Raw genomic sequence first — 55,442 nt, 5'->3', positions numbered from 1 at the left:
ATCAGCTCGCGGAACACGAAGGCGGTGCCGCCTGCGGCCTGGAAGCGGTTCACGTCGGCTTCGCCGTTGGGGTAGATGCGGGTCAGCAACGGCACGGTCTGCGAGATCAGATCCATGTCGTCCCAGGTCAGCACGATGCCGGCCGCACGCGCCACCGCAATCCAGTGGATGGTGTGATTGGTCGAACCGCCGGTGGCCATCAGCGCAACCACGGCGTTGACGATGGCGCGCTCGTCGATCAGGCGACCGAACGGACGGAAGTCCTGGCCCAGCGCTGAGATCGCCAGCGCACGCGCGGTGCCCTCGCGGGTCAGCGCATCGCGCAACTGCAGTTCCGGGTTGACGAACGAGGCACCGGGCAGCTGCACGCCCATCGCTTCGAGCAACACCTGGTTGGAGTTGGCGGTGCCATAGAAGGTGCAGGTACCGGCCGAGTGATACGAGGACGATTCGGCTTCCAGCAATTCGGCGCGGGTGGCTTCGCCAGCGGCGTAGCGCTCGCGCACTTCGGCTTTCTGCTTGTTCGGAATGCCCGGCGTCATCGGGCCGGCCGGCATGAACAGCGCCGGCAGATGCCCGAAGGCCAGCGCGCCGATCAGCAGGCCCGGCACGATCTTGTCGCACACGCCCAGGTACACCACGCTGTCGAACATGTCGTGGCTGAGGCCGATCGCCGTGGCCTGGGCGATGTTGTCGCGCGAGAACAGCGACAGCTCCATGCCGGCGCGGCCCTGGGTCACCCCGTCGCACATCGCCGGCACGCCGCCGGCAACCTGCGCGGTGGCGCCGAGCGTGCGCGCGGTCTCGCGGATCAACTGCGGGTAATGCTCGAACGGCTGATGTGCCGACAGCATGTCGTTGTAGGCGGTGATGATGCCGAGGTTGGGCGTGGCCGCACCGCGCAGGCGCGACTTGTCGGTCGGCTCGGACGCAGCGAAACCATGCGCAAGATTGCCGCAGCTCAAACGGCTACGGAACGGACCCTCGCGCAGGGCGGCATCGAGACCGGCCAGATACGCCGCGCGCGACGGCGCGCTGCGCTTGCGGATACGGTCGGTGACAGCTTGGATGTTCGGATGCAGGCTCATTGGCTACCGGCTATGAGAAACGGGGGAAGGAAAGTAAGCACGCTCTTCTTGATACCCGCACAAGGATGTGCGGGCTGTTGCGAAGGACTCGCACAAAATCGGCTGTTGCGAGGGACTCGCACTCAAGCACACCAGTGAACCCGCAATTTCGGGCCCGGCTGCTGCAGCGCCACGCGGATCGGATACTCGCTGACATCGTCGCCCGCCAGCGCAGCCTGCAATACGTCAAGCTTCTGCTTGCCGCGCAGCAACAGCAGGCGGGTCGGGATGGCGGCCAGTCCGGCCGGTGTCAGGGTGATCCGCAGCGGCCACTGATTCGAGCCGGGGCAGCCGGTGGCATCCAGCGACGCGTACGGCTGCGGGCTGGACAGCGCCTTGCTCAGATCGGTCGAGCCCGGAAACAGCGAGGCGGTGTGTCCGTCGCCGCCCATGCCCAGCACCGCCAGACACGCGGGTTCGGCATGCGTGGCCTGCAGGTTTGCGGTGTGCACGCACTCGGGCAACTGCTTGCCCGGACGCACCAGCGGAATGAAGGTCGCCGCCGGTGCATGGGTCAAGAAGCTGTGATTCACCAGCCAGGCGTTGCTGTCCTGATCCTGCGGCGAGAGCCAGCGCTCATCGACCAGGCCCACTTCCACCCGCGACCAGTCCAGCGGACGATGCGCCAGCGATTCGTACACCGGCGCCGGGGTGGTGCCGCCGGACAACAGCATGCGCGCCTGGCCGCGGCGCGAAATCTCCTGTTCCAGCAGGTCGGCCATCTCGCTGGCGACCGCCTCGGTCCATTCGGCCGGGTCTTGGTAGCGCACCAGCGTGATGCGCGGATTGTCCTGCAGGTTCATCGCTGCTCCCCTGGATGCTGACGCTGCGCATCCACCGCATAGGCGGCGGCACCGAGCAGGCCGGCATGCGGATGCATGACGGCCAGCGACGGCACCCGCGACATGATCGCCGAGAAGCGTCCCTTGTGTTCGAAGCGCTGGCGGAAGCCGGAATGCTGCAGCGAATCCAGCACCTTGGGCACCAGCCCGCCGGTGAGGAACACGCCGTCCCAGGCGCCCTGCATCAACACCATGTCGCCAGCGATCGCGCCGAAGATGGCGCAGAACAGATCGATGGTGCGCGACGAGCGCGGATCGCCCGCAGCCGCACGCGCGGTGATGTCCTTGGGCTGCAGCGGGCCCGGGTCGACCCCGGCGATCTCGCTGAGCGCGCGGTGGATGTTGACCAGGCCGGGGCCGCAGATCAGGCGCTCGTTGGAGACCCGGCCGAACTGCTCGGAGAGGATCTCCAGGATGCGGATCTCCTCCGGCGTGCCGGGCGGGAAGCTGACGTGGCCGCCTTCGGTTTCCAGCGGAAAGCAGCGCCCGTTGCGGATGATCAGCCCACCCACGCCCAGCCCGGTGCCCGGGCCGATCACGCCGTAGTTGCGCGCCTGATCGATCGGCGCCGGCCGCCAGCTGGCGCCGCCGACCTGCACCACGTCCTGCGGACGCAGCAGGCTGATCGCCATGGCCTGCGCGGCGAAGTCGTTGATCAGGTGCAGGGTACTGAAGCCCAGCATGGCAGCGGTGCGCGAGCGCGAGATCACCCACGGATGGTTGGTGATACGCGCTTCGTCGCCGTCCACGCGGCCGGCCACGGCAAACACGCCCTGGGTGGCCTGCACGCCGATCTGGTCGAGGTAATAGCGTGCGGCTTCGCCGAGCGACCCGAAATCGACCACCGCAAATTCGCGCGAGGTGTCATCCAGCAGCGGCACCGAGGCATCGACGTCGGCCAGTGCGAAGCGCGCATTGGTTCCGCCGATATCGGCAACCAGCACCGGCTTGGAAGGAGCGGTCATGCGGTGTGTCCCTGTGCGTCGGTGGCCGGGGGCAGGAAGGGGGCTGCGGCATCGGGGCCCCAACTGCCGGCCGGGTAGGGCTGCAGCGGCAACTGCGCGTCTTTCCAGGCATCGCTGACGCTGTCGATCCACGACCAGGCAGCCTTGACCTCGTCGTCGCGCACGAACAGCGCCGGGTTGCCGTTGAAGGCGTCCACGAACAGACGCTCGTAGGCGATGCGACGATGCAGGCCGGTCGGCACCGACAGTTCCAGTTCCAGCGGCTGCAGTTCGATCGCGCCCCATTCCGGGCCGGCCAGGCTGCTCATCAGGCCGAGCTCGATGTTTTCCTGCGGCTGCAGCTGGAAGGTCAGGCGGTTGGGCACCGCGTTCTGCCGGTCCGGGCGCTCGAACAGCCAATGCGTCACCGGCTTGAGCGTGACCACGATGCGGGTGGAGCGCTCTGCCAGACGCTTGCCGGTGCACAGGTGGAACGGCACCCCGGCCCAGCGCCAGTTGTCGATATGCGCGGTCACCGCGACGAAGGTTTCCACGTCGCTGCCTTCCGGCGGGTGATAGGCCTGCGCCGGCTGGCCGTTGATGGTGCCGGCGGTGTAGCGGCCGCGCACGCTGTCATGGGCGGCATGCTCGGCAGTCATCGGGCGCAGGGCGCGCAGCACCTTGACCTTCTCGTCGCGGATGCGGTCGGCCTCCAGCGAGGCCGGTGGCTCCATCGCCACCAGGCACAACAACTGCAGGATGTGACTCTGCACCATGTCGCGCAGTGCGCCGGAGCGGGCGTAATAGGCATCGCGCCCGTCCACGCCTTCGCTTTCGGCCACCAGGATCTGCACCGACTCGATGTAGGTGCGGTTCCACACCGCTTCCAGCAGCGTATTGCCGAAGCGCAGCGCGATCAGGTTCTGCACCGCCGCCTTGCCCAGGTAATGGTCCAGGCGGAATACGCGGTCTTCGTCGATCAGCGCGCCGATCGACTGCAGGATCTCGCGGGCGCTGTCCGAGTCGTGGCCGATCGGCTTTTCCAGCATCAGCCGGTGCGGCGCGGCCAGTGCACCGCCCAGGGCCAGGCCCTGGCAGGTGCTGATGTACAGGCCCGGCGGAATCGCCAGATAGCTCACGCACTGGCGGCTGGCCAGCTCGCGTACGGCATTGGCCACCGACTCGGCATCGCGCAGATCCACCGAGCGATAGTCGACCCGCTGCAGCAGCGTCTCGATCTGCTCGGGCGTGGCGATCGGCAGCGCGGCGACCAGGCGCGGGCGCAGCACCTCGCGGAATGCCTCGGTGTCGTGTGGCGACAACGCCAGCGCACGGATACGGAAATCCTCCGGCAGTAGGCCATCGACGAACAATCGCAGCAGGGACGGGAAGAGATAGCGCTGGGCGAGATCGCCGGTGGCGCCGAACAGGATCAGGGTGTTATGCATGGACCGAATTTCGGATTCTGGAGACATCGTGATCAGCAGCTGGTCGGAAAGGCGCCGGACAGCCGGCGGTCGGTACGTCTGTTCCTGAGCGACACTGGCGTGCGCGCAGCGGGGGATGGGCGCGCACGCCCAATCCCCGATTGTTGCAGCAAGTGGCCGTCAGCGGTTAGCGCCGCGGCGGTAGACCTGCACATGCGTGGCCGAATGGCGGGACTTGCAAGGTAGGCTGCACCGCTTGAGGCAGCGGCTTGGGTCGGTGGCGGCATGGTCCCTCCCGAGATCGATGTTGCCATGTGAAAACGATTACATGTCAGAATAAACCAATGCATTCGTTTGCAGGAAATTTCCTTGCAGGCGCATGCGGCGTCACCGCCGTCGGGAGGGCCGAGGGCAGGGCGCACAACTTACGTTGAGGCCGAAGATGGCGAAAGTGCAGTTGGAAGGTGTCCGCAAGGTCTACGAGAACGGCCAGGTCGCGGTGCAGGGTGCGAGCTTCGAGGTCGCCGATGGCGAGTTGATGGTGCTGGTCGGTCCGTCCGGCTGCGGCAAGTCGACCCTGTTGCGCATGATCGCCGGGCTCGAGGACATCAGCGCCGGCACGCTGAAGATCGGCGAGCGCGTGGTCAACGACGTGGCCCCGAAGGATCGCGACATCGCCATGGTGTTCCAGAGCTATGCGCTCTACCCGCACATGACCGTGGCAGAGAACCTGGCCTTCGGGCTCAAGCTGCGCGGCCACCCCAAGCAGGTCATCGCCGAGCGGGTCAACAACGCCGCCGAGCTGCTGGGGCTGACGCCGATGCTCGACAAGCTGCCCAAGGCGATGTCCGGCGGCCAGCGTCAGCGCGTGGCGCTGGGACGGGCGATGGTCCGCGAGTCGTCGGTGTTCCTGCTCGACGAGCCGCTGTCCAATCTGGATGCCAAACTGCGTCACAGCGTGCGCACCGAGATCGCGCAGCTGCATCGCAAGCTCGGTACCACGATGATCTACGTCACCCACGATCAGGTCGAGGCAATGACGCTCGGCCAGCGCATCGTGGTGCTCAAGGATGGCGTGATCCAGCAGATCGACAGCCCGATGGCGCTGTACGACCGCCCGGCCAATCTGTTCGTTGCCGGATTCCTCGGCAGCCCGGCGATGAACGTGCTGCAGGGGCGCCTGGATGAGCAGGACGGCCTGCATCTGGTCATGGCCGATGGCTGGCGCGTGCCGCTGGGTGCGGCGCGGGTCGAGCGCAGCTGGTTCGGTCGCGACGTGATCGTCGGCGTACGCCCGGAGCACCTGCAGCCGTCAAGTGATGCCGCACTGGGCTTCGACGCGCGTGTCGATGTGATCGAGCCGGTCGGCAACGAGATCTTCCTCAACCTGGACCGTGGCGGCCAGCCGCTGGTGATCCGGGTCGCGCCGCAGGCCCTGCCGGCGGTGGGGGAGCAATTGCGCCTGGCGCTGCGCAGCGAGGCGCTGCACTTCTTCGACCCGGCCAGCGGCGAACGGCTGGCGCTGGCCTAACGCGCCAGTCCCTGCACGAACGCAAGCGGGCGGGCGGCATGCGCGCCCGCTTGCAGCACGGCGTCGGCCTCCAGGGTCAGCTCCAGCGGCAACACCGCCAGCGCAAGATCGCCCGCCACGCTGACCAGCGTGCCGACGGTGGCATCGCCCAGCAGCACGGCCTGGCCCGCGTCGATCAGCGCATCGCTGCCGGCAGCATCGGCCTGCAGCAGCTGCAGCGCACGCTTGGCTTTGCCAAGAAAATGCGTCCGCGCAACGATCTCCTGGCCGGGGTAGCAGCCCTTTTTGACGCTGAACGCCTGCAGGCGATCCAACGCCAGCTGTTGCGGCGTCCATTGCTCGCGTTGCGTAGCAGGCAGGCGCGCCAGCCCCAGTTGCAGGTCCGCACGGCGCCAGTCGGCGTCCATGCGCGCAGATTCGATAGGCGCGGCCAATGCCTCCTGGTCCGCGAGCAATAACAGGGTGCGCGGCAGGGCAGTGCTGCCCATGTCCAATTCGATACGCTGCGTTCCGATATCGGCCTGCGCGCCCTGCGCGCGTGCAGGTGCGACAAAGCCGCCGTACGCCGAAAGCGCCGCCACGCCGATCGTGAGCTTGCGTCGGAACACGAAACGGCCGAGTTGCGCTGCGATCTCGGCCGCATTGCCATCGGGCAACAGCATCAACAGGTGTGTGTCGTCCTCACGCAGGAGTGCGAAGATGGCGACCACGCGCCCCTTTGCCGTCAACCACGCATTCCACTGCCACTGCCCGATCGCCAGTGCCTGTACGTCGTTGGCAAATTGCGCATGCGCGAACGCCACTGCATCCGTCCCGATCAAGCGGACGTACTGCATGTCGTGCAGGGAGCCAAAACCCTGCGGGATAAGATTCAGGTTGTCAGCCACGGAAGGGGAGGACTAAAATCGCAAAGTTGTGAGACCACTATGATAGGCCATCCAACCCCCACCCCAGCGCAGGATTCCGAGACGCAGCCTTCTCCTCAGGAGCATATTCCCGAGAAGCAGCCACTGCCCAAGGAAATTGGTGGACGCGACGGCCCTGAGCCAACGCGCTACGGCGACTGGGAAAAAAATGGACGCTGCATCGATTTTTGAGCAGCCTTTAGCCACAGCGGTCTAGTGCCGCCCAGCCGAGAAAACGAGCCCAGCGAATGGCGATCCGCGAACGTCCTCTTTCCCCGCATCTCCAGGTGTACCGTTGGCAGATACAGATGGTGACCTCGATTCTCAATCGAGCCACCGGCATCGTACTGTCCATCGGCGCTCTGGCGATTGCCGCCGCCTTGCTGACATTGATGCTCGGCCCCGACCACTGGAATTGTTTCCGCGCCCACGCTGGCGCCTGGTACGGGCAAGTGTTCCTGTTCGGCTGGACCTGGTGCTTCGCGTTCCACCTGTTCGGTGGACTGCGCCACATCATGCAGGACTTCGGACAGGGCTATGCAGTGCGCTCGTTCGTCAGTCTCGGCTGGTTGTCGCTGATCCTGAGCTTCGTGCTCACCGCTGCGATCTGGGCATATGTGCTGCTGGCCGGAGGTGCCGTATGAGCCGCTACCGTACCCCGTTGAAAAACGTGCGTGGCCTGGGTGCCGCCAAGACCGGTACCGAGCACTTCGTGGTGCAGCGCCTGACCGCCACCGCCCTGGTGCCGCTGTCGATCTGGTTCTTGATCTTCGTGCTGAGCCTGATCGGTGCCGATCACGCCGCAGCCAGTGCTGCTGTGGCCAAGCCTTGGAACGCGATCCTGTTGGTCGGCTTCCTGATCGCCTCGTTCTGGCATGCGCAGCTGGGCATGCAGGTAGTGCTGGAAGATTACGTGCACAACTCGCTGCTCGCGCTTGCTGCGCAGACCATCGTGCGCTTCGTCGCCGTGCTGGGCGCCATCGTCAGCGTGTTTGCCGTGGCGCGTATTGCGCTGGGCATCAGCTGAGTCGCCCGCGACCAAACAGGAATCCATAATTCGATGTCCGCTTACAAGATTACGGAACACAAGTACGACATGGTCGTGGTGGGCGCCGGCGGCGCCGGCCTGCGCGCCACGTTCGGCCTGGCCCAGAAGGGCCTGCAGACCGTCTGCCTGACCAAGGTCTTCCCGACCCGCTCGCATACCGTGGCGGCGCAGGGCGGCATCTCGGCCGCGCTCGGCAACATGGGCGAAGACGACTGGCGCTACCACTTCTACGACACCATCAAGGGCTCCGATTGGCTGGGCGACCAGGACGCGATCGAGTACATGTGCCGTGAGGCGATCCCGGCCATCATCGAGCTCGAGCACTACGGCGTGCCGTTCTCGCGTACCGAAGAGGGCAAGATCTACCAGCGCCCGTTCGGCGGCATGACCACCAAGTACGGCGAAGGCCCGTCGGCGCAGCGCACCTGCGCGGCGGCCGACCGTACCGGTCACGCGATGCTGCACACGCTGTATCAGCAGTCCCTGGCACACAACGCACGCTTCATGATCGAGTACTTCGCGCTCGACCTGATCTTCGACGAGGAGGGCGTCTGCCGCGGCGTGCTGGCGCTGGACATGGCCGATGGGAGCTTGCATCTGTTCCGCGCCCACGGCGTGGTGCTGGCCACCGGCGGCTATGGCCGTGCCTACTTCAGCGCCACCTCGGCCCACACCTGCACCGGTGACGGCGGCGGCCTGGTGATGCGTGCCGGCCTGCCGGTGCAGGACATGGAGTTCGTGCAGTTCCATCCCACCGGCATCTATGGTGCGGGCTGCCTGATCACCGAAGGCGTGCGTGGCGAAGGCGGCATCCTGCGCAACAGCAACGGCGAGCGCTTCATGGAGCGCTATGCGCCGCATTACAAGGATCTGGCATCGCGCGACGTGGTATCGCGCTCGATGACCGTGGAGATCCGCGAAGGCCGTGGCGTGGGCGAGCACAAGGATCACATCCTGCTCGACCTGACCCACCTCGGCCCGGAAGTCATCAACGAAAAGCTGCCCGGCATCGCCGAGAGCGCGCACATCTTTGCCGGTGTGGACGTGACCAAGCAGCCGATTCCGGTGTTGCCGACCGTGCACTACAACATGGGTGGCATTCCGACCAACTTCTACGGCGAAGTCGTGCGCAAGCAGGGCGACGACCCGGATGCGGTGGTGCCGGGCCTGTATGCGATCGGCGAAGCCGCCTGCGTGTCGGTGCACGGTGCCAACCGCCTGGGCTCCAACTCGCTGCTGGATCTGGTGGTGTTCGGCCGTGCGGTGGCGAACCGCTGCGCCGAGACGGTCAAGCCCAACCAGCCGCACAAGACGCTGCCGTCCGATGTCTGCGACAAGGCGCTGGGCCTGCTGGACAAGTTGCGCTACGCCAACGGCTCCACGCCGACCTCGGTGATTCGCGACAACATGCAGCGCACCATGCAGTCGGACGCGGCCGTGTTCCGTACCAGCAAGACGCTCAAAGAGGGCGTCGACAAGATGGCCGAGATCTTCGCCAGCTTCGAAGACGTCAAGGTCTCGGACCGCTCGCTGGTGTGGAACTCGGATCTGATCGAGACCTACGAGTTGAACAACCTGCTGCTCAACGCAGTGGCGACGATCAACTCGGCCGAGCAGCGGCATGAAAGCCGCGGCGCGCATTCGCACGAAGACTTCCCGGACCGCGACGACGTCAACTGGCAGAAGCACACGCTGGTTACCGTCGACGACAAGGGCAAGTGCGAGTTCGAATATCGTCCGGTGCACATGTACACGCTGAGCAAGGACGTGGACGTGGTCCCGCCGAAGCCGCGCGTTTACTGATCGATGCGCATGGATCGATCCGCTTCCGCGTTGACTCTGCCGACCGGCCTGTCCGGCCACGGCAGCCGTGCAGCGCGACAGCCGGATCGCGTCATGACGCAGCGGCGACGCCGGCACGCCGCCGGCCGTTGCGCCACCGCCTCGGCGGTGGCGTCCGTCATATTTACCTTCATGCGCACGGTGCGGTTGTCGTTCGCACCGCGCATCGCCTGAGCCAACGAGAGCAGCTATGGCAGAGTTCACCCTCCCCAAGAATTCAAAGATCGGCAAGGGCAAGCATTACCCTGCGCAGGGCGCCAAGAACAAACGCACCTTCAAGGTCTACCGCTGGGATCCGGATGGCGAGGCCAACCCGCGTACCGACAGTTACGAGATCGATCTCGACAAGTGCGGTCCGATGGTGTTGGACGCGCTGATCAAGATCAAGAACGAGATCGACCCGACGCTGGCATTCCGTCGCTCCTGCCGCGAAGGCATCTGCGGCTCGTGCGCGATGAACATCGACGGCACCAATACACTCGCCTGCACCAAGGCGATTGCCGCCTGCGGCAAGGCCGAGGTGCCGATCTATCCGCTGCCGCACATGAGCGTGATCAAGGACCTGGTGCCGGATCTGACGCATTTCTACGCGCAGTACGCATCGATCAAGCCGTGGATCCGCACCCAGACCCCGCCGCCGCCGGACCGCGAGCGCCTGCAGTCGCCGGAAGACCGCCGCAAGCTCGATGGTCTGTACGAGTGCATCCTGTGCGCCTGCTGCTCGACCAGCTGCCCGAGCTACTGGTGGAATGGCGAGCGCTATCTGGGCCCGGCGATCCTGCTGCAGGCGTATCGCTGGATCATCGATTCGCGCGATGAAGACACCGGTGCTCGCCTGGACGACCTGGAAGATCCGTTCAAGCTGTATCGCTGCCACACCATCATGAACTGCGCGCGGACCTGCCCGAAGGGCCTGAATCCGGCGCTGGCCATTGCCGAGATCAAGAAGCTGATGATGGCGCGTCGCGCCTGATCGCAGGTAATGAAGTCCCGCCTTGGCGGGGAGAGGGTTCACAGCGGCACCGGCTCTTGGTCTGGTGCCGCTGTCGTTTTCGGCGCCGGCAAGGCGAGGTGGAGAAGTGAGATGGACGAACAGACCCTGCTGAAGAAACTGCGCTGGCGTTGCCGGCGCGGCATGCGCGAGCTCGATCAATTGTTCGGGCGCTATCTGGATCGACGCTGGGCGCAGGCTTCCGAGTCCGAGCGCGCGGTTTTCCTACAGTTGCTGGATTGCGAAGACGATAAGTTGTGGCGCTGGTTCATGGGATACGAGGCCTGCCCCGATGCCGCCAACGCCGTACTCATCGCCGATATTCGCGCCATGCCGGCTTGAATGGCGACCCTCGCGCGGGCTTGTCTGCGCACTGGGCGTGCTGAGCGCGCTCGCGTTATGGGCGCTCTGGCGTAGCGGGGTGCCGCTATGGCTGGCGGTGGGGTTGTCTGTCTATGCAGTGTTGGCGGGCGGGCGGTCGTTGCGTGTGCTGTTGCGTTCGCCAGCACGGGACGTGATCGTGCACTGGAGCCAAACGCCCGCCAGCGTCGACGGCAAGCAGGTGCAAGGCCTGCAGGTGGCATGGCGCGGGCCGATTGCGGTGGTGTCGTGGACTGGCCCGGATGCACGTCGTCAACGACTGCATTTCTGGCCGGATACCTTGCCGGTGGCGCAGCGACGTGAACTGCGTCTGGCCGCTCAGGCACATGCCATTTCGTCCGGGCGGCCGCAAGTGGCACCATAGCGTCCCTTTCCTGGTTGAACCGCATGTTCAAACCTATCCCGGTTGCCATCGGCTTGCGCTACCTGCGTGCCAAGCGGCGCAATGGCTTCATCTCGTTTATCTCGATGGCATCGATCCTGGGCATCGCCCTGGGCGTGACCGTACTTATCACCACGCTGGCGGTGATGAGCGGTTTCCAGAAGGAGATCCGCGACCGTCTGCTGCAGATGGCCGCGCATGCCACCGTCAGTGCGGACGGCGCACCGATGCACGACTGGCAACATGCGGTCGAGGTCGCCATGGCCGATCCGCGCATCGCCGGTGCCGCGCCTTACATCGAAACCGAATCGCTGCTGCAGGGCCCGCGCAAGCAGCCGGCAATCGTGCGCGGCATCGTTCCTGCCGAAGAGGGCAAGGTGTCGGTGCTGGCCAAGAAGATGCAGCAGGGGTCGGTCGACAGCCTGACACCTGGCTCCTACAACATCGTCATCGGCAAGGAGCTGGCGCTCTGGCTGGGCGTGGATATGGGCGACAGCATCGTGGTGCTGCTCAGCGATACCCAGGCCACGCCGCTGGGCGCGATGCCGCGGCTCAAGCGCTTCACCGTCAGCGGAATCTTCGAGGCGGGCTACAACGAGATCGACCGCGGCCTGGCCGTGGTCAACATGCAGGACCTGGCGCGCGTGTTGCGCATGGACGGCGTCACCGGCGTGCGGCTGCGCCTGCACGACATGGATCAGGCCTGGCCGGTCGCGCGCGATCTGGCGATGAAGTTGCACGGCCCGTACCGTGTCAGCGACTGGACCCAGGAGAACGCCAATCTCTACCACTCGTTGAAGATGGAAAAGACCGTGATGGGCATCCTGCTGTCGCTGATCGTGGCGATGGGCGCGTTCAACCTGGTGTCCTCGCAGGTGATGCTGGTCACCGACAAGCAGGCCGATATCGCCATCCTGCGCACCCTGGGCCTGTCTCCTGCGGGCGTGATGCAGGTGTTCATGGTGCAGGGTTCGTTGATCGGCTTCATGGGCACGATCATGGGCGTGATCGGCGGCATCGTGCTGACGCTCAATCTGGAACGCATCCTGGGCGTGATCGAGACGATCTTCAGCGTCAAGCTGCTGCCCGAGGACGTGTATTACATCACCGGATTGCCGACCGATATGCAGACCCAGGACGTGGTGGTGATCACCGTTGTCGCGCTGGTGATGAGTTTCCTGGCGACCTTGTATCCGGCATGGCGCGCGTCGCGCACGCAGCCGGCGGAGGCGCTGCGTTATGAATGAGATCAAGGAATCGGGAATCGGGAATCGGGAATCGGTCGTGCAGAAGCCAAACCAAGTAGAGGCGGTGATCCGCGCCGAAGGTCTGGCCAAGACCTACGCCGAAGGCAAGATGCGCACACCGGTGTTCGACGGACTGGATCTGACCGTGGCGACCGGCGAAACCGTCGCCATCGTCGGCGCCTCCGGCGCGGGCAAGAGCACGCTGCTGCACCTGCTTGGCGGGCTGGATATTCCGACCTCGGGCGAGGTGTATGTGGCCGGCCGGCGCATGTCGGCGTTGTCCGATGGCGCGCGCGGCAAGCTGCGCAATCAGGCCCTGGGCTTCGTGTACCAGTTCCATCATCTGTTGCCGGAATTCACCGCGCTGGAAAACGTGATGATGCCGGTGCTGTTGTCCGGCAAAGAGGTCTCGCTCGCCCGGGCGCAGGCCTTGCAGTTGCTGGAATCGGTCGGGCTCGGACATCGCATCGAGCACAAGCCCAGCGAGTTGTCCGGCGGCGAGCGTCAGCGTGCGGCCGTGGCGCGTGCACTGGTGAACAAGCCGGGCTGCGTGCTGGGCGATGAGCCGACCGGCAACCTGGACGACAAGACCGCCGAGACCGTGTTCGAACTGATGCTGGAACTCAATCGTGCGCAGCGCACCAGTCTGGTCCTGGTGACGCACGACCGCAGCCTGGCGCGGCGTCTGGACCGCGTGCTCGAGCTGCATCAGGGCAAGCTGCGCGAGTTGGCCCCGTCTGCGGTGTAAGAAGCACTGCCCGGCCGTCGGAATCTCTGACGGCCGGGCAGTGTTGAAATGCGGATCTCGGATTGAAGCCCCGGATGCTGGTTGCCGATGCATCGTCGCAATGGATCGGCCGGATGTTGCAACGGCCTGTTCGCTCAGCACGCAGTGCCCGCAAGAATTATCGCGTCGATGCCTGCGTTGACGGGAAACGGTCGCCGTCACAGGTGTGACAACGACCTGGCGCATCACGGAATGATGCGCTGTGCGCGCAGGCGCGTGAACAGTTCCAGGAACGATGCGCGGCTGTCGTAGAAATCCACAAAGCCCAGCTCGCGGCTCTTGGTCATGTCGTTGACGCACTCGATCTCGCGGCCCAGGTCGGCGTCGGTGTGCCACCAGGATGCCAGCCGGTTGACGTCGGCTTCCACCAGGCCGTGCTGCTCGGCGATCTCGCTCCACACCGCCGGCGCGGTCTCGCTCAGGCGTGCTTCCAGTGGCGTCGGGGTTTCGGGGCAGGGCGCAGCGTCGAGCCCGAAGAAGTCGGCAATCTGGCTCCACATCCAGCGCCAGCGGAACACATCGCCATTGACGGTGTTGAAGGCCTGATTGCGCGCGGCCGGGCTCAAGCCGGCCCAGGCCAGCTGCTTGCCGAGCAGGCCGGCATCGGTCAGGTCGGTGAGGCTGTTCCACTGCGCCTGCGAGCCGGGAAACACGAACGGCTGGCCGGTGTGCTTGCACAGCGACGCATACACCGCCAGCGTCACGCCCATGTTCATCGCATTGCTGCCATTGGCCATGCCGATCATGGTGTGCGAGCGATGCACGCTCCAGCCGAACCCGTGCTGCTCGGCGTGTGCGAACAACAGGTCTTCCAGCGTGTAGTAGAAATTCTCGCCGGGCTGGCGCGGCTCGCTTTCGCGGAACGGGGTTTCTGCCTTGCCGCTGCCGTAGTTCTCGAACGCACCCAGGTAGTGCTTGGTGCCGGTGACCAGCGCCATGTGCTGCAGCGGTGCATCGCTCAGCGCTTCGCACAGATGCCGCATCATCGCGCCGTTGGCTTCGACGTTTTCGCGCTCGGTGTCGCGCCGGGTCCAGGTGCAGAAGAACACGTGGGTGATCGGCAGGCCACGCAGCGCCTTGCTGGTGCTTTCGGCATCCAGCAGATCGGCAGCAAGCGGGATCACGCCATCCTGTGGCAGCGGGCGCCGCGCCAGGCCGTAGACCGTCCAGCCATCGGCCACCAGGACATTGGCGAGGTTGTAACCGGAAATGCCGGTCACGCCGACAATCAGTGCAGTGCCTTTACGCATGGGGGAAACTCCTCGAAAACAGTCGCGAACATAGCGCGGCCGTCATGAAATAGAGGCGAATGCAGGCCGCCGCGGTCGCTGCGCAGCCTGCACACATTGGCTTTCCCAGCGTGTTGCGCGCCCGTAGCAGCACTTTCGACGCGCTGGATGCACACTGCAGGCGAAGCCTTTTTCCTACCAAGCAATGCGCCCCTCGCTGCTGTGCCCGACGCAGGCGCAGGTCTAACTTGAGTCGGTGGATGGACCACGGCCAGGATGGCGACCGACAGCATGCATGCGTCAGCACAGGCATCGCCTTCGCCGCAGAGCGTATCGACGATGACATCGGCAGCGGCATTGTTGCTGGGCATCGTGGTGTGCGCGTGGTCGCCTGCGCTGCTGTCGCGTGCGGTCTATGCGGCCTGCGTTGGTGCAGGGGCGCTGGGCATCGGCGTCAGCACATGGCTGCGCCCGCGGCGGATCGTATTGGTGTGGGCACTGGCCAGCGCGGTGTTCGGTTTCGGGCTGATGGGCTGGCAGGTCGCCGGTGTCCTGCAGGCACAACTGCGCCCGCAGGATGAAGCGCGGGAACTGACGGTGCGCGGCCAGATCGTCGAATTGCCGGTCGCCGAGCCACGACGCACGCGCTTTCAACTGCGCGTGGATGACGATCCCGCACAGCCTGCAGCACTGCGCGGCAAGCTGCTGCAGTTGGCCTGGTATGACGACTTCGGTGCCGAGCGCATGGGGCCGCGTGCCGCACTGCGCGCGGGCGCAGGGTGGCAGCTGCGGCTCAAGCTGCGTGCGCCGCGTGGCTTGCGCAATCCCGGTGGCTTCGATGCCGAGCGGCAGGCGCTGGCACAGCGCATTGCCGCCACCGGCTATGTGCGGGTGCCAGCTGCTGCGCGGCAGGTCGCTGCACCGCGTGGCGTGGATGCCTGGCGCGAAGGGATGTCGCAGCGCTTGGCCGAGGGCGTGCCCGGCTCCTCGGCGCCTTACCTGCGCGCGCTCGCGTTGGGCGACACACGCGGGCTGGACGAAGCAGCCTGGGCGACCCTGCGCGCGACCGGGCTCAGCCATCTGATTGCGATCTCGGGATTTCATGTGGGGCTGGTCGCTGCGTTCGTCGCCATGCTGGTCGCCGGACTCTGGCGTTGCTGGCCAGCGCTTGGAACGCGGATGCCGCGTGTCCACGCGGCGGCAGTCGCCGCCTTGCTGGGGGCGGCAGGTTATGCGGTGCTGGCAGGCTTGGCGCTGCCCACGGTGCGCACCGTGCTGATGATTGCCGTGGTCGCATTGGCGCGGGTGGTGCGGCGCCGTGCCACCACCACGCAGATTCTCGCGCTGGCGGTGTTGGCAGTGCTGCTGTGGGACCCGCTGAGCGTGCTGGTGGCGGGCTTCTGGCTCAGCTTTGCCGGAGTGGCCTGGCTGGTGTGGTGTCTGCCATCGGATGATCGCGCGATCGTGCGAGGCTTCCTGTCCGCCCAGACCGTCGCCACCGTCGGCCTGCTGCCGTTGACCGTCAGCCTGTTCGGGCAGGCATCGTTGGTGGGGCCATTGGCCAATCTGGTCGCCATTCCCTGGTGGACCTTCGTGGTGGTGCCGCTCGCCTTGCTGGGGACTGCGCTGGAAGCACTTCATCCGGGAGCCGGTGCCTGGGCATGGCGATTGGCAGGCTGGTGCTTCGAGCTGGCCTGGCCCGGCCTGGTCTGGCTTGGGCAGACGCCGGTGGCGTTGTGGTGGGTGCCCGAGTCCGATGCAGTCGCGTTGATCGCGGCCTTGCTCGGCGCGTTCTGGTTGTTGCTGCCGCGCGGCACGCCCGGCAAATCCCTGGCGTTGCTGTTGTGGTTGCCGCTGCTGTGGCCGGACCGCGAACTGCCTGCGGCCGGAGAGGCCGATGTGCAGGTGCTGGATGTGGGGCAGGGCCTGGCGGTGCTGGTACGCACGCAACGGCATGCGCTGCTGTTCGACACCGGCCCGGCGGTGCGCGATGGCTTCGATGCAGGCGAGCGGGTGGTGTTGCCGGCCTTGCGCGCGCTCGGCTTGCGCGGCCTGGATGCCATCGTGCTCAGTCACGCCGACGCCGATCATGCCGGCGGCTATGCGGCAGTGCGTGCGGGATTGCCCGCTGCGATGACGGCTGCGCCGCCACAGGCGCCGCTGGACGTCAGCACCCGCTGCCGTGCGGGCCGACAGTGGGCATGGGACGGCGTGCGTTTTCGCTTCCTGCATCCAAGCGCCGGCTTTCCGTATCTGCGCAACCAATCCAGTTGCGTGCTGCGAATCGAGACGCGGTATGGAAGCGCGCTGTTGCCGGGCGATATCGGCGAGATCGTCGAGCGGCGCCTGCTGCGGGAGCATGCCCCGGAGCTGCGCGCCGATCTGGTGGTGGTCCCGCATCACGGCAGCACCGACGGCTCGCATGCCGGCTTCATCGCCGCCACCGGCGCGCGGCTGGCGCTGGTGTCCTCCGGGCACGGCAATCGCTTTGGTCACCCGCGTGCCGAGGTGGTGCAGCGCTGGCAGGGCAGCGGTGCCGAACTGCTCGACACCGCCCAGGCCGGGGCGATCCGGGTCTGGCTGGGTGCAGACGGTCTGCAGGTACGCGAGCGGCGGCGCTGGCAGCCACGGCTATGGGATGCTGCGGAACGGCGGCGGTCGGCTGCTATCCTAGCGACCAGCGAATAGGCGGCCGCGTTGCCGGAGGAATCGAATCGTGTTGGAGCTGGTCAAGGCAGGCGGTTGGCCGATGGTGCCGTTGCTGTTGTTGGGCGTGATCGCCCTGGCGATCGTGCTGGAGCGTCTGTGGAGCCTGCGCCGCAACGAGGTGACCCCGCCAGGTCTGGGCGAGGAGGTCCGCAACTGGGCCGCACGCGGCAAACTGGATCCCAGCCACATCGAGTCGCTGCGGCGCAATTCGCCGCTGGGGACCTTGCTGGCCGCGGCGCTGGACATGCGTGGGCGTCCGCGTGAGTTGATTCGCGAGCGCATCGAAGACACCGGCCGACATGTGGTGCACCGCATGGAGCGCTATCTGAATGCCTTGGGCACCATCGCCTCGGCCGGTCCGCTGCTGGGGCTGCTGGGCACCGTGGTCGGCATGATCCAGATGTTCTTGGGCATCCTCGATCACGGCGTCGGCGATGTGAACCAGCTAGCCGGCGGCATCGGCAAGGCGCTGGTGTGTACGGCGACCGGCATGATCATCGCGGTGCCGGCCTTGATCGCGCATCGCTTCTTCAAGGGACGTATCGCCGGTTACATCATCGAGATGGAGCAGGAAGCCACCTTGCTGCTGGACACGATGGACGGCCGCGCGGTGCCAGCCGCCGCGGTGCCGCTTGCGGCAGCTGGCAAACCCGTCATGGCAAAGGGCTGACGGATGCGCATCGGCAGTGACCGAAGCCAGGACGAGCCGCATATCGATCTGGTGCCATTGATTGACGTGATCCTTGTCCTCATCATCTTTTTCGTGGTGACCACGACCTTCGACGCACGCTCCACGCTGCAACTGCAGCTTCCGACCGCCAGCGACCAACACAGCAGCGCGCCGCCACGTTCGCTGAGCGTGTTGGTCAATGCCGATGGGCGTTATTTCATCAACGATCAGGAAGTGCTGCGTGCGGACCCGGACTCGCTCAAGCAGACCATCGCCCAGATCGCCGGCGACGACCGCGAGCAGACGGTGCTGATGCGCGCCGATGCGCGTACGCCGTATCAGGCCGTGGTGACCGCGCAGGATGCGTTGGGTCAACTCGGCTTCCGCCGGATCGCGATCGCCACAGCGCCTCAAGCCGGCGCGACGCCTACGACCGGCCAGACACGCAATAACGGAACCCGCCAGTGACCACCTCCAACGACCGCCCGGCGCCAGTGTCGTCCTGGCGCACGTACCGTCGCCTGCTGGCCTTCGCCAAGCCGTATCGCATTTTGTTGGTCGCCGCGCTGATTGCCGCGCTGGTCGAGGCGGCGGGCACGACCGGCTTTCTGGCGTTGATGAAGCCGATCACCGACGAGACCTTCATCTACAAGAATGCCGAAGTCAGTCGTTGGCTGCCGGTGCAGATCATCCTGTTGTTCGTGGTGCGCGGGGTCGCCGGCTACATCACCGACATGGCGATGGGCAAATCCGCACGCAGCATCGCGCGCGATCTGCGCGTCAAGGTGATGTCCAAATATCTGCGCCTGCCGGGGTCGCGCTTCGATTCCGAGCCGGTACCGTCGATGCTGATCCGCCTGGGCTCGGACTCGGACCAGGTGGCGCAGGCGGCGGTGGATGCGGTCAAGGTGATGATCCAGCAATCGCTGCAGGTGATCGGCGCGCTGGCGCTGATGTTGTGGCATAGCTGGCAGGTCACGTTGACCATCCTGGTACTGGCGCCGGTGCTGGCCTGGGTGATGGACAAGGTGGCGCGGCGCTATCGGCGCATCAGTCACAGCATCCAGGAAAGCGGCGCGCATCTGTTGCAGGCGGCCGACCAGACCTTGTCCAGCCATCAGGAGGTCAAGATCTACGGCGCCCAGCAGACCGAAATGGAGCGCTATGGCGCCCTGGCCGACCGCAATCTGCGTCTGGCGATGAAGGTCGAATCCACGCGTGGCATTTCCACCGCCACGGTGCAGATGATCGGCGCGATCGGTCTGTCGGCGCTGCTGTTCGTGGCCGGTGCGCAGGCCTTGGCCGGGCGGTTGACCGCAGGTGATTTCGTGGTGCTGATGACCTCGATGCTGACGATCATTCCCGGGCTCAAGCAGCTCACCAACGTGCAGAACATGGTGCAGCGCGGCCTGGCCTCGGCCGAGCGCCTGTTCTCGGTGCTCGACAGTCCTGACGAGCCGGATCAGGGCACGGTGCCGCTGACGCGCGCCAAGGGCTTGATCGAATTCCGCAATGTCACTGCGCGTTATCCGGGGCAGGTGAATCCGGCCCTGGCCGAGGTCAGCTTCGTGGCGCAGCCGGGCACGGTGACGGCGATCGTCGGGCGTTCCGGCAGCGGCAAGTCCAGCCTGATCAAGTTGATTCCGCGCTTCTACGAGGCGGAGTCCGGGCAGATCCTGCTCGACGGGCACCCGGTGCAGGCGTACGCGCTGGCCGATCTGCGTCGTCAGATCGCGCTGGTCGGCCAGCAGGTGATGCTGTTCGACGGCAGCATCGCCGACAACGTCGCCTATGGCGAAATGCGCAGTGCCGACGCCGGCCAGCTGGAACGCGCCATCCTGGGCGCCAATGCGATGGAATTCGTCGCGCAACTGCCCGAAGGCCTGCAGTCGCACGTGGGCACCAAGGGCGGGCGCCTGTCCGGTGGTCAGCGCCAGCGTCTGGCGATCGCGCGCGCGATGCTCAAGGACGCGCCGATCCTGATCCTGGACGAAGCCACCGCGGCGCTGGACAACGAATCCGAACGCCTGGTGCAGGACGCCTTGCACAAATTGATGCCGGACCGCACCACCCTGGTGATCGCGCACCGCCTGTCCACCATCGAGCATGCAGATCAGGTGCTGGTGATGGATCAGGGTCGCATCGTCGAGCGCGGCACGCATCGCCAATTGCTGGAGCAGGGCGGCTTGTACTCGCACCTGCACGGCATGCAGTTTCGCGAACGTCAGGCATGAGCAAGCGCGGCACCCGCACGCCGGGCTACTGGTACGACAATGCGCCGATCCCGCTATCGGCGCGCCTCCTGGCGCCGGTCTACGGCGCTGCCATCGCGCTGCGACGCGCCCTGTATCGCCGCGGCTGGCGCAAGCGCCACGGGGTGCCGGTGCCGGTGATCGTGGTGGGCAATGTCACCGCCGGCGGCACCGGCAAGACGCCATTGACGATTGCCTTGGTCGCCAAGTTGCAGGAGGCCGGCTGGACGCCCGGCGTCGCCAGTCGCGGGTATGGCCGTGACGCATCGGATACGGCACGCTGGGTCGAGGCGGACACGCCGGTCGCGCTCGGCGGCGACGAGCCGGTACTGATCGCCTGGAAGACCGGCGCCCGTGTGCGCGTGGACAGCGATCGCCTGGCCGCGGCACGCGCCCTGGTCGAAGCGGGCTGCGACATCGTCGTCTGCGACGACGGGCTGCAGCACTATCGGCTCGCCCGCGACGTGGAGATCGAAGTGGTCGATGGCCAGCGCCGCTATGGCAACGGGCGCCTGTTGCCGGCAGGGCCGCTGCGCGAACCGGCCGCACGTGCACGCGACTGCGATTTCCGCGTGGTCAATCTGGGCCAGGCCAGCGCAGCAACGACGACACCCGCACCCGATGACGCCGGATTCGGCGAATGGCAGATGCGCCTGAGCATCGACAGCGTGCAGCCGATGGATGGCAAGCGCGCTCAGCCATTGAGCAGGCTGGCCGGCCAGCGCGTGCATGCGGTGGCCGGGATCGCGCACCCGGAACGCTTCTTCGCGATGCTGCGCGCGCGCGGCATCGGCGTGGTGCCGCATGCGTTTCCCGATCATCACGTGTATCGCGCTGCGGATTTCAGTTTCGGCAGCCGCCTGCCGGTGCTGATGACCGAAAAGGACGCAGTGAAGTGCAGGCCGTTCGCCGACGAGTGGCTCTACAGCGTGCCGCTCAAGGCAGAGTTGCCGGCGGCGTTCTGGGTGAGTCTGCTGGACCGGCTGGACAAGTTGGCGAGCCGGCGTGCCGGCTAGCAGCGGCCGAGCAACGTAGCGGCCGTCCACCAGGCGCCCTCGGCCACTGCCCGGCAGCGGCCGCTGGTGCACTGCGTACCGGGCGTGCCGTCCACATCCGCCGGACGGCCGCTGGCTCGCTGACTATCGTTTGCCGTCCCAAGCCTGTCCTTGGCTGCGAGGTCGGCGCGAGAGCGCCCAGGGTGCGTCCAGGCGTGTCTCGCGCATGCCCCGCTGCCGTCTGCCGTTCTCAGAACCCGTAGTTCAGCGACAACCACCAGTTGCGTCCGGCACCGGCATAGCCCTGGTCCCAATACAGGCTGTTGATGTAGCGGCGGTCGGTGAGGTTGTTGACGTTGAGCGTGGCGCCGAACTGCGGGGTGAACTCGTAGCCGGCCATCATCCCGACCAGCGCATAGCTCGGTTGGCGGACAATGCCCGGGCCGCTGTCCTGCACTCGCGAGATCGCGTCTTGCCAGCGCACATTGACGCCAAGCCTGAGTTGTTCCAGTCCTGGCACGCGGTAGCTGCTGGCCAGCTTGGCGATGCGCCGCGGCACGTAGCTGCGCACGTTCTCGCCGTCCTCGCCTTCGATACCGAACTGGGTGTAGCTGGCACTCAACTGCAGGGACTCGCCCAGACGGCCGGCGACCTCGGCCTCGTAGCCGGTCGAGGTGGCATCGATGCCGCGATAGACCTGCAGCGTGCCCACGGTGCCATCGCTTTCGGCGGTGTTGTCCTGCTTGGCGCGGAACAGGGCGAATGCCGCGTTGACGCGTCCATCCAGCCATTGGCCCTTGATGCCCAATTCGGCATTGCTGCCGGTGATCGGCTCCAGCACGTTGAGCGTGCGATCGAGCTGCGTCTGCGGGTTGAAGATTTCGGCGTAGCTGGCGTAAAGCGCGTAGTCGGGGTCGAAGTTGTAGACCGCGCCGACGAAAGGCAGGGTGCGGTCGCGATCGTAGCGATGCTGCATGCCGTAGGAACTGCCGTTGCTCTCCACCTGGGTCTGGTTGACGCCGGTGATCAGCTTGAGTTGATCGCCCAGGCTCCAGCGTGCAGTCAGGTAGGCGGTACGTCGCGTCATGTCGAAGGCGGCGCCGTCGCTGCTCGCATCGAATGCCGGCTTGGGGTAGTCGCCGGTCCAGTCTTCCAGGCGCGGCAGCGCGGTGCCGATGCCGCGCCCGTACATCGACAGCTGGTCGGTATCGACCGTTGCCCAGTTCACTCCGGCCACCAGGTCGTGGCGCCTGCCGGCGAGCGCGAAGCTGCCGGAGACATAGATGTCGGCGAATTTCTGCGTCTCGTTGCTGCTGTAGAAGGACGGATAGGCGAACAGGCCCAGCCCTGTCTGCCGATCGGGCTGGCCATAGACGTAGAACAGGTCGCCCTCGGTGTCGAAACGGCGATAGTTCAGCGAAGCCTTCAGCGTCCAGTCGCCGCCAAGCGTCTGTTGCAGTTCCACGAATGCGCGCTTGTCGGTGCTGTTCCAGTAGCTCCAATCCGCCGACGTGCTGGTCGAGCGGTCGTAACGTGTCGGCGTGCCGTCGCTGTAGTACAGCGGCAACGCGCCCCACATGCCGCCGGTCGGGGTGTTGTCCTGATAGCTTGCGCCGACCGTCAGCAAGGTGGTGTCGCTCAGGTTGGCCTCGACCACGCCGTAGAACACCTTCTTTTCCAACGCGTAGCGATCCAGATAGCTGTCGCCGTCCTGCCAGGCGCCGACCACGCGGCCGCGCACGTTGCCGGAGGCCGTGAGCGGGCCGGACACGTCGGCATCGACGCGGTGGGTGGACCACGAACCGCCGCTGAGCGCCAGCGTGCCGCTCAGCGAAGCGGTCGGACGCTTGCGTACGAAATTGACGGTCGCCGACGGGTTGCCGGTGGAGGACAGCAGGCCGTTGGCGCCGCGCAACACGTCCACCCGCTCGTAGATCGCCGTATCCACGTCGCCCTGGCCCAGGCCGTCGGTAAACGGCAACCCCAGCCCATCGACCTGGAAATTGAGGATGTCGAAGCCGCGCGCGGTGTAGAAGGTGCGGTCGGTCTCGATACGTTCGACATTGACGCCGGCAGCCAGCGCGAGCACATCGTTGGCGTTGTTGAGGGCGAAATCGTCCATCTGCTGGCGCGAGACCGTGCTGACCGACTGCGGCGTCTCCAACGGCGACAGCGCCAGCCGGGTGGCCGTGTCGGTTCGGCGCAGGCTGTAGCCGTCGGCGCGCTCGGCCTGCACCTTGACCGCATCCAGGGTGCGGGCGCTGCTGGTCGCCTCGTCGGCGAGCGCGAGAGCGGGGCTGCTCAGCGCCAGCAGCAGCGCGATGGACAGGGGGCGCAGCGCCACGCGGCGCGAGGACACGGAATGGATAGTCATGGGATCGCTAGAATGGTGGGGGGCGCGACGGCGGCCGATCCCGGCGTATGGGGTCGAAGCCTTAGCGAATACGAATTATTCTCACAAATTGGAGGCAAAGTGCAAACAGGCTCTTCCGTGAAGCCGGTACCGGCAGGACCTGCCGGTGCGGCCGCTGCGTTCGTGGTCGCGGTGCCCGCGCGTTACGCCTCCACGCGCTTGCCGGGCAAGCCGCTGCAACGGATCGGCGACCGCCCGATGATCCGGCACGTGGCCGAGCGGGCGCTGCTCGCGGGTGCGCGCGCGGTCTGGGTGGCCACCGACGATGCGCGCATTGCCGAGGCGATCGAGGGCCTGGCCGGCGTGCATGTGGCAATGACCGGCAGCGAGCACGTGTCGGGCACCGACCGGCTTGCCGAGTGCGCACGAATCGCCGGCTGGGAGGCCGACACCTGCGTGGTGAACCTGCAGGGCGACGAACCATTCGCGCCTGCTGCCGGCATTCGGGCCGTGGCCGATCTGCTGCTGCACTCCGGCGCCGACATGGCCACGCTTGCCGCGCAGGTCGAGAGCGCGCACGAACTGTTCGACCCGAATGTGGTCAAGCTGGTGCGCAGCGCAGGCGGCGATGCGCTGTACTTCAGTCGCGCGCCGATCCCCTGGCATCGCGACAGTTTCGCCAATCAGCGCGACACCCTGCCCGGCGACGGGCAATGGTTGCGCCATATCGGCATCTACGCCTACCGCGCCGGATTTCTGCAGCGCTTTGCCGCAATGCCCCCCGGCATGCTGGAGCGCATTGAGTCGCTGGAACAATTGCGCGTGATGGAGGCCGGCTACCGCATCGCGGTGGCATTGACGCCCGAACAGTTTCCGCCCGGCATCGATACCCCGGACGATCTGGCGCGCGCACAAACGCGCGTGGCATCGGCATGAGAGTGCTGATCGTATGTCTGGGCAATATCTGCCGCTCACCGATGGGCGAGGGTGCCTTGCGGGCGCGGCTGGACGCGGCGCGACTGTCGCGGCGGATCGAGGTCGATTCGGCCGGTACCGGCGACTGGCATGCCGGCGATCCACCCGACACGCGCGCCATTCGCTGCGCCCGCGGCCATGACGTGGACATCGCCGGATTACGCGCACGCCAGGTGCGTACCGCAGACTTCGAACACTTCGACTGGCTGCTGTGTGCCGACGACAGCAATCTGCGCGATCTGCAACGGCTTGCCCCAGCGCCGCTGCGCGACAAGGTGGCACTCTGGCTACCCTGGGCCGGCATTGCAGAGCGCGACGACATCCCTGACCCCTACACCGGCGGCATGGACGACTTCGAGCGTGTCTGGCAACTGGTCGACACCGCCGCGCAGCAGACCGTGGCAAGGCTCACCCGCAGCTGATCGGGCTTGGGCATAATGACCGGATGGTCGCCCAGCTCACCCAGGAATTGCCGGAATTTTCCACCTGGCTCAACGCCAGGCCATCCACCTTGCAGGAGCATCGCGGGCGTGCGCTGGTGCTGGCGTTCGTCAATGCCAGTTCGGTGTGGTGCGCCGAGCGCCTGGCCGAGCTGGCGCATTGGCAGGCGCGTAGCCCCGGGAGGCTGCAGGTGATCGTGGTGCAGGTGCCGCGTTTCGATAGCGAACGCTTGCCGCAACGCTCGCTCAAGCAATTGCGCGGGCATGGCGTCAGCGCGCCGATCCTGCTCGACAAGGACTGGGAAACCTGGCGCCGCTTCGGTATCGAATCCTGGCCGACGCTGGTGCTGCTCGACGCCTACGGCCGCGAGCGTCAGCGTCTGGTCGGCGTGACCGGCGATCTGGACAAGGCGTTGGTGGCCCTGTGCGAAGGCCAGCAGCCGCCGTCGGACCTGGACCTGCATGGAGTGGCCGAGCGCGGTCCCGAGCCGCGCCTGGAGCTGCGGTTTCCAACCGGTCTTGCCGCCACCGAGGACCGTCTGTATATCGCCGACACCGGCCATCACCGCGTGCTCGAATGCACGCATGGCGGCCGCGTGCTGCGCCAGTTCGGCCATGGCAACGCGGACTTCATCGATGGTGGCGTCGGCGAAGCGGCGTTTCGACGTCCGCAAGGCATGGCGCTGGAGCGCGACCAGCTGTATGTCGCCGACACCGGCAATCACGCCCTGCGTCGCATCAGCCTGCGCAGCGGGCAGGTCGACACCTTGTGCGGCACCGGGCGCTCCGGCGAGCCGGTCGAGGGGCCGCTGGCGTTCGCCGGCGCCTCGGCGCTGAACTACCCGCAAGGGTTGGCCGTTGCCGACAATCAGGTGTTGATCGCAATGGCGGGCGACAACCGCATCTGGAGCTATCACCTGGGCCGTGCCGCACTGAGCGCACGCGCCGGTACCGGCGCGCTCGAGATTCGCGATGGCAGCGGGCATCTGGCCGCGTTCGCACAGCCGGCCGGGTTGGCCGCGGTGCAGCAGGTGGCCTACGTCTGCGACGGCCTGGGCTCGTCGATCCGTACCATGCAATTGCGCGGCGATCTGGTGCAGACCCTGGTCGGCGGGCAGGGCACCTGGCAGTTCGGCGACCAGGACGGCCCGCGGGACACCGCGCGGCTGCAGTTTCCGCAAGCCATCGCCCTGGCTGCCGATTCGCCGGTGCTGTGGATCGCCGACACCGGCAATGGTCGCCTGCGTTGCCTGCGTCTTGGCGGCGGCGAACTGACCACGGTCGCGCTACCGCGCCGCCTGCATGGCCCAGCCGGGCTGGCGGTTGCCGCAGGTGCGGTCTGGATTGCCGAGACCGATGCCCACGCCGTGCTGCGTTACGACCTGGCAAGCGGCGAACTGAGCGATGTTTCGATAGAAGAATGAACGCAAGGCCTCAAGCCGATTTCGATGGAAAGGCGTTTGCTGCCCGACTGAGCACCGCGCCCGGCGTCTACCGCATGTATGCCGGCGACGACACGCTGCTGTACGTCGGCAAGGCCGGTGCATTGCGCAAGCGGGTGGGCAGCTATTTCAACGGTACGCCGAAGAATGCGCGGCTGACCTCGATGCTCTCGCAGGTCGCGCGGATGGACGTCACCGTGACCCGCAGCGAAGCCGAGGCGCTGCTGCTGGAAAACCAGTTGATCAAGTCGCTGTCGCCGCGCTACAACGTCTCGCTGCGCGACGACAAGAGTTATCCCTACGTGCTGCTGACGCGCGAGGACTGGCCGCGCATCGCGCTTCACCGTGGCCCGCGTGCGGTGCAGGGGCGCTATTTCGGCCCGTATACCGGCGTGACCGGCGTGCGCGAAACGCTGAGCCTGATGCACAAGCTGTTCAAGCTGCGCAGTTGCGAGGACAGCGTGTTTCGCAACCGCTCGCGGCCGTGCCTGCAGTATCAGATCGGCCGCTGCAGCGCGCCGTGCGTGGAGCTGGTCGCCGCGCCCGACTACGCCGAGTCGGTACGTCGCGCCACCATGTTTCTGGAAGGCAAGAGCGACCAGCTCGGCGAAGAAATCATGCAGTCGATGCAGCAGGCCAGCGAAGCACTCGAGTTCGAGCGCGCCGCGCGTCTGCGCGATCTGCTGTCGTCCTTGCGCAGCATGCAGAACCGCCAGTACGTGGATGGCCGCGCGGCCGATCTGGACGTGCTGGCCTGCGCCACCCAATCCAGCCAGGCCTGCGTGTTGCTGCTGAGTTTTCGCGACGGCCGCAACCTGGGCACGCGCTCGTTCTTTCCCAAGACCAATGGCGAAGACAGCGCCGACGAAATCCTGGCTGCGTTCGTGTCGCAGTACTACGCAGAACACTCGCCGCCGCGCGAGATCCTGCTCGATCGCGAGATTCCCGATGCCGAGCTGATCGAGGCCGCACTCAGCACCGCTGCCGAATACAAGGTGACGTTGAAGTGGAATGTGCGCGGCGAGCGTGCCGGCTATCTGCTGCTCGCCACCCGTAATGCGCAGCTGACCCTGGTCACCGAACTCACCAGCCAGAGCGCGCAGCACGCACGCAGCGAAGCACTACGCGAGATGCTGGGGCTGGCCGAGCAGGTCAAGCGGGTGGAGTGCTTCGACATCAGCCATACCATGGGCGAGGCGACGGTGGCCTCGTGCGTGGTGTTCGATGCCGGCGGCCCGGTGCGTGGGCAATACCGGCGTTTCAATATTTCCGGGATCACGCCGGGCGACGACTACGCCGCGATGCGTCAGGCCATCGAACGGCGTTTTCGACGTGCGGTGGAAGAAAACGGTGTGCTGCCGGATGTGCTGCTGATCGACGGCGGTGCCGGTCAGCTGGCGCAGGCGAAGGGCGCGCTGGCCGATCTGGGCATCGAGAACGTGCTGCTGGTCGGCGTGGCCAAGGGCGAGGAGCGCAGGGCAGGGCACGAGGCGCTGATCATGGCCGACGGCCGCGAACTGCGGCCGGGCGCGGCATCGCCGGCACTGCAGTTCATCCAGCAGGTGCGCGACGAAGCGCACCGCTTTGCGATCACCGGTCACCGCGGTCGACGCCAGAAGGCGCGCATGACCAGCAAGCTCGAGGATATCCCCGGCATCGGTCCGCGCCGGCGCGCGAGCCTGCTCAAGCATTTCGGCGGTCTGGTCGGGCTCAAGGCCGCCGGCGAGGCCGAGATCGCGCGGGTGGAGGGCGTCAATGCCGCACTTGCCGCGCGAATCTACGCTAACCTGCATGGGCTGGCGCTCCCCGATGCGGCAGGCGAGTCGAGTCCGTAATGAAGTTGACCATCCCCACGTGGCTGACACTGCTGAGGATCGTGATGATCCCGGTGTTGGTCGTGGTGTTCTATCTGCCGTACACCTGGACCAATTTCGCCTCCGCCGGCGTGTTCGCGCTGGCCGCCATCACCGACTGGCTGGATGGCTGGGTCGCGCGGCGTTATCACCAGTATTCGGCCTTCGGTGCATTCCTGGACCCGGTGGCCGACAAGTTGATGGTCGCGGTGGCATTGTTCCTGATCGTGCAGGGCCACCCCACACCGTGGATGGCGTTCTGGGCGGCGGTCATCGTCGGACGTGAAATCGCGGTGTCGGCGTTGCGGGAATGGATGGCCGAGATCGGCCAGCGTGCCAAGGTGCGGGTCGCGGTGATCGGCAAGGTCAAGACCACCGCGCAGATGGTCGCGCTGCTCTGCCTGCTGTATTCCGTCACGCCGGGGCAGATGCCCACGCACGAAATCTGGTTCGGCAACCTGATCTTCCGCGCCGGTTACTGGACGCTGGCGATCGCCGCGCTGCTGACGCTGTGGTCCGGGTTCCAGTACCTGCAGGCCGCCTGGCCGAGCCTGCGTGCCGACGAAAAAGCCGCGATCACCAGCAAACCGAAAAAAGTCGAAAGCAATAGTTGACAGCGATGCTGTTCGCTGTAGAATTTCGCCTCCCAAGCGGGAATAGCTCAGTTGGTAGAGCGCAACCTTGCCAAGGTTGAGGTCGCGAGTTCGAGTCTCGTTTCCCGCTCCAGATGTAGACAAGGCCCCTTGCCCGAGGTCTCGTTGTTTCAAGGCAGGATGCCTTGGGTTTGATGTTTCGGCCTGGTGGTAGAGTGGTTATGCAGCGGACTGCAAATCCGCGTACGCCGGTTCAATTCCGGCCCAGGCCTCCACATTGCATGCGTTGTTTCATGCGTCGGCAACGGCGACAGGACTGGCGCGACGAAGTAACAAGCTGTACAATTTAGCTCCACGCGGGAATAGCTCAGTTGGTAGAGCGCAACCTTGCCAAGGTTGAGGTCGCGAGTTCGAGTCTCGTTTCCCGCTCCAAATTCAGACCCCGGATATCAAACGATGTCCGGGGTTTTTTATTGGTCGATGGTATTGGCGGTCGTAACATCTGGGGAGCAGGCAATGGTTTGCCTTCATTCTAGTTGACGTAGGATCGCGAACTTGGCGCGGGATCTGTCATTACGCTGAGCGCGACGCCTCACATCAGGCCTTCTACCGCAAGCGAGATCGAACCGTTGCGCCTGGCACGGCGTGGATGCCGCGGCTGATGCTTGAATGGCAGCGCTGCTGCATGCATTCGCTAAGCAGGATCGTGCAACTTAATCTTCTTCAGAGCAGTCTCGGTGTCACCGTCGACGTCAGCTGTAGCGTTGATCCTTGATCCGCCCGCGGTCTTCCACGTCGGCCTGGGATGCATTGACGGTCGCGATCATTTTCGAGGCAGGGGATCTGCCTGAAGGCGCACCATGCATCTGCCCGAGCGCGACGCAGAGGGGGGCTGATCGCAATGCGATATGGCTGCGACAACGCAACGTGCGAGACCTGTCGGTGCGTCGATGGCGTTGCGCGATTCGCAGCGCCATCAGAGCGTGCCCGGGGCGGGAATCGAACCCGCATAGCCTTGCAGCTGAGGGATTTTAAGTCCCTTGCGTCTACCAGTTTCGCCACCCGGGCATTGCGATAGCGTGCCTGATTGCGCGCCGATTGTGAATCGCCGCGTCGCCGGCTCTCCGCACTGCTGGCCGGATGGCCGCCTGCGCTATGCTGCCACCGCGCAGGCGCGCAGCAACCGGCTGCGTACGATTGAAGGAACCGCATGTCCAGCACCACGCTACTCGCTCCGCTGCAGGCTCGCATCGCCATGATTGGGTTGGGCTATGTCGGCTTGCCGCTGGCCGTCGCGTTTGGCGAACAGCGCGACACGTTGGGCTTCGACATTGATGCGCAGCGGGTCGGCCAGCTACGCGACGGCCACGACGCCACGCTGGAACTGGACGACACCGAGCTGGCTGCCGCCACCCGGTTGCGCTACACCGCGAACGCTGCGGATCTGGCCGAGTGCAGCATCTTCATCGTCACCGTGCCGACGCCGATCGACAGCTTCGAGCAGCCCGACCTGGAGCCGCTGCGCAGTGCTACCACGCTGATCGCCGCTGCGCTCAAACCTGGCGACCTGGTGATCTACGAATCCACCGTCTACCCAGGCACCACCGAAGAAGTCTGCGTGCCCTTGCTCGAAGCCGCATCGGGGCTGCGGTTCAACGAGGATTTTTTTTGTGGCTACAGCCCTGAGCGCGTCAATCCGGGAGACCGCCAGCGGCGTCTGCGCGATATCCGCAAGATCACTTCCGGCTCCACCGCAGAAGCCGCCGATGCGGTCGACGCGTTGTATGCCAGCGTCATCACCGCCGGCACCTGGCGGGCGCCGTCGATGCGCGTGGCCGAGGCCGCCAAGGTGGTCGAGAACATCCAGCGCGACGTCAATATCGCGCTGGTCAACGAACTGGCATTGATCTTCGACAAGCTGGGCATCGACACATTGGATGTGCTGGAGGCTGCTGGAACCAAGTGGAATTTCCTGCCGTTCCGCCCCGGCCTGGTCGGTGGTCACTGCATCGGGGTGGATCCGTATTACCTGATGCACAAGTCCGAAAGCGTGGGCTATCACCCGGACCTGATCCACACCGCGCGCCAGGTCAACAACCGCGTCGGCCGGCATGTGGCCGAGCGCGTCTGCGGCATGCTGGCCACGCGTGGTGTGGTGCTTGCGCAGGCGAGGGTGTTGGTGCTGGGCGCCACCTTCAAGGAGAACTGCCCGGACCTGCGCAACAGCCGGGCGCTGGAACTGGTGCAGTTGCTGCAAGCTGCGGGTGTGCAGGTCGACACCTGCGACCCGTGGGCCGACCCTGCAGAAGCGCTGCATCAAGCCGGCGTGCAGTTGTGCGAGGTTGCGGACGAAGGTGCGTACGACGCCGTCGTGCTGGCAGTCGCGCATGCGCAGTACCGCGACTACGACACCAGGCGCATCACAGCGCTGGGCAAACCGGGCGCGGTGATTTACGACGTCAAATCGGTGTGGCCGCGCGACGCGGTCAGCGATCGTCTGTAGCGCGATCGTCCTGTTGCTGCAGCCACTGCGCCGCGCCATGCGCGGCACGTAATCCGCTGGCGAAGCAGGCGGTCAACAGATAACCGCCGGTCGGCGCTTCCCAGTCGAGCATTTCGCCGGCGCAGAACACGCCAGGCTGCGCGCGCGCCATCAGCTGCGCATCCAGCGCCTCCAGTTGCACGCCACCGGCCGAGCTGATCGCCTCGGCCAACGGGCGCGGTCGCAGCAGGCGTAACGGCAGCCGTTTGAGCGTACGCGCTGCCAGCGCAAGATCGTCGCCCGCCTGTTTGCCCAAATGTTCGTAAAGCAAGGCAGCCTTGACGCCATCGATACCGACCTGCCGGCGCAGATGCTCGCTGAAACTGCGTCCCTTGCGTGGTTTTTCCAGCTCGGCGCTGACGCGTTCCAGCGAGCGTCCCGGGAGCAGGTCCAGTCCCAGCTCGGCCACGCCATCGGCATCGATCTGCGCGCGCAGATCCGCAGCCAACGCATAGATCAGGCTGCCCTCGATGCCGGTGGACGTCGCAACGCACTCGCCCTGCAACTGATGCGGTGTGCCGTTACGATCGCGCCAGTGTGCAACCACGGGTTTGAGCGGCGCACCGGCATGTCGCTGCACAAAATGCGCGCTCCAGCCGATGTCGAAGCCACAGTTGGCTGGCACCAGTGGCGCCACCGCAATGTCGCGTTCCTGCAGCAGGCGTTGCCAAAGACCATCTGAGCCCAGCTGCGGCCAGCTGCCGCCACCGAGCGCCAGCACCACGGCATCTGCGGTGCATTCGACATCGCCGGTGGGCGAGTGGAAGCGCAATGCTCCGTCATCGCTCCAACCGAGCCAGCGATGCTGCACATGAAACACCACGCCCTGTTCCTTGAGTCGGCGCACCCAGCCGCGCAACAACGGCGCGGCCTTGCGATCCATCGGGAACACGCGTCCGGAACTGCCGACATAGGTATCCACGCCCAGGTCGCACGCCCAGGCACGTAGCGCGTCTGCATCGAACTCCTGCAGCCACGATGCGACGGCCTCGGTGCGCTCGCGATAGCGCTGCGCAAACAACGGCATCGGATCGGAGTGGGTGAGGTTCAAGCCGCCCTTGCCGGCGATCAGGAACTTGCGCCCCACCGACCCCTTGGCTTCGTACAGGTCGACTGCCAGGCCGGCCGCACACGCCACTTCAGCCGCCATCAGACCGGCCGGCCCACCACCGATCACCGCCAGCCGCCGCTTGCTCGCATCCGTCATTGCTCAGGCCTTCAGCGCGGCTGCACGCCAAGCAATTCCACATCGAACACCAGCGACGCGCCGGGCGGGATCACCCCGCCTGCGCCGTTGTCGCCATAGCCGTACTCGGGCGGAATCATCAGGGTGCGCTTGCCGCCCACACGCATGCCGGCCACGCCCTCGTCCCAGCCGCGGATCACCTGATGGCCGCCCAGCACGAACTGGAACGGCTCGGCGCGGTCGAGCGAGCTGTCGAACTTCTTGCCATGCTTGTCGGCGGCTTTCTCGTCGTACAGCCAGCCGGTGTAGTGCACGGTGACCATCGCGCCCGGTGTGGCTTCGGCACCGGTGCCGACGTTGCGGTCGATCCGCTCGAACGTGGCGATGGTGCCGCCGGACGGCGGCAGGGCAGGCGCACAGCCCGCGAGCAGCAGGGCAGCACAAAGCGTCAACAGAAGGCGCATGGGATGGTCCAGCAAAGGGAGTGCGTCATTATCGCACCTGGCTCCCGGTATCATCGCGCCCATGGCCAAGCTGCTGCTCAATCTGCGCAATGTTCCCGATGACGAAGCCGACGAGGTGCGGGCGCTGATGCGTGAGCATCTGGTGCAGATCTACGAAACCCGGCCCAGCAATTGGGGCATTTCCGCCGGCGGCATCTGGCTCAGTGACGATGCCGATTACCCGCGCGCCAAGGCGCTGATGGATGCGTATCAGGCCCAGCGCGGCGCCGTGGCGCGTGCGCAGCGCCAGGATGCGCTCGCTGCCGGCACGGCCGAAACCTTCGGCGCGCTGCTGCGCAAGCGGCCGTTGTTCGTGATCGCCACGTTGATCGGCATGCTGGTTGTCGCCTCGCTGGTCCTGCTGCCGTTCCTGTTGTTGCGCGGCTGATCGCACCTGCGGCCGCATCGGCTTAAAATGGCCGCATGATCACCAATACCGCTGCCTACCACTTCGTCACCATCCAGGATCCGCAGACGCTCGCCGACAGCGTCCTGGCGCACGCCGAGCAGCAGGCCTTGAAGGGATCGGTGCTGGTGGCCGAAGAGGGGATCAACCTGTTTCTGGCCGGCGAAGCCGAAAAGGTCGGCGCGTTCTACGCGTGGCTGCAGGCCGATGCGCGCTTTACGCAGATGCGCATCAAGTACAGCCTGAGCACGTTGGAGCCGTTTGCGCGGCTCAAGGTGAAGGTCAAGCCTGAGATCATCAGCTTCCGCCGCGACGATGCCTCGCCGCTGCAGGGCCGTGCGCTGGCGGTGACGCCCGCCACGCTGCGCACGTGGATGCGGGAAGGGCACGACGATCGTGGCCGCCCGTTGGTGCTGCTGGACACGCGTAATACCCAGGAAGTGGCGTACGGCACGTTCCAGGGAGCGCTGACGCTGCCCATCGACAAGTTCACCGACTTGCCAGCTGCGCTGGAACCGCATCGCGCTGCGTTGGCCGACGCCACCGTGGTCAGCTTCTGCACCGGCGGCATTCGTTGCGAAAAAGCCGCGCTTTGGATGCAGGCCGACGGCATGGACAACGTGCTGCAGCTCGAAGGCGGCATCCTCGGCTATTTCGAAGAGGTTGGTGGCGAGGGCTATGACGGTCGCTGCTTCGTGTTCGACGAACGCGTGGCACTCGATACGCAATTGCGCCCCCTGGTTGACGTCGAGCGCAGCACCGAAGCAGGAAAAATCTGACCGAGCGCGAGTGAATTGCCCGATATTCACGTATTGGGGGCGCTCGCATCATCCGATCACGCCGCGATAGTGCATCCAATGTCTACCATGACGCGCGGCGGGACGCTTTGGGCTCTGACTCAAGCGTAATACGTCGCATCGAGCTTGCCCTGAATTATTCACGGAGATAGGCTGCACCAGCCAGCCGCACAGCGAGGACAACAAGGATGACCATCAGAGTTTTTCTGATCGACGATCATGCACTCGTGCGTACCGGCATGAAGATGATCCTGTCCAAGGAAATGGACATCGATGTGGTGGGAGAAGCGGAGAGCGGGGAAGCGGCCTTGCCGCAAATTCGTCAGCTCAAGCCCGAGATCGTGCTGTGCGATCTGCACCTGCCCGGTGTCAGCGGCCTGGAAATCACCGAGCGCATCGTCAAGGGCGATTATGGCACTCGGGTCATCATCGTGTCGGTGCTGGAAGACGGTCCACTGCCCAAGCGTCTGCTCGAAGCAGGCGCATCGGGGTATGTCGGCAAGGGCGGCGATGCGCAGGAACTGCTGCGTGCAGTGCGCGAAGTCGCACTGGGCCGGCGCTATCTCGGCAATACCATTGCGCAGAACCTGGCCCTGTCCAACCTGGAAGGGGGCAGCTCGCCGTTCGACGCGCTATCGCCGCGCGAACTGGAGGTCGCCCTGTTGCTGACCCAGGGCCTGCGCCAGGAAGACATCGCCAAGCGCCTGAACCTCAGTGCCAAGACCATCAACACGCACAAGGCGCGCCTGTTCGAGAAGGTCGGCATCCAGGACAACATCGCCCTTGCGCGTCTGGCCAATCAGTACGGCCTGACCGATCCGGCGCGCACCCTGTAAGCCGAGCCCGCGGGTCCGATCTTGCGGATGCGGCAGTCAGATGCTGCTGCACAAAGCGCCTTTGACAACAGACGGGACGCTGTTCTGCCCAGGAGCGGCACTCCTGCGTGCACACGACTGTGCGTATTCGCTCCGGCATTCAGTGATGCGGCGGGAAACAGTGCCTGGGACAACAAGCGCGACTGCGAGTGCTGCGATTGTTTCGTTGCGACCCTGTGCCGCCTGGTGATCCAGTATCGGCATGACAATGCCGCACGCAAAAACAAGGCGGCCCGAAGGCCGCCTCGTCTGACATTACATGCCTGGATTCACTCAGGCATGTTCAACCGGCTGGGAAACGATCAGTGATCGCTACGCGGCTTGTTGGTGTCGTCTTGCTGCTCCTGTGCGTCATCGCCATTGCGCGACGCATCTGCCGGCTTCGCTGCCTCGGACACGACGACCGTCGGCTTCGGCTTGTCGGCAGTCTGCTCGTTGGCGTCTGCAGGCAACACGGGCGCGACCGCTGCCGGCCGCTCGGGCGCCTTGTACGGCACCTGTGTTTCGGCCTGTGGCGGTAGCGCGGTCGCGGCTGTTGCGTCGGCCGGAGCCAATGCATCAAGCAGCGTGGTCTGCACCGGCGCGTACGACTTGCGTGCCGGCGCAGCGTCGGCAGACGGCGAGGTCTGCGGCACGGTTGCGGTGGACGTCGCAGCAACATCGGCTGCCGGGCTTGCCGCCGTTGACGGCTCGGCATGCGGCGGCTCGGATGTCACGACGTCCGCCTGCACGCTGGAAGGCGCAGCAGCGACCGGCTTTGGCACACTGACGGCTGCCGGCGCTGCGTCGGTTTTCATCGACTCCGCTTGCGTTGCTGCCGCGGCTGCAACCGGTGCTGTCTGTTCCTGCCGAGCAACCGCAGGCGCTGCAGCGTCGGCGGATGCCGACGGCACCGGCGTTGACTGCACAGCCGGCTCGGGCGAACGCACCGCCGAAGGAGCAGCACGCTCGACCGGCTGAGCTGCAGGAGCCGCGGCTAGCGTCGCGACTGGCACCGAGGCGGCAATCGGTGTCGAGGCAGCGGACGGAGCGGCAACCGGAGCCTGAGCCGGCGAGGTCGCCGATTCCTGCGCAACAACCGCAGCCTTAGGCGCTTGCGGGGTCGGTGCAACGGCAGAAGCCTGCGCAGCCGGTGCCGGTGCCGATGCAGCCGGCGCCGTGTTGCTAGCCGATGCGGTTGCAGCCGGTGCCGGAGAGGCCGCCGATGCATCGCCACGTGCGTGCTCGGCTGCGGTGACTGCAGGAGTCGCAGCCTGCTGCTCGAACGACGGCGTGGCGTTGGAAACCGGCGCCGTGGTCGACGTCGTGTCGGCCGCCAGCGGCGCTTCCGCCCGTTCCTTCGGTACCGGGCGCGGCTTCACTGCGGCCGGAGTGCTGGACTCCGCCTTGGTGCGTGCCGATACCGCAGGCATGGTCGCGTCATCGTCGAAGTCGAACTCCGGCTGGCCGGCGCGCGGGGCAGCCGACGTGTGAACCTGCGCACCGGCATCGTCGCTCTCGTTGTCGCCATCGAGATCGCCCTCGCCATCGCCGTCCAGATCGTCCGTCTCCAGACCATCGACGCCGCTACCGCCTTCACCATTTGCGCCAGCGCCGCGACGGCGACGACGGCCACCGCGACGACCGCGACGACGACGGCTGCCGCCTTCGCCATTTGCCGCGTCATCGCCTGCTGCCTCCGGTGCCTGACCCTCCGCATTCGCGTCGGTGCCGCGATCGACATGCGACTCGGTCACGATGACCTCGACCGGCTGCGCCGGCGCAGCCGCATGCGCCGCCACCTGCGTTGCCGGTGCTACGGTCTCGGCAATCGCTGCGACCACGGTTGCAGTGGTTGCGGTTGCGGCCTTGGAAGTCAGCGTCTGCGCCGAGGCAGTGCCTTCTTCCTGGCGCGCAGGGCGTTGCTGGCGCTCGGACGGCGCGCCGTCCTGCTGCTGTGCAGCTGCACGTGGCGGGCGCGGTGCCTGGTTCTGCGGCTTCTGCTTCTGCTGCTGGGCCTGCTGCGGCTGCTTGGGCTGCTGTGCCTCGTTGCGCGGCGGCTTGGGCACCTGCACCTGCTGCGCTTGACCACCATTTTGCGCAGCCTGGCCATTTGCCGGCTGGCGACGCTCATCACGACGCTCCTTGTTGGAGCCATTGCCGTTGCCATTGCCACCATTGCTGCGGTGCTGATTGCCGCCGTTGCCACCATTGCGGGCATCACGGCCGTCGCGACGCTGGCCGCCGCGATCGCTACGCTCGTTGCGGCTGCCGCGGCCGGCATCGTTCTGACGCGGACGCTGGGTCGACTCGGGCGCAGGCGCGACCGGCTCGACACCACCGAAGATGCGCTTCAGCCAGCCCACTACACCGGTCACCGGCGCGGGAAGCGGCAGTGCCGCGACCGGAGCCGGTGCAGGTGCAGGTGCAGCAGCAACCGGGGCAGGGGCCTCTTCACGCAGCGGAGCAGGCTGGCTCGGCTTGATCGAGGTCACTGCCGGCGCGGCCGGAATATTCAACTGCGCCTTGGTCAGCGCATGCACCGGCAACTTGCGCGGGGTACCGCGCTGGTAGCTCGGCTTGCCGCTGTCTTCGCCCAACTCGTTCTCACGCAGGCGGGTGACCTCGTAGTGCGGGGTGTGCAGTTGTTCGTCGGCGACGATGATGATCGGCGACTCGTGGCGCTGCTCGATCTCACGCAGCGCGCTGCGCTTCTCGTTAAGCAGGTAGTTGGCGATCTCCACCGGGGCCTGGACCAGCACCTGCCCGGTGTTTTCCTTCATGGCGTGCTCTTCGGCCACGCGGATGATCGACAGCGAGAGCGACTCGACGCTGCGCATGCGGCCATGGCCGTCGCAACGCGGGCACACGATCTGGCTGGATTCGCCCAGGCTCGGACGCAGGCGCTGGCGGCTCATTTCCATCAGGCCGAAACGCGAGATGCGGCCCAGCTGCACGCGAGCGCGGTCGTACTTCAGCGCGTTCTGCAGCTTGTTTTCGACTTCGCGTTGATGCTTGGTCGAGGCCATGTCGATGAAGTCGATCACCACCAGCCCCCCCAGGTCGCGCAGGCGCAACTGGCGGGCCACTTCTTCGGCCGCTTCCAGATTGGTCTGGAAGGCGGTCTCTTCGATGTCGCTGCCCTTGGTGGCGCGCGAGGAGTTCACGTCGACGGCGGTCAGCGCTTCGGTCTGATCGACCACGATCGAGCCGCCCGAGGGCAGCCGCACGTTGCGCTCGTAGGCGCCTTCGATCTGCGATTCGATCTGGAAGCGGTTGAACAGCGGAATGTCGTCGGTGTAGTGCTTGAGCTTGCGCAGGCTCTGCGGCATCACCTGCTGCATGAACTCCTGGGCGTCGGCATACAGCTCCGGCGTATCGACCAGGATTTCGCCGATGTCGGCACGCAGGTAGTCGCGCAGGGCGCGGATGATCAGGCGCGATTCCTGGTAGATCAGGAACGCGGCCGGCTTGCTCAGCGCCGCCTCGGCGATCGCCTTCCAGGTCTGCAGCAGGTAGTCCAGATCCCACTGCAGTTCTTCGGCGTCACGGCCGACACCGGCAGTGCGGATGATCACGCCCATGTCGTCGGGGATGTCGAGCTTGTCCAGCGCTTCCTTCAGCGCGGCGCGGTCTTCGCCTTCGATCCGGCGCGAGACGCCACCAGCGCTCGGCGAGTTGGGCATCAGCACCATGTAGCGGCCGGCCAGCGAGATGAACGTGGTCAGGGCGGCGCCCTTGTTGCCACGTTCTTCCTTGTCGACCTGCACCACGATTTCCTGACCCTCGCGCAGCAACTCGCGGATGGTCGACTTGTTGTGGTCGACGCCAGCCTGGAAATAGTCGCGGGAGATTTCCTTCAGCGGCAGGAAGCCATGGCGCTCGGCGCCATAGTCCACGAACGCCGCCTCCAGGGAGGGCTCGAGCCGGGTGATACGGCCCTTGTAAATGTTGGACTTCTTTTGTTCCTTGGACGGCTGTTCGATGTCGATGTCGTACAGGGTCTGGCCGTCCACAATCGCCACGCGCAGCTCTTCGGCCTGCGTTGCGTTGATCAGCATTCGCTTCATTGTTGCGTTCCTCTCGCGCTCTACCGCGCGGAACGCCGTGACGTTTCGCCTCTGGAACAGCTTGTCGGCCCTTCGCGCAACGCGCGGACAGGCCTGACCAGGGTTTCCAGCGCTGCAACACCACGGCAGGCCGCGGGAGCGCTTGTCTTAAGTTTTATAGGTGTTTCAGGGCCGGCAGCCGCGTCCGGACGGACCGGGGCAGCGCACGGGACATGTTCAGCGCAACGGTCAAAAACCGCCGGCGATGGCCGGGTAGGCCGGTGAGCCGCTAACATGGCCGCCCCGGGGGCGGTGGTCGCGCACTGTGCCGGACTCATCGGAAGGCAGGCTTCTGGCCAATCAACTTCCAACGAAATCAAACCCTTATCTCGCTCGCCGAGTGTAACAGAATAAAGAGCCGGATGACCGACCCCCAGACCCCCAAGCCGCCCCCCGACCGTGTGGGTGTGCGCATTCTCAAAGTTCCGGAAGACCGTGCTGGGCAGCGGCTGGACAATTTCCTGCTCGGCCAGCTCAAGGGCGCACCACGCAGCCTGATCTACAAGCTGGTGCGCAGCGGCCAAGTGCGGGTGAACGGCGGGCGGGCCAAGGCCGAGCGCAAGCTCGAGGGCGGCGAGGAAGTGCGGATTCCGCCGGTGCGCGTTGCCGAAGAGGGCGACAAGGCGGCGCCACCGTCATCGTTCCTGGCGCGGCTGGAAGCGGCGATCGTGTTCGAGGACGCGCGCCTGCTGGCGCTCAACAAACCGTCCGGGGTCGCCAGCCATGGCGGCAGCGGGATCAGCTTCGGCGCCATCGAAACCCTCCGTGCCCTGCGGCCGAACCAGACCCTGGAACTGGTGCACCGGCTCGACCGCGATACCTCCGGCCTGCTGATCGTGGCGAAGAAGCGCTCGGCGCTGACCGAAATGCAGGCCCTGATGCGAGAGGACGACCGTGTCGAAGGCCGTGGCATCACCAAGCGCTATCTGACCTTGCTGGTCGGCCGCATGCCGGACGGGGTGATGACGGTCGATGCGCCGCTGCACATCGGCCTGCGCCAGGGCGGCGAGCGGCATGTGCAGGTCAATGCGATCGGCAAGCCCTCGCTGAGCCACTTCAAGCTGCTGGAGCGACGCGGCGGGCACTCCTATTGCGAAGTCCGCATCGAAACCGGCCGCACCCACCAGATCCGCGTGCACGCCCAGCACCTGGGACACGCGGTGGCCGGCGACGACAAGTACGGCGAGGCGGAGGTCAACAAGCGCCTGCGCGAGCAGCTCGGCCTGAAGCGCCTGTTCCTGCACGCCGCTTCGCTGGAATTCACGCTGGATGCCGGCAAGACACCCTATGTGTTGAGTGCGCCGCTGGCGCCGGAACTGGCCGAGGCATTGGACCGGCTGGGGCGCTGAGGCAGCAAGATAGCCACATCAGCGCGGATGCGTGCGATGGCGTTCAGGCCATGTGCGGCTGCGCCGATACCGTTCGCTGCCGCTAGCGAAACCAACTCTCGTCATGGGAACGGCGATACGCAACCCTTGGCATCCCGACCCCTTCGATTGCATCGGCAGGTCGCGTTGTCACACGCCGCGTGGTCGTTGGAGGTTGCGCTAGGGCGTGGCGAAGCGGAACAACACCAGACTGATCGCCAGCGTGCCCATGCCGGCCACCAGGCCGTAGACCGTCTCGTGGCCCTGCGCGTAGCGCTTGGCCGCCGGCAACAATTCGTCCAGTGCCAGAAACACCATCACCCCGGAAATCAGGCCGAAGACCGTGCCGAACACCACTTCGGACAGCACACTGGACAAGGCCAGATAGCCGATGCCGGCGCCGATCGGTTCGGCCAGTCCGCTGAGCAGGCTGGCGCCAAAGGCGTAGAACTTGTTGCGGGTGGCGAAGTACACCGGCACCGCAATGGCGATGCCCTCGGGAATGTTGTGAATGGCGATGGCGAACGCGAGCGGCATGCCGACCGCAGGGCTTTCCAGCGTGGCGAAGAAGGTCGCCAGGCCTTCGGGGAAATTGTGCGCGGTGATGGCGATGGCCGTCATCAGGCCGACCCGGCGGATATAGGCACGGTTGTCGTCGCGGAACAGTGGATCGTCGCTGGACAGGCTCTGGTGCGGGTTGGGCACCAGGCGGTCGATCACCATGATCAGCAGCATGCCGGCCAGAAACGCCAGCGTACCGAAGGTGAATCCGAGCTTTGCGTTGTAGGCGTTGGAGAACGAGGCGATCGACTTGTTGAGAATCTCCGACAGCGACACGTACACCATCGCACCGCCGGCGAATGCCAGACCGAATGCCAGCAGGCGCGGGTTGGGCTTCTTGGAGAACATGACCATCAGGCTGCCGAGTCCGGTTGCCAGGCCCGCCGCAAGCGTGACCGCAAATGCGGTCCAGACATTGTGTGATGACACTTCGAGCATGTGACGCACGACCTCGTGGAATAGAACGTACTCTGCGGGGAGCGTGGCGACTGCTGCTGCGCACGATGCATGACCACACTGCGGCTGCAGGATGGCCATGTCTGGATGACGAACACGTGGTGTCTGACGCGACAACAATGGCGCGTGCACGCTGACACCGAGCGAGCACCGCGGGTACCTGGCGCTGATGCAGGTCGTTCGCCGTGCTCAGCGTTGCATGCTGAGCGCTGGCACCGGCGAATTGCCGCAGCCACGCATCCTCGCGCAATGCATCAACGGCGGCTCAACCGCCTCGACGCGCACGTTCTTCGATGGCAAAACATTCGTCCGGGCGCGGCACCGGCGGCTTGAATGCCACCGGCACCTGGATCGTCTGCGGCACCGCCTGGCCATTGCGCGTGGCGGCCCGGAATTTCCATTCGCGTACGCGTTTTTGCGCGGCTTCGTCCAGCACCGGCTGACCGCTGCTTTGCGTTACCGAGACGTCGGTCGGGGTGCCTTCGACACCGACCACGACCCGGAGCACGGAGGTGCCGCCGATGCCGGCACAGGCCAGCTGCGGGGAATATTCCGGCGGCGGTGTTTTCAAGGCGGCCAGTTCGGTCGGTGCCACCGCCGGTGCGGCAGGCTGCTGCGACGACTTGCCACACCCGCTGATGCCGACGGCAATGAACAGGCCGGCGAGGGCAGGGCGAGACAGGGTCATGGGGTGGCTCCTTGATCGTAGAGCTGGGCGGTCTTGGCCGCACAGATGAAGTCGTTTTCGCTCAATCCGCCGACGTCGTGGGTGGAATAGCGCACCACCACGCGGTCGTAATGCACGCCCAGGTCGGGGTGGTGGTCTTCGCGGTGGGCGATCCAGGCCAGCGCGTTGACGAAGGCCAGCGTGCGGTAATAGTCGGCAAAGCGGAATGTGCGGGTGATCGCGGTGCCCACTTCGGCCAGCTCCCAGCCCGGCACCTGCGGCAGCAGTTCAGCCAGACGCGCTTCGCCAAGTTTGTGGTCGCTGCCCTTGCGCGGCAGGCAATGGGCCTGTTCCAGGGGAATCAGATCGGTCATGACAGTCTCGCAGGGATGGCGGACAGCGCGTTCACTCAGGATCACGGTGTTCCATGAGCGCAGGCGCATTGAGCGGTAGAATAACCCGCATGATCCAGATATCCGACAAAGCCCAAACCTATTTCCGCAAGCTCATCGAACGCGAGGGCGTGCCCGGCATGGGCGTGCGCCTGAGCGCGGTGGATGCGGGCACCCCGCGCGCCGACGCCCGGCTCGAGTTCGCCGAACCGGCGGACCTGAGCGGCGACGAATGGGCGATCGACTGCGACGGCTTCACCTTGTATATCGTTGCCGCCAGCGTGCCCTGGGTGGATGGCGCCGAGATCGACTACGTCACCCAGTCCACCGGCAACCAGCAGCTCACCATCAAGGCGCCCAAGATCAAGGGCGAAGCGCCGGCCGAGTCCGCGTCGATGGTGGAGCGCGTGCGCTGGGTGGTGGAGAACGAGATCAACCCGCAGCTGGCATCGCATGGCGGCCGGGTGGCGGTGCAGGAGGTCTCGGCGGAAGGTGTGGTGCTGCTGCGCTTCGGCGGCGGTTGCCACGGCTGCGGCATGGCCGATGTGACTTTGAAGCAGGGCATCGAGAAGACCTTGATGGGGCGCGTGCCCGGCGTGATTGCGGTCCGCGACGCGACCGACCACGCCACCGGCGACGCACCGTATATCCCGCGCGACAGCGCGGCCTGATTCCGCGCCACCGGTGACCACGGCCGCCGATCTGCTGGATGCGCTGCGCGCGCGCATGCCGGGCAAGCTTATTCTGGATCGGCGCACCGGCCTGCCGTATGGCTGGGCGACCTGGATGAGCAGCCGCATCAGGCCAGCTGCTTCGTTCAACGGCGACCAGGTGATGGACGTGCTGCTGGTGCGGCCAGCGGCGTCGGCAGGCACTGGCATGGCGTTGGTGTTGTCGCCGTTTCAGGCATTTCGCAGCCTGTGGTGGCAGCACTGGGAGCCGCGACCGAGAGACCAACGGCCGCAACACTGGCTGGCGCTGCTCGGCAGCCTGTTGATCCATCTTGGCTTCATCGCACTGCTCATCTGGGTCGTTATGGTGCGCTGGGCGCCGGATGACACCAAGACCGGCGACGAATCGCGGGTGCGCATGACCTTCATCGGCGACGGAGCGGCGGAGCAGGGCGGTGGGCAAGGGCAGCCTGCTGACGCTGCACAGGCTGTCTCCGGCGATGCGGCTTCAGCGTCGCAGTCCAGTGCGACCGCTGCGACCGGTAAGCCGAGCGCACCAAGCGCAGCGCCATCGAAGCCCGTGCCGATTGAGTCTGCCGATCTTCCTTCAAGCACTGCCCAGGCCCAAGACATCGCGCCGGAACCGGTGGCGGCTGCTGCCAGCGAGGCGGTGGCGCCGGAGGTACCACGCGTCACCGTGCAGGTGCCGCCGGTGACGATCGAGTCGCCACTGCAGGTCACCGAAACACCGGTGGCCACGAACGACTTCGTCGTGCCGCCACCGCCCACAATCGCGATAGCTCCGCGTCCGGTCGCGCCGGCCGAGCCGCAGATCGAGGTGCGTCAGCGCGATATCCAGACCGTGACCGAACAGCCGCAACTGCGCGAATTGCGGCGTCCCGCAGCAACCGTCGCGGTGCGCGCTGCCAACGCGCCAACGGTGCGCGAGCGGGAAATCGTCGTGCCGGACCAGCCCCAGGTCGTTGCGCCGTCCGTGCGCAGCCGCGAGATCACACCGACGGTTCGCATGCCCGATGTCGCCATTCGAACAGCAGAGCTGCCAAGCGTGCCGGACCCGGCGCCCCAGCCGATACCGGCCGCGTCAGCCCAACCTACGCCAGCGACCCCGGCGCCGACAGCGTCCACCTCGGTGGTTGCAGCACCCCAGCCATCGACGGCCTCCACTCAGCCCAATCAGGCACAGGCGAATTCGGCGCGATCGGCGCAGTCCGGCACTACGACGGCAGCCTCATCCGCAACCAGGCCGGCGACCAGCAATGCCGGCCCGGCACCAGCAGACCGCAGCGGCGGCTGGGATGTTGCGACCAATGCGGACGACTGGAGCAAATCCGACCGTCGCCGTAGCGGCGAAGCAACTGGCGCCAACGGAACGCGCAATGGCATGTTCAACGCAGACGGCAGCGTTCACGTCGCCGCCGGAGCCGGCGATGCCGGCAACGGTGCTGGTGACCGCGGGCCGCCGGGCAGCGAAACCGATACCTGGACCCGCGACCAGATCGCCCAGGGCGGCACCTGGCTCAAACGTCCGCCGTACGGCTACACGCCGACCTCGCTGGACAAGTACTGGATGCCGAACCAGTCGCTGCTGCAGGAATGGGTGCGGCGCGGCCTGAAGAAGATCGAGATCCCGATCCCGGGAACGACCACCAAGATCAGCTGCGTGGTGTCGTTGCTGCAGTTCGGCGGTGGCTGCGGCCTGAGCGACCCGAATCTCAACGATCAACCGGCAACCGCCAGACCACCGCCGGATGTGCCGTTCAAAAGGGAGTTGCAGGAAGACAACGGGGTTGTAAGGTAGTTGGTCGCCAAACTTTTCCTGACATAATATACATTATGCGAAATAAATGTCGGGGCTGGATGGTCACCGGCCGGAAGCTTTTGCATCAACTCGACTTCAACTCGACTTCGCCGCACACCACGTGAGCTCGAAGCCGGCATAGACCGGCTCGGTTAAGAATGACGGACGGTCGGACATGGATTTGCTGAAACTGGGGAACTTCGGCAACTCACACTGTCTCTTGGTCTCTGCGCCGGTGGCCGAGCGCACCGGCGGTTTAACTCCAAGCAGAGACCTGCGTTGGGTATCAACGCTCCCGCATCGATATGGGCAACACTTGCCTCACCCCGCGATGGTAAAGACAGACCCCGAATCCACCCTGATCCCGGCACCGTTGATGAAGCTGGCGCGCTCCGAGCACAGGAAGGCAACCGCCGAGGCCACTTCTTCCGGGCGGCCGCGTCGCTTGAGCACCATGCCGGGACGCTCTTCGTCCAGGAACGATTCGACCGCCTGCTCGAACGTGGTTCCGTTTTCGCTTGCGCGTTTCTGCATCATCTTGTCGGTCATGGGGGTTGCGATGAATGCGGGCGACACCGTATTGACCAGCACGTTGTCCGGTCCGTAGGCCTTGGACAGGCCCTTGGCCAGGCTCAGGATTCCTGCCTTCGATGCGCAATAGGCCAGCTCGTCCACGTAGGGCTGCACTGCATCTTCCGAGGCGAACAGCACGACCCGGCCCCATTGATTGCGGCGCATCGCGGGAATGGCCTGGCGACACATGCGCACCGCGCCCATCAGGTTGATGTCCAGCGTTTCAAGCCAGCCCGCATCGCTGACATCGAGGAAATCGCCGGTTGCGCCGGTGACGCCCGCTGCGTTGATGTAGATGTCGGGGTCGCCCAGGCGTTCGCGCACCTGTGTCCAGATGGCGGTGACGTCCTGCTCGCGGGTGACATCGCCCTCGATGGCGATGATCTGCCCCAGGGCCGACAACTCCGCCACTGCCTGGTCGAGCGTGCCGTCCGGCAGATCGGTGATCGCCACGCGCACGCCGGCTTCGAGCAGCTGTCGCGCGGTTTCCTTGCCCATTCCCGAGTCGCCGCCGCTGATGAGGGCGATCCGATTGTTGATTCCGAGATCCATGCTGAACTCCTGTGCTAGAGATTGGTGGGGGTATGCGCGCCACTAGCGGGCGAGAAATCGCTCTGCCGTGCGCAGTCCAAGTGCCATCTGCGTCAGCGCGGGATTGGCTGCCAGTGCACTTGGAAAAATCGAGTTGTCGCAGATGTAGAGGTTGGCGATGTCGAAAGCGCGGCCGTCCGGGTCCACCACGGCCTGCTCGCGATCCCTGCCCATCCGGCAGGTGCCCAGCGTGTGCGCAGAGCGGGCGGCAGCGAAGATGCGTTCGGCGCCGGCTGCCTCCCAGATTGCGCGCAGCGATGCGCGCGCGTGCGCATCGATCGCGCGTTCGTTGGGTCCGTAGCTGAAGTCGATACGCGCCTTGCGCTGGCCGAAGGCATCGCGCTCGTCGGACAGGCTCAGCCGGTTGCCGTCCTGCGGCAGGCATTCGCCATTGATGCCGATGCCTGCCAGGCGGTTGTAGCGCGTCATGGTCGATACAAGTTCCCTCCCCCACATGCCCGCGCCACGTGCCAGCGTGTTGGCCAGGGTGATCGGCTGCACGCCCAGGCTCTGTATCAGATAGCCCCCGATGAAATCGGCATTGGACGGGCGCAGCATGTCCTCGGAAATCAGCGACGATGGGTAACCACGGTTCATGCGCATGTCTGCGTCGAATTCCCCCCACACCTGGGTGGCCACATGCGCCATGAAATTGCGCCCCACCTGGCCGCTGGAGTTGGCCAGTCCCAGGTTGAGCAGCAAGCGCGGTGTTTCCACGCCGCCTGCGCACAGGAACAGGCTCGCGCACCGCTGGCGCAGTTCGCGCCCATCCTGTTGATAGACCACGCCGCTGACCATGCCACGGGCGTCGCGCTCGATGTCGATGACCCGGCAATCGGGTCGCAATTGCGCACCGTGCACGCGCGCCAGTGGCAGCCAGGTGGTATCGACGCTCACCTTGGCGCCGTTGCTGCAACCCTGATGACAGGCGCCGCAGTTGTTGCAGGCCGCGCGCCTGCCGTGGTGCGGCTGCGCATGCACCCTGGTCACCAACGCGGCTGGCGCATCGGTGGCGGTGATGCCCAGCGTGCGGCAACCGCGCTCCATCGCGTCGGCCGACGCGTTGCGCTGCGCCGGCGCATAAGCGTATTTGCGCTCGGGATCCCACGGATAGTGCGCGGGCCCGGAGACGCCGATGAACTCCTCGACGCGGCGGAGATAGGACAGCAGCTCTTCGTGCGCGATCGGCCAGTCCATGCCGTGCTGCCCGGTGTGCGTCGACAGGCTCAGATCGCGCTTGTCCGGGCGCGGGCAGAAGGCTCCCCAATGCAGGGTCGAACCGCCCAGGCCCGAACCGGAATTGTTGGCGCCAAATGCGGTAGGCGTCTGCCCGCCGCTCAGGCGCTCTTCCATCCAGTAGATGCCGGTCGTCAGCTCATCAGGCAGATGGGACGCAGGGCTGAAGGCCGCACCCGCCTCCAGCACAACTACCGAAAGACCTCGTTGCGCGAGCCGTGCAGCCAATGGGCCGCCGCCTGCCCCGCTCCCCACCACGACGACATCGACTGGAGCGTCGTGGGTGCCCAGGGTCATCGAAAACCCTTGGCAGGAAGCTGCCAGGCTTCCTGCCGATCTGCTGCGGTCTGCTGATAGCCTGGGCTGTCGATACCGGCGCCGCCAACTGCGAAGCCGTCGTATCCCACTGCCGCCATCGTGGCGGGAAGGCTGATCCAGGTCCGCGCGGCTTCGGCGCGTACGTCCTCGAACCAGTGCGCCAGCTGCGCTGCATCCAGCCCGTGTGCCGAGGGATCGCCGGCCGTCGAGCGCGACACCTCGCGCAGCCAACGATCCTGGATATCGGCAGGCAATCCAGCGAAGCCATTGGTGAGCGCGTCGAGCGTGTCGAGCCCCAGCGGCACCGCAAGCCGGTCCGGTGGCAACGCTGCATGGCGCCAACCATCTCCCGCGGCTTCGGCAAGCTGGACATCGATCCGCCGCGCAATCTCGCGCGCATCGCCGGCACCATCTAAGACACGCGCGACCACTGCGGTGAGTATTTCCAGTTGATGTTGGCTCAGCACGCCCTGCGCACCAGCAGGTGGGCCGGCATGCCGGCTGAGCAGCAGCTTGCGCATGCGCGGGGCGACCCGGTCTGCATTGAGCAGCGTGATGAAGTCATCGGGCAGGCACGTGTCCACGCAGCGATCCGCATGCGCGGCGATCAGCTGCGCGAGGTGTTCCGGCTGCTCATACGGGATCAGGTGCGCGGCATCGGCCACGGCGGCGATACGCGCATCGTGATAATGCGGCGCGTTCAGCGCTCTCTGCGCGGCTTCGCCGAGGTCGCCATCTTCGTTGCCGGCGATGATCAACGCAGGCACGTCCATGCAGCCGGCCTGCGCGCTGCAGTCCTCACGACTGGCGTGCGCGAGCCAGGCGATCCAAGCTTTTGCACTTGTTCGCAGCACATCGTCGACAGCCGCGTTCCTGACCGGTGCAGGCAGCGTCGCCGCACAGTTATCGTCGATGAACTGTTCCGCTTCTTGCCGCGTGGGGTGGCCCTTTTCGAACCAGGCCAGCATCTTCCGTCGTCGCGACTCATCCATCGGCTCAGGCGCCGGCGGCGACGCCGCGACCAGGATCACGCCAGCAAGCCCGGCAAGCCCGGCCATGCCATCGCGCGCCTGCGCCGCTGCCAGGGTGGCGATCTTTCCGCCCATGCTGTGCCCGATCGCGAACCAGCACGTCGGTTGCCGTCGAATCACCTCGTCGACAAACCAGGCAACCAGCGCGGCGGTGTCGATATGCTGCAGCGGCGGCGCCTCCCCAAAGCCGGGAATATCGAGCGCCACACAGTCGAAACGCGCCTCCAGTCGCCGGATGACGCCAGACCACTCGTTGCTGCTGGACCCAAGGGCGTGCAGGAAGAACAGCGTCGGCTTCGCCATGTAACACCTCAATCCACCAGGCGCGCATGATGACCGGCGCTTCGTCCACGCATCGTGCAGATGAGTCCGACACGGTGTGACGGTTTACCGCGTCACACCTGCTGCCATGTTGCACGGCCCCATACCTATCCGAGCCGCTGCGACTGCATCGGCTTCAGCCGGTAAATATCTGCGCCTGCATCGCCCGCGTGACGTTTCTCGAAGCGACCAGACGCCTCACACCAGGTCGCGATAATCCTGCAGGATCACCATCACCAACTGGCTGCGCGAGCGCACGTCGAGCTTGTTGAACAGCTGCTGGAAGGTCGCCTTGATCGCGCTTTCCGAACTGCCCAGCTGGCGTGCGATCAACTTGTTGGACTGCCCACGCAACAAGCCACGCAGCACTTCGCGCTCACGGTCGGTGAAACTGGGCCGGCTGTCCTGGGTGCCCTGGGCGACCAGCGACTGCAGATAACGCTGGTCGATCAGCACCCGGCCCATCGCCACCGCGTGGATGCTGTCGATCAATTCATCGGTGGAGACATCCTTGCGGCAGATGCCGGACACGCCGAGCCGGATCAAGGCCAGTGCGTCGCGCTCGGGCAGGCCGGCGGTGACGACCAGCGTGGCCGGGCGGCGCGCCTGCTCGGCCTGGCGCCGCATGTAGTCCAGCGCGTTGTACTCGCCCATGTCGTAGTCGAGGATGACCACGTCCGGCGTCAGCGACGCGATCTGTACGATGGCCTGCGCCAAGGTGCCTGATTGCCCCACCACCTCGAAGCGGGCGTCGGCACCGAGCAGGCGCAGCAGGCCCTCCCGGAACAGCGTGTGGTCGTCCAGCAGGTAGAGGCGCACCGGTTCGCGCCGCGACTCATCCATCCTGCGCCTCCGCATACGGCGCATGCGCCAGCGGCAGATGCAGTTCGAAACAGGCGCCTTCGCCGCCAGGCGCGTAACGCAGCACACCGCCCTGGTTGGCCATCAGCGCACGCGAGATATACAGCCCCAGCCCGGAGCCGTCGCTGTCGCTGCGGAACGGCTGGAACAGGCGGCCCGGCTCAGCGATGCCCGGCCCGGTGTCGCGCACGCTCAACACCGCGCGCTCCTGTTCCAGGCGCGCACTGACGATCAACTGGCGGCGTTGCGGTGGCAGCGGCTGTACCGCACGCAGCGAATTGCGCGCCAGATTGAGCAGCACCTGCAGCAACGCATGGCGGTCGCCGTGCACCGACGGGAACTCGGCCGGGATCTGGATCACCAGCTGGCCATCGACGTCTTCCCAGTCCGAACGAATGATCACATCCAACTCGCTGCACAGCGTCTGCAGCCGCGTTTCATGCGCGTCGTCGGGCAGCTGCCGACGCAGGTTGAAGGATGCCAGCTCCATCAATGCCGCCACCAGGCTGCGCAGCGCGGCCAGGTCCGGATCTGCGCCAATGGCCGGATGCCGCGCCAGGTTGGAGGTGACCACGCCCGCTGCCGAACACAGGTTGCGGATCTCGTGCGACACCGCGCCGGCCAGCAGGCGATTGTTCTTCAGCACATCGTCGAAGTGCGCCGATTCACGCGCGCGCACTTCCTCGCTGGTGTCGACCAGGATCGCGGCCAGGTGCCGCTCTTCACTGTCCTCGTAGACCGAGAACCAGGTGGTGGCCGGGAAGCGGGTGCCATCGCTGCGGCAGCCCCAGGTGCTGGCGGAGGTGCGCATGCCATCCAGATTGGCGCTCATGCTCAGCGCATCGTCCAGCAGCGGCAGGAACTCGCGCACCGCGCGGCCCTCCAGCCCGCCCTCCTCGGCCATGTCCAGGATCTCGTGTGCGGCGCGGTTGGCCGCCACAATGCGGCCATCGCCGGCTACGGTCAGCAACGCCGCCGGGCTGCTCTCGGCGAGCAGCCGCAATTGCCGCTCCAGCCGCCGGCGCAGCCGCTGTTCGGCGCGCAGCTGCACGTAATGGGCCAGGATCACCCGACGGGTGCGGCTGATCTCGGCCACGAGCAGTCCGCAGCCGGCATAGGCAATCGTCGCCATGAAAAAGCGCAGCGCCTGTTCGACCAACGTTTCATCGGTCACGAACAAGCCGCGTAGCACCGCACAGGCGATCGCGGCGATGACGATGTCGCGCCGTGACAGCACCGTGGCCGCCAGCACTACCGGCAGGATGTAGAGCAGACCCAGCGACACGCCCAGGTGCGAGTACCACTCCGCCCACACCAGCAGACCCAGCATCGCCAGCGACGCCCACAGCGTCGGGCCGCGATTGAGCTTGACCACCTGCCCGCGCCACTTGAATGGCAGTCTCAGTCTGTCCATTGCCATCCCATGCACTTGCGCTGCAATGCCGCTCCTTTCTGGTTGTGGTTGATGCCACAGCATCGTGGCCAGGCCTGCGGATTTCACCCTATCGAAAGATAGCCCGGCCGCATCGTTCGGACGGTGCGTGCACTGTCCAACGCTGGCGCAAGGATGGCAGACACGACCGTGGAGGCTGGGTGTAATGCGTCTACCCCACGTCGATGTTGCCTCTCCCATGATCACCCGCGATACGTTTCCGTTGCGACGCATCTGGCCCAAGACCTACAAGCGCCTGCTGGTATTGCTGGCGTTCGACTGCGCGGTGGCCGTGCTCTACACCTTCTTCGACTGGCAGTGGCTGTCGATCGAAGCCTTGCCGCTGGCCCAGCTCGGCTCGGCGCTCACCATCTTCCTGGCGTTCCGCGCCAACGCGGCCTATGGCCGCTGGTGGGAGGCGCGCCAACTCTGGGGCACGCTGGTGAACACCTCACGCGCCATCGCACGCCAGGCCTTGACCGCGCTGGATCTGGACCCGGCCGACCCACGCCAGGCCGCGCTGCGCGACGACATCGTGGTGCACCAGGTCGCCTTCGTGCACGCCCTGCGCTGCCATCTGCGCCGGCAGAATCCGTTTCCCGAGCTGGCCGGGCTGCTCGGCCAGGCACGCGCCGACGACTTGCGCGGCTATGCCAACATCCCCAACGCGCTGACCCTGCGGCTGGGCCAGCAACTGCAGCAGGCGCGCGACTGGGACATGCTCGACAGCCTGCGCTGGTCGTCGCTGGACGCCAACCTCACCACGCTGGCCAACATCCAGGGCGCCTGCGAACGCATCAAGAACACCCCGCTGCCGCGGCAGTTCTCCTCGCTGCCGCGCACATTGGTGAACATGTATTGCTGGCTGGTGCCGCTGGGCCTGATCGCCGGCATGGGCCTGGCCATGCCGATCGCCTCGGTGCTGATCAGCTTCACCCTGATCGCCATCGACAGCGCCAGCAGCGCCATCGAAGACCCGTTCGAGAACACCGTGCACGACACCCCGATGACCGCTTTGTCGCGCGGCATCGAACTGACCCTGCGCGAGATGCTGGGCCAACGCGTACCGCTGCGCGAGGTGCGCGCCATCGACGGTTTCATCTACTGACCACGGAGCCAGCCATGCAGACCACCCCCACCCACCTGATCTTCGCCACCAATTTTTCCGAGACCTGCCATGCGGCCATCCCGACCGTGGCGCAGCTGGTGGACCGCCTGCGCGCGCGCCTGACCATCCTGCACGTGCACGCCAAGGGCAAGCGTGCGCAGGCCCGGCAGTCGCTGGATGCGTTTTTTGCCGAGGCTTCCAATTACCCGGGCTGCGAACGCGCACTCGCCGGTGGCCCCGCCGCTGCCGGCATCGTCTCGTTCTGCCGCAGCCGCGAAGATGCGCTGCTGATCATGCCGCCGTCAGAGCGCACCGGCCTGCCGCGCCCGTTGCATGTCTCGCTGCGCGCGCGCGTGCTGCAGCGCGTGGCCACGCCCATGCTCACCCTGCCCTACGCCGATGCGATCCCGCGCGACGGCGCTGTCGGCGGCCACGTCGCCTGCTGGATCACCGGCCGCGAAACCAGCCTGGAATCGCTGCGCGATGCCGCCGCGCTGGCACGCCGCCGCGGCGCCGACCTGCACCTGCTGCACGTCGTGCCGGAGATCAGCGAGGGCCTGCTGGTCGACAGCCTGTTCAACGACAAGCCGCTGAGCGAAGACGCGGCCGCCAGCTGGCTCGGCGATCTGGTCCAGCAACTGCCCGACGAGGACCTGCGCGTGCGCATCCACGTGGCTATCGGCAACCCGCGTCGCGAGATCGCCGGCCTGCTCAAGCGCGCCTGCGCCGACGTGCTGGTGGTCGAACACGACGCCGTCGTCCGGCGCGGTGTCTGGCGTTCCTCGCTGCAGTCCGCGCTGGCAAAAACACCGTGCGTGCTGATCTGCCTGCCGCCGCCGCATTTGCGCCGCCCGATCCTGGGCGCTGGTGGCGATCAAGCGGACGCCGCGTCCGGCCGCAGTCTGGCAAGGCGGCTATTGCGGGTGTGAGGGGAATTGATCGCAAGGTGACCGTTCAGCTGCGCAGCTGGCCGCTATGCAGGCTGGCTCGCACAAGCGGGCTGCAGCCCCTACCCTTTCAACACAAGCGACACATCCGGGTACCGCCGCACACGAAGTCCACGAAGGCGCGCACCTTCGGGGCAGCCAGGCGCCTGGAGGTGTGCAGCACCCACAGCGCCGGCTCCACGCCAGCGCTCATGCCCCATTGCAATAGTTCGCCGCACACGAGCTGGTTCCGTGCGCTCGCCTGCGCAAAGAGCGCAACGTCGCCGCCTTCCGCCGCGTCATCTCCCGCCGATTGCCCGCGGTCATAGAGGTACGTGAGTCGTTGCTCTTTGGCGAGCTGTGTTTAGATGGCACAGGAGGGCGTGCCGCTACATCGCGCCTGCCCGTCTGAGGCACACTACGCACATGGACACGATTCGGCCGTATCACTCCCAGGACTTCGATACGTGCATGGCACTCTTCGACGCGAATGTGCCTGCGTTCTTCAGCGCCGGGGAACGTGCCGACTTCGCTGGCTTCCTGATCCAACACGCTGCGGCGTGGCACTACCAACTGCTCGAGCGCGGCAACGATATCGCTGGCTGCGCCGGTTATGCGATCAGCGCCGATGGCATCACGGCGAGCTTGTGCTGGGGCATGGTCCATCCCAGCCTGCACCGCTGCGGCGCGGGAACGCAGTTGCTCCTGACCCGGCTTGAAACATTGCGCCAGATGCCAGACGTGCGGCGCGTCGTGCTGGATACGAGTCAACATACCCAGCAGTTCTACGCCCGCTTCGGCTTTGTCGTGCAGCAGGTGACCGTAGATGGCTATGCGCCCGGACTGGAGCGGTGGGACATGGCCCTCGATCTGAAGTCTTGTGCAACGCCTACAGGTCGCGCTCTGTCTGCACAGTAACGAGATTGCTCACCGCGCCGCATCCTTGTTCGCTTGGGCACGCGCAAGCGCACTGGCAGATACCAGCAGATCCGGCAACTCCTGGCGAAAGGCCTCGGCCTGTCCTGCCTGCAAGATGCAATGAAAGCTTGCGTTGTCGAATATCGGCCTGCCCTGCAGGAAGAAGCCATCACGGCCTTGCACGACGAAATTGAAACACGCCTGCCAGCGTGGGTTCGGGCTGGCCGACAACTGCACCACGACCTCGCTGCCGGCAGATGCTGCGCCTGCCGGGGTGACCGTGATCGTTCGCGCGGTGATCTGGTGACTGCTGTTCATGGCGAACATGATCACGCTTGGGACGTCGCGGCGGAGTGAGTCGGCGATGCCGCGCGACATGGCATCCGGAGTACGGGTAGAAACCGCGCTGCATAACCCCTTAGCGGTGTCCAAACAGCCCGGCCCAGACGCCGGCTACAAGACGCGTTCGCCGTCTCAGATGCCTGGCCTTACCCACGCGCTAAAGAGCGAGCGCAGAGCAAGCGCGATGCCGCCGATGCAATAACATCAGCATTATCACGTGGATAATCGCCGCGCTGCCAGTCGGTTTTTTCCTGACCTGCGTGAACGAAAATGCGAGCTAAATGCGGCCTGGAGCGGGCGGTTTAAGTTTCCGACCTTCGCGTCGTTATCACGTTGCCGAGGCATTCGCGCGAACATCACGCGACCTGCCAGCCGGTGCCACCCAAGGGACATCAGGACGACTCGCATGACTGCTTATTTGCAACGCTACAACGTCGGTCGCCGTCTCGGCGTCGCCTTCGGCATCCTGATTCTGCTGTCGAGCCTCCTG

At 65.9% G+C, this 55,442-nt stretch carries 50 protein-coding genes, 4 tRNA genes and 2 pseudogenes (2 of these 56 running past the window's edge); 35 read left to right on the top strand and 21 right to left on the bottom strand.

Annotation, left to right across the window (positions count from 1 at the left end; genetic code table 11):
• The 4 genes from edd to zwf all read right to left on the bottom strand — a co-directional run.
• Positions 1-1,088, bottom strand: the 5' portion of a protein-coding gene (gene edd / locus XaplCFBP3123_RS07410) for a phosphogluconate dehydratase (protein ID WP_104533474.1). 829 nt of this gene lie to the left of the window's left edge; 1,088 of the gene's 1,917 nt are visible here — the first part of the coding sequence; its start codon is at positions 1,086-1,088; its stop codon lies beyond the left edge, outside the window.
• A 122-nt stretch (positions 1,089-1,210) separates the two neighbouring features.
• On the bottom strand, positions 1,211-1,930 hold the full coding sequence (pgl, locus tag XaplCFBP3123_RS07405; RefSeq protein WP_104533473.1) for a 6-phosphogluconolactonase: 720 nt from the start codon (positions 1,928-1,930) through the stop codon (positions 1,211-1,213).
• Positions 1,927-2,934 (bottom strand): glucokinase, encoded by a 1,008-nt coding sequence (gene glk, locus XaplCFBP3123_RS07400; protein WP_104533472.1) that lies wholly within the window; start codon positions 2,932-2,934, stop codon positions 1,927-1,929. Before glk ends, pgl begins: the two co-directional genes overlap by 4 nt.
• The gene (gene zwf, locus XaplCFBP3123_RS07395; RefSeq protein WP_104533471.1) at positions 2,931-4,361 is read right to left on the bottom strand and encodes a glucose-6-phosphate dehydrogenase; all 1,431 of its coding nucleotides are present in this window, start codon (positions 4,359-4,361) and stop codon (positions 2,931-2,933) included. The genes glk and zwf overlap by 4 nt, the downstream gene beginning before the upstream one ends.
• Before the next feature lie 421 nt (positions 4,362-4,782).
• On the opposite strand from zwf, the gene XaplCFBP3123_RS07390 reads away from it, so the two are divergent.
• Positions 4,783-5,871, top strand: coding sequence for an ABC transporter ATP-binding protein (locus tag XaplCFBP3123_RS07390; protein WP_104533470.1), 1,089 nt, complete (start codon positions 4,783-4,785; stop codon positions 5,869-5,871).
• On the opposite strand, the gene XaplCFBP3123_RS07385 is transcribed toward XaplCFBP3123_RS07390, so the two are convergent.
• Positions 5,868-6,758, bottom strand: coding sequence for a YgfZ/GcvT domain-containing protein (locus tag XaplCFBP3123_RS07385; protein ID WP_104533469.1), 891 nt, complete (start codon positions 6,756-6,758; stop codon positions 5,868-5,870). The genes XaplCFBP3123_RS07390 and XaplCFBP3123_RS07385 overlap by 4 nt on opposite strands.
• On the opposite strand from XaplCFBP3123_RS07385, the gene XaplCFBP3123_RS21840 reads away from it, so the two are divergent.
• The 10 genes from XaplCFBP3123_RS21840 (at position 6,660) to lolD (ending at position 13,415) form a co-directional block, all read left to right on the top strand.
• Entirely contained in the window at positions 6,660-6,968 is a 309-nt protein-coding gene (locus tag XaplCFBP3123_RS21840) for a DUF1674 domain-containing protein (protein ID WP_343125487.1), read from the top strand. The genes XaplCFBP3123_RS07385 and XaplCFBP3123_RS21840 overlap by 99 nt on opposite strands.
• A 56-nt stretch (positions 6,969-7,024) precedes the next feature.
• The gene (gene sdhC / locus XaplCFBP3123_RS07375) at positions 7,025-7,420 is read left to right on the top strand and encodes a succinate dehydrogenase, cytochrome b556 subunit (RefSeq protein ID WP_104533468.1); all 396 of its coding nucleotides are present in this window, start codon (positions 7,025-7,027) and stop codon (positions 7,418-7,420) included.
• A complete protein-coding gene (sdhD, locus tag XaplCFBP3123_RS07370) occupies positions 7,417-7,803 on the top strand; it encodes a succinate dehydrogenase, hydrophobic membrane anchor protein (protein WP_104533467.1) in 387 nt (128 codons plus the stop codon). The genes sdhC and sdhD overlap by 4 nt, the downstream gene beginning before the upstream one ends.
• A 33-nt stretch (positions 7,804-7,836) precedes the next feature.
• Positions 7,837-9,627 carry a succinate dehydrogenase flavoprotein subunit gene (gene sdhA / locus XaplCFBP3123_RS07365; RefSeq protein ID WP_104533466.1) on the top strand — a complete coding sequence of 597 codons (1,791 nt, stop codon included), beginning with the start codon at positions 7,837-7,839 and terminating at the stop codon, positions 9,625-9,627.
• Between the two features lie 9 nt (positions 9,628-9,636).
• Complete coding sequence (locus XaplCFBP3123_RS07360) at positions 9,637-9,840, top strand: hypothetical protein (protein WP_429001616.1); 204 nt, start codon at positions 9,637-9,639, stop codon at positions 9,838-9,840.
• A 16-nt stretch (positions 9,841-9,856) separates the two neighbouring features.
• Positions 9,857-10,639 carry a succinate dehydrogenase iron-sulfur subunit gene (locus tag XaplCFBP3123_RS07355; protein ID WP_039521725.1) on the top strand — a complete coding sequence of 261 codons (783 nt, stop codon included), beginning with the start codon at positions 9,857-9,859 and terminating at the stop codon, positions 10,637-10,639.
• Between the two features lie 111 nt (positions 10,640-10,750).
• Entirely contained in the window at positions 10,751-10,999 is a 249-nt protein-coding gene (locus tag XaplCFBP3123_RS07350) for a succinate dehydrogenase assembly factor 2 (RefSeq protein WP_104533464.1), read from the top strand.
• On the top strand, positions 10,950-11,402 hold the full coding sequence (locus tag XaplCFBP3123_RS07345; RefSeq protein WP_104533463.1) for a hypothetical protein: 453 nt from the start codon (positions 10,950-10,952) through the stop codon (positions 11,400-11,402). Before XaplCFBP3123_RS07350 ends, XaplCFBP3123_RS07345 begins: the two co-directional genes overlap by 50 nt.
• Before the next feature lie 23 nt (positions 11,403-11,425).
• Positions 11,426-12,667, top strand: coding sequence for a lipoprotein-releasing ABC transporter permease subunit (locus XaplCFBP3123_RS07340; RefSeq protein WP_104533462.1), 1,242 nt, complete (start codon positions 11,426-11,428; stop codon positions 12,665-12,667).
• On the top strand, positions 12,660-13,415 hold the full coding sequence (lolD, locus tag XaplCFBP3123_RS07335; RefSeq protein ID WP_172453141.1) for a lipoprotein-releasing ABC transporter ATP-binding protein LolD: 756 nt from the start codon (positions 12,660-12,662) through the stop codon (positions 13,413-13,415). The genes XaplCFBP3123_RS07340 and lolD overlap by 8 nt, the downstream gene beginning before the upstream one ends.
• Positions 13,416-13,639: 224 nt before the next feature.
• Here lolD and XaplCFBP3123_RS07330 read toward each other — a convergent pair whose 3' ends face one another.
• On the bottom strand, positions 13,640-14,704 hold the full coding sequence (locus tag XaplCFBP3123_RS07330) for an SDR family oxidoreductase (protein WP_104533461.1): 1,065 nt from the start codon (positions 14,702-14,704) through the stop codon (positions 13,640-13,642).
• Between the two features lie 255 nt (positions 14,705-14,959).
• Between XaplCFBP3123_RS07330 and XaplCFBP3123_RS07325 the strand changes: the two are divergent.
• The 5 genes and pseudogenes from XaplCFBP3123_RS07325 to lpxK form a co-directional block, all read left to right on the top strand.
• Positions 14,960-17,506: pseudogene (locus XaplCFBP3123_RS07325) on the top strand (DNA internalization-related competence protein ComEC/Rec2); the annotation flags it as partial.
• A complete protein-coding gene (locus tag XaplCFBP3123_RS07320) occupies positions 17,400-18,062 on the top strand; it encodes a MotA/TolQ/ExbB proton channel family protein (protein ID WP_104533459.1) in 663 nt (220 codons plus the stop codon). The pseudogene XaplCFBP3123_RS07325 and the gene XaplCFBP3123_RS07320, both read left to right, overlap by 107 nt.
• Before the next feature lie 3 nt (positions 18,063-18,065).
• Positions 18,066-18,530 carry an ExbD/TolR family protein gene (locus XaplCFBP3123_RS07315; protein WP_104533458.1) on the top strand — a complete coding sequence of 155 codons (465 nt, stop codon included), beginning with the start codon at positions 18,066-18,068 and terminating at the stop codon, positions 18,528-18,530.
• Complete coding sequence (gene msbA, locus XaplCFBP3123_RS07310) at positions 18,527-20,296, top strand: lipid A export permease/ATP-binding protein MsbA (protein ID WP_104533457.1); 1,770 nt, start codon at positions 18,527-18,529, stop codon at positions 20,294-20,296. Before XaplCFBP3123_RS07315 ends, msbA begins: the two co-directional genes overlap by 4 nt.
• The gene (gene lpxK / locus XaplCFBP3123_RS07305; RefSeq protein WP_104533456.1) at positions 20,293-21,330 is read left to right on the top strand and encodes a tetraacyldisaccharide 4'-kinase; all 1,038 of its coding nucleotides are present in this window, start codon (positions 20,293-20,295) and stop codon (positions 21,328-21,330) included. Before msbA ends, lpxK begins: the two co-directional genes overlap by 4 nt.
• Positions 21,331-21,559: 229 nt before the next feature.
• On the opposite strand, the gene XaplCFBP3123_RS07300 is transcribed toward lpxK, so the two are convergent.
• On the bottom strand, positions 21,560-23,683 hold the full coding sequence (locus tag XaplCFBP3123_RS07300) for a TonB-dependent siderophore receptor (protein WP_104533455.1): 2,124 nt from the start codon (positions 23,681-23,683) through the stop codon (positions 21,560-21,562).
• A 117-nt stretch (positions 23,684-23,800) separates the two neighbouring features.
• Between XaplCFBP3123_RS07300 and kdsB the strand changes: the two genes are divergently transcribed.
• The 8 genes from kdsB to XaplCFBP3123_RS07260 all read left to right on the top strand — a co-directional run bounded on the left by kdsB (position 23,801) and on the right by XaplCFBP3123_RS07260 (position 29,397).
• Positions 23,801-24,598: a 3-deoxy-manno-octulosonate cytidylyltransferase gene (gene kdsB, locus XaplCFBP3123_RS07295; RefSeq protein ID WP_104533454.1), complete on the top strand. Its 798-nt coding sequence runs from the start codon at positions 23,801-23,803 to the stop codon at positions 24,596-24,598.
• Positions 24,595-25,059 carry a low molecular weight protein-tyrosine-phosphatase gene (locus XaplCFBP3123_RS07290; protein ID WP_104533453.1) on the top strand — a complete coding sequence of 155 codons (465 nt, stop codon included), beginning with the start codon at positions 24,595-24,597 and terminating at the stop codon, positions 25,057-25,059. The genes kdsB and XaplCFBP3123_RS07290 overlap by 4 nt, the downstream gene beginning before the upstream one ends.
• Before the next feature lie 23 nt (positions 25,060-25,082).
• Positions 25,083-26,501: a hypothetical protein gene (locus XaplCFBP3123_RS07285; RefSeq protein WP_172453140.1), complete on the top strand. Its 1,419-nt coding sequence runs from the start codon at positions 25,083-25,085 to the stop codon at positions 26,499-26,501.
• Positions 26,498-28,354, top strand: a complete 1,857-nt coding sequence (uvrC, locus tag XaplCFBP3123_RS07280; RefSeq protein ID WP_104533451.1) for an excinuclease ABC subunit UvrC — start codon at positions 26,498-26,500, stop codon at positions 28,352-28,354. Before XaplCFBP3123_RS07285 ends, uvrC begins: the two co-directional genes overlap by 4 nt.
• Entirely contained in the window at positions 28,354-28,986 is a 633-nt protein-coding gene (pgsA, locus tag XaplCFBP3123_RS07275) for a CDP-diacylglycerol--glycerol-3-phosphate 3-phosphatidyltransferase (protein ID WP_016902574.1), read from the top strand. The genes uvrC and pgsA overlap by 1 nt, the downstream gene beginning before the upstream one ends.
• Positions 28,987-29,022: 36 nt before the next feature.
• A tRNA-Gly gene (locus XaplCFBP3123_RS07270) sits at positions 29,023-29,098 on the top strand.
• Between the two features lie 68 nt (positions 29,099-29,166).
• Positions 29,167-29,240: transfer RNA gene (locus tag XaplCFBP3123_RS07265), tRNA-Cys, on the top strand.
• 81 nt (positions 29,241-29,321) lie between these two features.
• A tRNA-Gly gene (locus tag XaplCFBP3123_RS07260) sits at positions 29,322-29,397 on the top strand.
• 552 nt (positions 29,398-29,949) lie between these two features.
• On the opposite strand, the gene XaplCFBP3123_RS07255 is transcribed toward XaplCFBP3123_RS07260, so the two are convergent.
• A tRNA-Leu gene (locus XaplCFBP3123_RS07255) sits at positions 29,950-30,033 on the bottom strand.
• A 142-nt stretch (positions 30,034-30,175) separates the two neighbouring features.
• Between XaplCFBP3123_RS07255 and XaplCFBP3123_RS07250 the strand changes: the two genes are divergently transcribed.
• Positions 30,176-31,468 (top strand): nucleotide sugar dehydrogenase, encoded by a 1,293-nt coding sequence (locus XaplCFBP3123_RS07250; protein ID WP_104533450.1) that lies wholly within the window; start codon positions 30,176-30,178, stop codon positions 31,466-31,468.
• On the opposite strand, the gene XaplCFBP3123_RS07245 is transcribed toward XaplCFBP3123_RS07250, so the two are convergent.
• Positions 31,452-32,714 (bottom strand): TIGR03862 family flavoprotein, encoded by a 1,263-nt coding sequence (locus XaplCFBP3123_RS07245; RefSeq protein WP_104533449.1) that lies wholly within the window; start codon positions 32,712-32,714, stop codon positions 31,452-31,454. The two genes, XaplCFBP3123_RS07250 and XaplCFBP3123_RS07245, sit on opposite strands and share 17 nt — an antisense overlap.
• Positions 32,715-32,725: 11 nt before the next feature.
• Positions 32,726-33,157 (bottom strand): FKBP-type peptidyl-prolyl cis-trans isomerase, encoded by a 432-nt coding sequence (locus XaplCFBP3123_RS07240; RefSeq protein WP_172453139.1) that lies wholly within the window; start codon positions 33,155-33,157, stop codon positions 32,726-32,728.
• 61 nt (positions 33,158-33,218) lie between these two features.
• On the opposite strand from XaplCFBP3123_RS07240, the gene XaplCFBP3123_RS07235 reads away from it, so the two are divergent.
• The 3 genes from XaplCFBP3123_RS07235 (at position 33,219) to XaplCFBP3123_RS07225 (ending at position 35,235) form a co-directional block, all read left to right on the top strand.
• Complete coding sequence (locus XaplCFBP3123_RS07235; protein WP_039514436.1) at positions 33,219-33,584, top strand: DUF6164 family protein; 366 nt, start codon at positions 33,219-33,221, stop codon at positions 33,582-33,584.
• Between the two features lie 35 nt (positions 33,585-33,619).
• On the top strand, positions 33,620-34,381 hold the full coding sequence (locus XaplCFBP3123_RS07230) for a sulfurtransferase (RefSeq protein ID WP_104533448.1): 762 nt from the start codon (positions 33,620-33,622) through the stop codon (positions 34,379-34,381).
• 206 nt (positions 34,382-34,587) lie between these two features.
• A complete protein-coding gene (locus XaplCFBP3123_RS07225; protein WP_104533447.1) occupies positions 34,588-35,235 on the top strand; it encodes a response regulator in 648 nt (215 codons plus the stop codon).
• A 341-nt stretch (positions 35,236-35,576) separates the two neighbouring features.
• Here XaplCFBP3123_RS07225 and XaplCFBP3123_RS07220 read toward each other — a convergent pair whose 3' ends face one another.
• Entirely contained in the window at positions 35,577-39,314 is a 3,738-nt protein-coding gene (locus XaplCFBP3123_RS07220) for an Rne/Rng family ribonuclease (protein ID WP_104533446.1), read from the bottom strand.
• 410 nt (positions 39,315-39,724) lie between these two features.
• On the opposite strand from XaplCFBP3123_RS07220, the gene XaplCFBP3123_RS07215 reads away from it, so the two are divergent.
• Positions 39,725-40,711, top strand: a complete 987-nt coding sequence (locus XaplCFBP3123_RS07215; protein WP_104533445.1) for an RluA family pseudouridine synthase — start codon at positions 39,725-39,727, stop codon at positions 40,709-40,711.
• Positions 40,712-40,909: 198 nt separating this feature from the next.
• Here XaplCFBP3123_RS07215 and zupT read toward each other — a convergent pair whose 3' ends face one another.
• The 3 genes from zupT to XaplCFBP3123_RS07200 all read right to left on the bottom strand — a co-directional run bounded on the left by zupT (position 40,910) and on the right by XaplCFBP3123_RS07200 (position 42,787).
• The gene (gene zupT, locus XaplCFBP3123_RS07210) at positions 40,910-41,728 is read right to left on the bottom strand and encodes a zinc transporter ZupT (RefSeq protein WP_104533444.1); all 819 of its coding nucleotides are present in this window, start codon (positions 41,726-41,728) and stop codon (positions 40,910-40,912) included.
• A 283-nt stretch (positions 41,729-42,011) separates the two neighbouring features.
• Positions 42,012-42,434: an energy transducer TonB gene (locus XaplCFBP3123_RS07205; protein WP_104533443.1), complete on the bottom strand. Its 423-nt coding sequence runs from the start codon at positions 42,432-42,434 to the stop codon at positions 42,012-42,014.
• Positions 42,431-42,787, bottom strand: coding sequence for a 4a-hydroxytetrahydrobiopterin dehydratase (locus XaplCFBP3123_RS07200; RefSeq protein ID WP_039815276.1), 357 nt, complete (start codon positions 42,785-42,787; stop codon positions 42,431-42,433). Before XaplCFBP3123_RS07200 ends, XaplCFBP3123_RS07205 begins: the two co-directional genes overlap by 4 nt.
• Positions 42,788-42,876: 89 nt before the next feature.
• On the opposite strand from XaplCFBP3123_RS07200, the gene XaplCFBP3123_RS07195 reads away from it, so the two are divergent.
• Positions 42,877-43,476: an NfuA family Fe-S biogenesis protein gene (locus tag XaplCFBP3123_RS07195; RefSeq protein WP_024938663.1), complete on the top strand. Its 600-nt coding sequence runs from the start codon at positions 42,877-42,879 to the stop codon at positions 43,474-43,476.
• 13 nt (positions 43,477-43,489) lie between these two features.
• Positions 43,490-45,295 (top strand): transmembrane repetitive protein, encoded by a 1,806-nt coding sequence (locus tag XaplCFBP3123_RS07190; protein WP_104533442.1) that lies wholly within the window; start codon positions 43,490-43,492, stop codon positions 45,293-45,295.
• A gap of 321 nt (positions 45,296-45,616) precedes the next feature.
• Here XaplCFBP3123_RS07190 and XaplCFBP3123_RS07185 read toward each other — a convergent pair whose 3' ends face one another.
• From XaplCFBP3123_RS07185 to XaplCFBP3123_RS07165, 5 genes are all read right to left on the bottom strand, one after another.
• Positions 45,617-46,420, bottom strand: coding sequence for an SDR family NAD(P)-dependent oxidoreductase (locus XaplCFBP3123_RS07185; protein WP_104533441.1), 804 nt, complete (start codon positions 46,418-46,420; stop codon positions 45,617-45,619).
• A gap of 42 nt (positions 46,421-46,462) precedes the next feature.
• The gene (locus XaplCFBP3123_RS07180) at positions 46,463-47,992 is read right to left on the bottom strand and encodes a GMC family oxidoreductase (protein WP_104533440.1); all 1,530 of its coding nucleotides are present in this window, start codon (positions 47,990-47,992) and stop codon (positions 46,463-46,465) included.
• Entirely contained in the window at positions 47,989-49,347 is a 1,359-nt protein-coding gene (locus XaplCFBP3123_RS07175; protein ID WP_104533439.1) for an alpha/beta fold hydrolase, read from the bottom strand. The genes XaplCFBP3123_RS07180 and XaplCFBP3123_RS07175 overlap by 4 nt, the downstream gene beginning before the upstream one ends.
• 216 nt (positions 49,348-49,563) lie before the next feature.
• A complete protein-coding gene (locus XaplCFBP3123_RS07170) occupies positions 49,564-50,208 on the bottom strand; it encodes a LuxR C-terminal-related transcriptional regulator (protein WP_104533438.1) in 645 nt (214 codons plus the stop codon).
• Positions 50,201-51,640, bottom strand: coding sequence for a sensor histidine kinase (locus XaplCFBP3123_RS07165; RefSeq protein ID WP_104533437.1), 1,440 nt, complete (start codon positions 51,638-51,640; stop codon positions 50,201-50,203). Before XaplCFBP3123_RS07165 ends, XaplCFBP3123_RS07170 begins: the two co-directional genes overlap by 8 nt.
• Positions 51,641-51,824: 184 nt before the next feature.
• Here XaplCFBP3123_RS07165 and XaplCFBP3123_RS07160 point away from each other — a divergent pair, with 184 nt between their 5' ends.
• Together XaplCFBP3123_RS07160 and XaplCFBP3123_RS07155 are read left to right on the top strand one after the other, a co-directional pair.
• Entirely contained in the window at positions 51,825-52,766 is a 942-nt protein-coding gene (locus XaplCFBP3123_RS07160; protein ID WP_253254156.1) for a bestrophin family protein, read from the top strand.
• Positions 52,767-52,780: 14 nt separating this feature from the next.
• Positions 52,781-53,695, top strand: coding sequence for a universal stress protein (locus tag XaplCFBP3123_RS07155; protein WP_104533435.1), 915 nt, complete (start codon positions 52,781-52,783; stop codon positions 53,693-53,695).
• A gap of 80 nt (positions 53,696-53,775) precedes the next feature.
• Here XaplCFBP3123_RS07155 and XaplCFBP3123_RS21665 read toward each other — a convergent pair.
• Positions 53,776-53,996: pseudogene (locus tag XaplCFBP3123_RS21665) on the bottom strand (LysR family transcriptional regulator); the annotation flags it as partial.
• A 167-nt stretch (positions 53,997-54,163) separates the two neighbouring features.
• On the opposite strand from XaplCFBP3123_RS21665, the gene XaplCFBP3123_RS07145 reads away from it, so the two are divergent.
• A complete protein-coding gene (locus XaplCFBP3123_RS07145) occupies positions 54,164-54,610 on the top strand; it encodes a GNAT family N-acetyltransferase (protein ID WP_104533798.1) in 447 nt (148 codons plus the stop codon).
• 9 nt (positions 54,611-54,619) lie between these two features.
• Here the strand turns inward: XaplCFBP3123_RS07145 and XaplCFBP3123_RS07140 are convergent, their stop codons facing one another.
• Positions 54,620-54,928 (bottom strand): hypothetical protein, encoded by a 309-nt coding sequence (locus tag XaplCFBP3123_RS07140; protein WP_104533797.1) that lies wholly within the window; start codon positions 54,926-54,928, stop codon positions 54,620-54,622.
• Between the two features lie 430 nt (positions 54,929-55,358).
• Between XaplCFBP3123_RS07140 and XaplCFBP3123_RS07135 the strand changes: the two genes are divergently transcribed.
• Positions 55,359-55,442, top strand: the beginning of a protein-coding gene (locus tag XaplCFBP3123_RS07135; protein ID WP_104533434.1) for a methyl-accepting chemotaxis protein. It continues 2,178 nt past the right edge of the window; 84 of the gene's 2,262 nt are visible here — the first part of the coding sequence; the start codon lies at positions 55,359-55,361; the stop codon falls past the right edge of the window.

The organism is Xanthomonas arboricola pv. populi, from assembly GCF_002939945.1.
Classification (GTDB): Bacteria; Pseudomonadota; Gammaproteobacteria; order Xanthomonadales; family Xanthomonadaceae; genus Xanthomonas; species Xanthomonas arboricola_A.
Note: the sequence above shows the minus strand (reverse complement) of the source record. Positions and strands in the feature narration are given on the sequence as shown.

Excerpts from the sequence above, each read along its gene's own strand:
- XaplCFBP3123_RS07140 (WP_104533797.1), bottom strand. The coding sequence starts at position 54,928 with ATGAACAGCAGTCACCAGATCACCGCGCGAACGATCACGGTCACCCCG.
- XaplCFBP3123_RS07345 (WP_104533463.1), top strand. The coding sequence starts at position 10,950 with ATGCCGCCAACGCCGTACTCATCGCCGATATTCGCGCCATGCCGGCTT.
- XaplCFBP3123_RS07225 (WP_104533447.1), top strand. The coding sequence starts at position 34,588 with ATGACCATCAGAGTTTTTCTGATCGACGATCATGCACTCGTGCGTACC.
- sdhD (WP_104533467.1), top strand. The coding sequence starts at position 7,417 with ATGAGCCGCTACCGTACCCCGTTGAAAAACGTGCGTGGCCTGGGTGCC.
- XaplCFBP3123_RS07205 (WP_104533443.1), bottom strand. The coding sequence starts at position 42,434 with ATGACCCTGTCTCGCCCTGCCCTCGCCGGCCTGTTCATTGCCGTCGGC.
- XaplCFBP3123_RS07300 (WP_104533455.1), bottom strand. The coding sequence starts at position 23,683 with ATGACTATCCATTCCGTGTCCTCGCGCCGCGTGGCGCTGCGCCCCCTG.
- glk (WP_104533472.1), bottom strand. The coding sequence starts at position 2,934 with ATGACCGCTCCTTCCAAGCCGGTGCTGGTTGCCGATATCGGCGGAACC.
- XaplCFBP3123_RS07180 (WP_104533440.1), bottom strand. The coding sequence starts at position 47,992 with ATGACCCTGGGCACCCACGACGCTCCAGTCGATGTCGTCGTGGTGGGG.
- XaplCFBP3123_RS07195 (WP_024938663.1), top strand. The coding sequence starts at position 42,877 with ATGATCCAGATATCCGACAAAGCCCAAACCTATTTCCGCAAGCTCATC.
- sdhA (WP_104533466.1), top strand. The coding sequence starts at position 7,837 with ATGTCCGCTTACAAGATTACGGAACACAAGTACGACATGGTCGTGGTG.
- XaplCFBP3123_RS07245 (WP_104533449.1), bottom strand. The coding sequence starts at position 32,714 with ATGACGGATGCGAGCAAGCGGCGGCTGGCGGTGATCGGTGGTGGGCCG.
- XaplCFBP3123_RS07240 (WP_172453139.1), bottom strand. The coding sequence starts at position 33,157 with ATGCGCCTTCTGTTGACGCTTTGTGCTGCCCTGCTGCTCGCGGGCTGT.
- pgl (WP_104533473.1), bottom strand. The coding sequence starts at position 1,930 with ATGAACCTGCAGGACAATCCGCGCATCACGCTGGTGCGCTACCAAGAC.
- XaplCFBP3123_RS07155 (WP_104533435.1), top strand. The coding sequence starts at position 52,781 with ATGCAGACCACCCCCACCCACCTGATCTTCGCCACCAATTTTTCCGAG.
- XaplCFBP3123_RS07215 (WP_104533445.1), top strand. The coding sequence starts at position 39,725 with ATGACCGACCCCCAGACCCCCAAGCCGCCCCCCGACCGTGTGGGTGTG.
- lolD (WP_172453141.1), top strand. The coding sequence starts at position 12,660 with ATGAATGAGATCAAGGAATCGGGAATCGGGAATCGGGAATCGGTCGTG.
- XaplCFBP3123_RS07165 (WP_104533437.1), bottom strand. The coding sequence starts at position 51,640 with ATGGACAGACTGAGACTGCCATTCAAGTGGCGCGGGCAGGTGGTCAAG.
- XaplCFBP3123_RS07290 (WP_104533453.1), top strand. The coding sequence starts at position 24,595 with ATGAGAGTGCTGATCGTATGTCTGGGCAATATCTGCCGCTCACCGATG.
- XaplCFBP3123_RS07315 (WP_104533458.1), top strand. The coding sequence starts at position 18,066 with ATGCGCATCGGCAGTGACCGAAGCCAGGACGAGCCGCATATCGATCTG.
- sdhC (WP_104533468.1), top strand. The coding sequence starts at position 7,025 with ATGGCGATCCGCGAACGTCCTCTTTCCCCGCATCTCCAGGTGTACCGT.
- lpxK (WP_104533456.1), top strand. The coding sequence starts at position 20,293 with ATGAGCAAGCGCGGCACCCGCACGCCGGGCTACTGGTACGACAATGCG.
- XaplCFBP3123_RS07360 (WP_429001616.1), top strand. The coding sequence starts at position 9,637 with ATGGATCGATCCGCTTCCGCGTTGACTCTGCCGACCGGCCTGTCCGGC.
- XaplCFBP3123_RS07330 (WP_104533461.1), bottom strand. The coding sequence starts at position 14,704 with ATGCGTAAAGGCACTGCACTGATTGTCGGCGTGACCGGCATTTCCGGT.
- zupT (WP_104533444.1), bottom strand. The coding sequence starts at position 41,728 with ATGCTCGAAGTGTCATCACACAATGTCTGGACCGCATTTGCGGTCACG.
- XaplCFBP3123_RS07145 (WP_104533798.1), top strand. The coding sequence starts at position 54,164 with ATGGCACTCTTCGACGCGAATGTGCCTGCGTTCTTCAGCGCCGGGGAA.
- XaplCFBP3123_RS07250 (WP_104533450.1), top strand. The coding sequence starts at position 30,176 with ATGTCCAGCACCACGCTACTCGCTCCGCTGCAGGCTCGCATCGCCATG.
- pgsA (WP_016902574.1), top strand. The coding sequence starts at position 28,354 with ATGAAGTTGACCATCCCCACGTGGCTGACACTGCTGAGGATCGTGATG.
- XaplCFBP3123_RS07340 (WP_104533462.1), top strand. The coding sequence starts at position 11,426 with ATGTTCAAACCTATCCCGGTTGCCATCGGCTTGCGCTACCTGCGTGCC.
- XaplCFBP3123_RS07200 (WP_039815276.1), bottom strand. The coding sequence starts at position 42,787 with ATGACCGATCTGATTCCCCTGGAACAGGCCCATTGCCTGCCGCGCAAG.
- XaplCFBP3123_RS07170 (WP_104533438.1), bottom strand. The coding sequence starts at position 50,208 with ATGGATGAGTCGCGGCGCGAACCGGTGCGCCTCTACCTGCTGGACGAC.
- XaplCFBP3123_RS07390 (WP_104533470.1), top strand. The coding sequence starts at position 4,783 with ATGGCGAAAGTGCAGTTGGAAGGTGTCCGCAAGGTCTACGAGAACGGC.
- XaplCFBP3123_RS07235 (WP_039514436.1), top strand. The coding sequence starts at position 33,219 with ATGGCCAAGCTGCTGCTCAATCTGCGCAATGTTCCCGATGACGAAGCC.
- XaplCFBP3123_RS07160 (WP_253254156.1), top strand. The coding sequence starts at position 51,825 with ATGCGTCTACCCCACGTCGATGTTGCCTCTCCCATGATCACCCGCGAT.
- XaplCFBP3123_RS07220 (WP_104533446.1), bottom strand. The coding sequence starts at position 39,314 with ATGCTGATCAACGCAACGCAGGCCGAAGAGCTGCGCGTGGCGATTGTG.
- uvrC (WP_104533451.1), top strand. The coding sequence starts at position 26,498 with ATGAACGCAAGGCCTCAAGCCGATTTCGATGGAAAGGCGTTTGCTGCC.
- XaplCFBP3123_RS07285 (WP_172453140.1), top strand. The coding sequence starts at position 25,083 with ATGGTCGCCCAGCTCACCCAGGAATTGCCGGAATTTTCCACCTGGCTC.
- XaplCFBP3123_RS21840 (WP_343125487.1), top strand. The coding sequence starts at position 6,660 with ATGCGCGAACGCCACTGCATCCGTCCCGATCAAGCGGACGTACTGCAT.
- zwf (WP_104533471.1), bottom strand. The coding sequence starts at position 4,361 with ATGCATAACACCCTGATCCTGTTCGGCGCCACCGGCGATCTCGCCCAG.
- XaplCFBP3123_RS07230 (WP_104533448.1), top strand. The coding sequence starts at position 33,620 with ATGATCACCAATACCGCTGCCTACCACTTCGTCACCATCCAGGATCCG.
- XaplCFBP3123_RS07185 (WP_104533441.1), bottom strand. The coding sequence starts at position 46,420 with ATGGATCTCGGAATCAACAATCGGATCGCCCTCATCAGCGGCGGCGAC.
- XaplCFBP3123_RS07350 (WP_104533464.1), top strand. The coding sequence starts at position 10,751 with ATGGACGAACAGACCCTGCTGAAGAAACTGCGCTGGCGTTGCCGGCGC.
- XaplCFBP3123_RS07175 (WP_104533439.1), bottom strand. The coding sequence starts at position 49,347 with ATGGCGAAGCCGACGCTGTTCTTCCTGCACGCCCTTGGGTCCAGCAGC.
- XaplCFBP3123_RS07355 (WP_039521725.1), top strand. The coding sequence starts at position 9,857 with ATGGCAGAGTTCACCCTCCCCAAGAATTCAAAGATCGGCAAGGGCAAG.